Here is a 41,765-nt window from a genome sequence, read left to right as displayed (position 1 = left end):
CGAGTTTGTCTACAGTCTGACCGGCGGAAATTTCCGCCGGTTTTTTTATTCTATTGAAATAGGATGTTGTCGGGCTACATCATCCTCAAAATCTACATGTTTCGTGACCGTTCTTAGCCGAAGCATAGAAGAAGCTGCCTGGACGCTGCCTATCCTATTCATGTGACGGTTATTAACCATTTGTCTACAGTCTGACTTTTTGAAAAAAGAATTTTCTCTTGACCTCTTTTTTTATTAAAAACAATCGCAAAAGAGTTGACAATAAATAAAAACCGTTTATAATTGAAATTGAGATTCATTCTCATTAACCCCCTCTTATGAGAGTGAATTGAACATCCGACTTGTGACGGCTTTCGAGCCGTCTTTTTTTCTTGCAAAAAACGACATTTTCTACTACCGTATAAAAGATGAGAGGGGCGGTTTAAAGTGAAAATGCGTGTATCAGCTGTGCAGTATCACCTGCACACCATCGATTCATTTGATGAATTTGCAAAACAATGTGAACACTACATAAAAACAGCAATGGAGTTTGAAGCGGAATTTATCCTGTTTCCGGAATTTTTCACCACACAGCTTTTGTCCATTGGTGATGAAAAAACAGGCGAGGCACTTCAAATTACCGATCTGCCATTGTTTACAGAAAGATATGAGCGGCTGTTTTCAGGCTTTGCCAAGCAATATGACGTTCACATCATCGGCGGTACCCATGTAACGGAATGGAAAGGCGGCATTCAAAATACAGCCTACTTATTTTATCCTGACGGTTCCTACCAGATGCAGTCCAAGCTGCACATTACACCGGCTGAAGTAGAGGGCTGGAATATGCAGCAGGGAGAAACGTTTCGTATTTTTGAAACAGAAAAAGGCACGATTGCGATTCTTACCTGCTATGACATTGAATTTCCGGAAGTGGTCCGGATGGCGAAAGCAAAGGGTGCTGATGTGATTTTTTGCCCTTCATGCACAGATGACCGGCACGGTTTTCACCGTGTCCGCTATACAAGCCACGCACGGGCGGTTGAAAACCAAATTTACGTTGTGGGAGCGAGCACAGTCGGCTCACTGCCAACCGTAGACTTAATGCGGTCTAATGTTGGACAGGCGGTCGTCATTTCACCGAATGACATTCCATTCCCGCCGGGCGGCATCGTGGCAGAAGGCATTATGAATGACGATATGATTATCACAGCGGATCTGGATTTAGCGCTTTTATACGAAGTACGTAAAAAAGGATCGGTTACAACGTGGCGCGACCGGCGGACTGATTTGTACCCAGATTGGTGGGAAAATGAGTAACTATTATCAGGAATATTATACGTTCCGTGATAAAAAGCCAGTCAAAGCGATCCTCCGCCATTACGGGAAGCAGGACTTTGACGGACTGATCGATGTGCAAAGAGCGGCTTTTCCGCCGCCATTCCCACCGGATTTATGGTGGAATACCGAACAATTGCAAAATCATATTGATCTTTTTCCAGAAGGAGCGCTTTGTGTAGAGATCGACGGGGAAATTGCCGGCTCGATGACTGCGCTGATCATTCAATATGAGCCGGGTGATGCCCATTCGTGGGAAGAGGTGACGGATAACGGCTATATCCGTTCCCATAATCCGGATGGCAATACCTTATACGTAGTAGATATTTGCGTAAAACCGGCATTTCGAAAGCTCGGGCTTGCTAAAAAAATGGTCGAGGCGATGTATCAAACGGTCGTCCAATTGAAGCTTGACCGGCTGCTGGGCGGCGGGCGTATGCCGGGCTATCATCTTTATGCTGACCAGCTGACACCGGAAGAGTATCTTGAGAAAGTAACTGCCGGTGAGATATACGATTCCGTTGTGACCTTTTTAATGCGGGCAGGACGCACGCCGGTGGGTGTTCTGCACAATTATCTGGATGACCATGAGTCGCACAACTGTGCAGCGCTGATGGAGTGGAAAAATCCGTTCCAAAAGGGTTGATATTTTGAATTGATTGTATTATGATAATAATCAGTCAAATAACAAAGCGTTGAAGAAGAATAGTAGCACAGTGAAATGCTGAAGAGAGCCGGCGGTTGGTGCAAGCCGGTGCAGGAAACCGTGTGAATGGGCTTCTGAGCTCCGGACCGAACGATATTAGTAGGCTCCGGCGTCCGTCTTACGTTACAAGGAACAGGCAGAAACGAATTCTGCTGTTAAAGTGGGCTGCATTTTGCGGCCAATAAAGGTGGTACCACGGCTCCCCGTCCTTTTGTTGATGAGGGGGCCTTTTTGTATATAAAAATACGTTGATCGGAAAAAGTAAAGCAGACAAGCACGTCAAAGAGAGCCGGGATGGTGGAAACCGGTACGAAGCATCTGCTTGAATGGGTCCGTGAGTGGCAGCTTGAACGAACGAGTAGAGCGCCCGGTAGCCGGCCGTTAACCGGATTTTAAGGGGAAGCATTTGCTTCAACGAGAGGTGGCACCGCGGGAAACCGTCCTCCATAGATGATCATCATCTATGGAGTTTTTTTATGCCTTGAAAGGAGAATGGAAGATGAATGTACAAACAAACGCAGCTTATCAATTAAAAGAAATAGAAGGAGACATGATTACCCCGATCTCGATTTACCGTTTGCTTTCGGGCTCTCAAAAAATGCTGTTTGAATCATCGGCGAAGCACGAAGAAAGCGGGCGCTACTCGTTTATTGCTGTAGATCCAATCGCCGAGTTTAAAGCAGATGCGGCAGGATTCAAATTGAGCAAAAAAGATGGAACAAACGAAACCGGCTCCGGCAAATTTATGGACAAGCTAAAAGCCATTATGCCCGTTCAGGAAGGGCAGTCGTATCCGTTTCCGTTTTTTGGAGGAGCGGCTGGTTATATTGGCTATGACACTGTTTTCTTTGAAGAAAAAATTGGCGAGCCGCTTAAAGACGAGCTGGGCATGCCGGACGTGCACATGATGTTTTACGATACGTTTGTTGTATATGACCACTTGACACAGCGTGTAACGATCGCTGCCGTTGATTTGTTTGGCGGGCGGACAGAAGCCGAAATGGAAGCTGCTATCCAAACGATTTACAATGATATCCATAGCGATCAAAAACCGGACAGCAGGCAGGAAACAAACGTGCTTGCGTTCAGCTCCGGATTAGAGCGAAGCACGTTTTGCCAAATGGTCGAACAGGCAAAGGAGCATATCGTTCGGGGTGACATTTTCCAGGTTGTGCTGTCCCAGCGTCTTTCTTCTCCATTCGAGGGCGATCCCTTTACGCTGTACCGCCGCCTGCGGACATCTAATCCGTCGCCGTATATGTTTTACATTGATTTTGATGGCTATACAGTTCTTGGCACGTCGCCGGAAAGCCTAGTAAAAGTAAGCGGCCGCACCGTAACAACGAATCCTATTGCCGGCACGCGCCCGCGCGGCAGCTCACCGGAAGAAGATGCGCGCCTGGCAGAAGAACTGCTTGCCGATGAAAAAGAAATTGCGGAGCACCGTATGCTCGTTGACCTTGGCCGAAATGATGTCGGGAAAATTTCCGAAATTGGCTCTGTTACGCTCGATAAATATATGAAAATTGAAAAGTACAAGCACGTGATGCATATCGTATCGGAAGTTTCGGGTGAACTGAAAGAAGACTATCATCCACTCGATGCGCTGACCGCCTGTCTGCCTGCCGGAACGGTATCAGGCGCACCGAAAATCCGTGCCATGCAAATTATCAACAACCTGGAGCCGGTAAAGCGCGGCGTATATTCAGGGGCAGTTGGATACTTGTCTACAACTGGCAGCATGGATTTTGCCCTGGCGATCCGTACAATGGTTATTAAAGACGGCAAAGCACACGTGCAGGCCGGGGCAGGAATTGTGTACGATTCAGAGCCAGAAACCGAATATGAAGAAACCATGCATAAAGCAAAAGCATTACTGGAGGTGCAGAAATGATTTTATTAATTGATAATTATGACTCTTTCACATACAACCTGTATCAACAGATCAGTCGGATCGGCAAAAATGTCCGGGTTGTTCGTAACGATGAGATTACGATTGATGAAATAGAAGCGCTTGAGCCGGAAGCCATTGTGATTTCGCCGGGACCGGGCACGCCGGAAGAAGCGGGCATCTCGATTGATGTGGTTCATGCTTTCTACCACCGCATTCCAATACTCGGCATTTGTCTTGGTCACCAGGCGATTGCTGCGGCATTTGGAACGGATATTATCCAGGCTAAAACGATTAAACACGGCAAGCTGTCTATGGTCCGCCACGAAGGAAAGGGGCTGTTTGCCGCGGTACAGGGACCAGTTCCAGTCATGCGTTACCATTCACTTGTGGCAGACCGACAGACGCTCAGTCCGAAGCTCGAAGTGATTGCAGAATCGGTCGACGACAACGAAATCATGGCGCTTCGCCACAGGGAATACCCGGTGTTTGGACTGCAGTTTCACCCGGAATCGATCGGCACCCAGATTGGGGATGAACTGATTGCGGAATTTTTCCGCTCCTACCGGAAAGAAAAAAATATGAAGCAGTATTTGGTGAAAATTTCAGAAGGCCAGTCTCTGTCATTTGAAGAAATGACCGACGCGGTTGAAGAAATTTTGCAGGAGGATATTTCCGACAGTGAAATTGCTGCTTTTTTAATGGGTCTGAAAGCAAAAGGCGAAACGGTTGATGAAATTGCCGCGCTCGTACATGTACTCCGCCAAAACGCGGTGTCCACCCGGACAGCGTGGAAAAATGTAATGGACAACTGCGGGACGGGAGGCGACGGCTCTCAAAGTTTCAATATTTCGACGACTTCTGCTTTTGTGCTGGCGGGTGCGGGTGTAACGGTAGCCAAACACGGCAACCGGAGTGTATCAAGCAAAACCGGCAGTGCGGACGTGCTGGAACATCTCGGCGTGTCACTGGACTTTGTGGCGGGCGAAACAGATAAGCTGCTTGAAGAAAACGGCATTACTTTTTTGTTTGCCCCGCACGTACATCCAAAAATGAAACGGATTATGAAAGTACGGCGTGATTTGAAAATTCCTACTATTTTTAACTTGATTGGGCCTTTAACCAATCCGGTTCAGCTTGATACACAGCTGCTTGGCATTTACCGCCGTGATATGCTGGAAATGATGGCAGACGTATTAAACCGGCTTGGACGCAAGCGGGCCGTTGTGCTAAATGGTGCCGGCTACATGGATGAAGCGTCGTTAGCGGGAGAAAACCATCTTGTTGTGCTTGAAGGCGGACAGGTAGAAAAAATGATCATTACGCCGGAATCGGTCGGCCTGCCTGCTTATCCGCTTGATGATATTAAAGGCGGCGAAGCGATCGAAAATGCCGACATTTTAAAACGCATTTTAGAAGGGGAAGAACAGGGTGCCTGCCGTGATACTGTGCTTCTAAATGCGGGAATTGGCTTGTTTGCGAACGGCAAAGCAAAAACGGTAAAAGAAGGCGTTGAGATGGCAAGAGAAAGCATTGATTCCGGCGCTGCCCTTTCAAAGCTGAACTATCTTGTTGATTACTCGAAATCCAGACAGAAAGAAGCGGTGCTCGGATGACAACTATTTTAGATAAAATTATTGATAAAAAAAGAGAAGAAGTTTCCCTGCTGAAAGCAGCCGGCCTGAACTATACAGCGGACCGGAAGCCGGTTTCGTTTTACGAGCGGATCGCCGCCTCCCAGACGATGGCACTGATTGCCGAGGTAAAGCGGGCCTCTCCTTCCAAAGGAGATATTAATATAGGGGTTGATCCTGTTCAGCAGGCATCCATTTATGCCGAAAACGGCGCAGACGCAGTGTCGGTTTTAACGGATACACCGTTTTTCAAAGGAACAATGAATGACTTGGAAGCGGTAAAAGCAAACATTGATATCCCGGTTTTAAACAAAGACTTTATTATTGATCCGATCCAGATCGACCGCGCCTTTGCTTCGGGCGGTGATATCATTCTGCTGATTGCTGCTGCACTCAACGATGAAGAGATGAACCATCTGTATGTGCATGCAAAGGAAAAAGCGCTTGATGTGCTTGTAGAAGTCCACGATGAAGCGGAAATGGAACGGGCGCTTCGTCTCGGAGCAAACTTGATTGGAATTAACAACCGTAACTTAAAAACGTTCGACATTGATCTGGCTGTAACAGAACGGCTGCTTCGTTCATATGGGCAGGAAAACGCGTTTTTTGTGTCTGAAAGTGGAATTCAAACAGCGGATGATGCCCTCCGCATGAAAGAAGCAGGTGCGCGCGCGCTGCTTGTCGGTGAAACATTAATGAGAGCGGGTAACGTAGGCGAGGCCGTCCGCTCACTGAAGGTAGGGCTGTAAATGAACGTAAAAATTTGCGGTATTCAATCGTTTGAAGCAGCCAGCTGGGCGCGTGAAGCCGGAGCGGATATGATTGGATTTGTATTTGCCCGGAGCAGCCGGAAAATCCCGGCTGAATTTGCACGGCAGCTCGCAGAAGCCGTAGGGCCGAATGTGAAAAAAGTCGGCGTATTCGTGAATGAAACCGAAGAAACGATCCGCTCGATTACAGAAGAGGTAGGGCTCGATTACGTGCAATTACACGGGGATGAAACGGCCGACTTTGCCCGCCGGATGCCGGTCCCTGTCATTAAAGCTTTTTCTGCCAAAGACGATCTTTCTTTTGAAGAAATGTTCGCCTTCCCGGCCGATTATATTTTAATTGACAGCCCGCCTGCTGCGTTCCGGGGCGGCAGCGGCCGAACATTTGACTGGTCGATTCTAGACGATCCCGCGGTCGATAAAAGCCGCTTGATTTTGGCAGGCGGCCTGCATCCTGATAACATAAAAAAAGCCGTACAGTCGGTTGGCCCATTTGCCGTTGATATCTCCAGCGGCGTGGAAACCGATGGACGGAAAGATGAAGTGAAAATATTCCAATTTGTAGAGCGTGCGAAAGGAGCCCATCAATCATGAGTAATCAATACAATCAGCCCGATGAAAAAGGGCATTATGGAGAATATGGAGGCCGTTATGTACCAGAATCACTGATGCGTGCTGTAAAAGAGCTGGAGGAAGCCTACCAGTCGGCCATGACAGACGAAGCGTTTTTATCCGAGCTGAATCAATATTTAACAGACTACGTGGGGCGCGAAAATCCACTTTACTTTGCCCAAAATTTAACGAAAGCGGCAGGCGGTGCAAAAATCTATTTGAAGCGGGAGGATTTAAATCATACTGGTGCCCACAAAATTAATAATACGATTGGACAGGCCCTGCTTGCCGTACGAATGGGCAAGAAAAAAGTCGTTGCCGAAACGGGCGCCGGCCAGCATGGAGTGGCGACTGCGACCGTTTGTGCGCTGCTGAACCTTGACTGTGTTATTTTTATGGGCGAAGAAGACATTCGCCGTCAAGAATTAAACGTATTCCGCATGGAGCTTCTGGGGGCGCGCGTTGAAAGTGTGTCACAAGGAAGCGGCACGCTGAAAGATGCCGTGAATGAAGCGCTTCGCTACTGGGTCACAAACGTTGAAGATACCCATTACATTATGGGATCTGTGCTTGGACCGCATCCATTCCCGCAGATTGTGCGTGATTTCCAGGCGGTCATTGGGCAGGAAACAAAAAAACAGCTGCAGGAAAAAGAAGGGCGTCTTCCGGATGCTGTTGTGGCCTGCATTGGCGGCGGCAGCAATGCGATGGGTATGTTTTATCCGTTTATTGAAGATGAGTCGGTTCAAATGTATGGTGTTGAAGCATCCGGAAGTGGAGTAGACACTAACAAGCACGCGGCATCGATGACGATGGGCAGCGTTGGTGTGCTGCATGGCAGCAAAATGTATTTACTGCAGGATGAAGCGGGCCAGATTCAAGAAGCTCATTCGATTTCAGCCGGCCTTGATTATCCGGGCGTTGGGCCGGAGCACAGCTTTTTGAAAGATTCCGGCCGGGTCATCTATGAACATATTACCGATGAAGAAGCATTAGAAGGCTTTAAAGTGCTGACCAAAACAGAAGGTATTATCCCGGCGCTTGAAAGTTCTCATGCGATTGCTTATGCATTGAAGCTTGCGCCGACAATGGAGAAGGATCAGATTATTGCCATTTGCTTATCCGGACGCGGTGACAAAGATGTGGCGCAAATTAAAGAACGGTTTGAAAGAGAGGGCAAGCAGGCATGACCAAATTTAAAATGGCCGAAGCGTTTCAAAAAGTGGAACAGGACGGAAAAAAAGCATTCACCGCTTATATCATGGCGGGAGATGGAGGACTTCATACATTAAAAGAAACGATTCTGCTTTTGGAAAATTCGGGTGTAACAGTGATAGAGCTAGGTATTCCATTCTCTGATCCTGTTGCCGACGGGCCGGTTATCCAGGAAGCAGGCAAGCGTGCGCTCAAAGAAAAAGTGACGCTTACCCAAATACTGGACGAGCTTGCATCTTTCAAAGATGAAATCAGCGTACCCATTGTGATTATGACTTACGCGAATCCGGTATTCAAAGTGGGTGCAGAGCGTTTTGCCGAGTTGTGTGAGCGGGCCGGTGTATCGGGCGTCATTATCCCGGACGTACCAATGGAAGAAGAAGCCGAATTTAAAGAGCCGCTGGCCAAGCGTGACATTGCTATGATCCGCTTTGTGACACTGACCAGCTCCAACGAGCGCATTGCTGAAACAGTAAAAGATGCGGAAGGATTTATTTACGCAGTGACCGTCAACGGAATTACCGGCGCACGCGCTGGATTTTCAGGTGATCTTAGTGCCCACTTATCCCGCATCGCGGAGCAAAGCCCTGTGCCGGTTCTGGCCGGATTCGGTGTGTCTTCAAAAGAACAGGCCGAAACGCTGGGCGCGGCGTGCGGCGGAGTGATTGTCGGCAGTAAAATTGTCCAGCTTCTCCACGAAGGCAAAGGCGACGAAATCAAACAGCTTATACCGTAAAGCAGCCATAAAGAAACACCCTTTTTCAGCTGAAAAAGGGTGTTTCTTTTATTTGGACAGTACCTTGAGCCAGCAACGCTCATTCTGCCATTCAAGCTCAACGGGAAGACTGAAGGCTTCAGATAGAATAGGGCTGGTCAGCACTTGTTTTTTCTCACCGGCTGCCAGTACCTGCCCTTGCTTGATAACGAGAACATGTGTGATAGAGGGAAAAATCTCTTCAATGTGATGGGTTACGTACAAAAAAGAGGTTTGCCGCTTGTGAGCCTGTTCTTCCAGCGCTGAAAGCAATTCTTCCCGCGCTCTTACATCAAGACCAGAGCATGGTTCGTCCAGGATCATGGCATCAGGATCGGCCATAAAAGCCCGAGCAATCAGCACTCGCCGCTGTTCTCCCTGCGACATAAACCGATACGGCTTGTCTGCCAGGTAAGACAATCGGAGTGATGCAAGCAGTTCATCCGCTTTTTCCCAATCCGCTGCATCTGTTTTTTCGTATAGTCCTATTGAATTAAAACGGCCGCTGACGACAATCTCACGGGCACTTTCCATGTTAAGTGTTTCCAAAAAACGATTTAATGTATTGCCAACAAAGCCAAGCCGCTTTTTTACGTATTCCCAGTTAAAGCGCCCATATTCGTGTCCGAAAACGCGAATCGTGCCGCTGGTAGGAAATTCGTATCCGCCCATCATGTTCAGCATGGTTGATTTGCCTGATCCGTTTAGTCCCAATACAGCCCAGTGCTCTCCCTGCTTTACCGTCCAATTTACACTGTTTAAAATCACATTGTCCTGACGCACAAAACGTACTTGTTCATATGAAATCAACTCTGTCATTATGTATCACTCCCATTTTTATTTTATCAGATAAAAGAAGCTGCCAGACAGGAAAAAATAATTTGAGAAAACGATCTCAAAAGAACATATCTAAAATATTTTAAAATGCTGTTTCGGCATCAATTTTATGCCGAAAATGAAAGATTTTTATTATAAGATTTCACTAATGAAAGGGGGGTGTTATATAACGCTTTTTTATCGATCAGGAGTAAAACAAACCGCATAACGACGCACTTTGGAGCGTTTTCAAAAAAAGTGAAAAATTATTGCGTAAATTTGCAAAAAAGCTTGGATTTTTGAAAAAACAGTAGTAAGATGGTACATGAAAAAGGCATTCCACAAATCAACGGAATTCTTTAACAAAAAGCCTTTTTTGTTTAAATGGCCTTCAGAGTGGTAAGGATGTTCTGAAAGCGTTTTTAGATTTATTTGTACATATTTTGGTAAACGCGAACGTATACACGAAAATCAAATGGGCAACAGGTGGAGGTTTTTCAGAATGAACATGCAGAATGGCCAGGGAAACCCGTGGAAACATTTTTCGGGTCCGAACCTTGGGTACGTAATGGAAGTGTACGAACAGTACTTGGCCGATCCAGAGGCAGTCGACCAAGAACTGCGCCAGTTATTTGATCAATGGGGTCCCCCGGAATCGTTAACTGGAAATACAGCGCAGCATACCACATCAGCAGGTGATCTTGACAAGCTATTCCGGGCGGTTAAGCTTGCAGACAGCATCCGGATTTACGGCCATTTGGCAGCGGATATTGACCCACTTGATGGCAGTAAAAAAGACACGCGCCGAATCGATCTGGAAACATACGAGCTTACAGAAGCGGATTTGCGCCAGATTCCGGTGGAGTACATCTGTCCGGGTGCACCATCACACGTGCAAAACGGATATGACGCCATTATGCACTTGAAAAAAGTGTACACTGACAAAGTCGCTTTTGAATTTGCTCAAGTACATGATTTAGAAGAAAAGCAATGGCTTCGCCAGCAGATCGAATCAACGGATTATTACCCGACGTTCAGTGATAGCGATAAGAAAAAGCTGTTAAAACGTCTTACGCAGGTTGAAGGCTTTGAAAAGTTTATCCACAAAACCTTTGTTGGTCAAAAGCGTTTTTCAATTGAAGGCTTGGATGCGATGGTGCCTCTTTTAGACGAGCTTGTCCACCATTCAGCTGTAAAAGGCTCGCAAACCATTAATATTGGGATGGCTCACCGTGGCCGTTTGAATGTACTCGCTCACATTCTTGGTAAGCCGTATGAAATGATTTTTGCAGAATTTGCCCATGCGCCTAATAAAAAAATGCTGCCGCTTGGTTCAATGAAAATGAACTACCACGGCTGGACCGGTGATGTAAAATATCACCTTGGCGCAGACCGCAGCTATAAAGAAGAAGATACACAGACAGCGCGCATTACACTTGCAAACAATCCAAGTCACCTTGAAGTAGTCAGCCCGATTGTCGCCGGCTACACACGTGCAGCTCAGGAAGACCGCACGCAAAACGGGAAACCAGTTTTGGATGTTTCAAAAGCAATGTCTATTATTATTCACGGTGATGCCGCATTCCCGGGTCAGGGAATCGTCGGTGAAACCTTTAACATGAGCCAGATCAACGGCTACAAAACTGGCGGATCTATCCATATTATTGCCAATAACATGATTGGTTTTACAACGGAAACCTATGATTCACGTTCTACACGATATGCATCAGACGTAGCTAAAGGTTTCGAAGTGCCGATTGTCCACGTGAATGCGGATGACCCGGAAGCATGTGTGGCAGCAGCGTTTATGGCCGTGAACTATCGGACACGCTTCGGTAAAGATTTTGTGATTGACTTGATCGGTTACCGCCGTTTCGGACACAATGAAATGGACGAGCCAATGACAACCAATCCACAAATGTACAATATTATTCATAAACACCAGACGGTTCGTGAGCTTTATGCGCAAAAACTGGCTGACCGTGGTGTGATTGAACAGGGATTCGCTGATGAACTGTATAAAGAAAATGAACAAAAGCTAAAAGATTTGTTTGAAACCGTTCCGAAAAAAGATGAAAATCCGGATATTATCATGAATCCACCGGAAGTTGTAGAACAAGATCTTCCATGCCATAAAACGGGCGTAAGCGAAGATGATTTAAAAGTAATCAATCAAGAGCTTCTTCAATGGCCGGAAGGATTTCAGCCATTTAAAAAGCTGGAGCGGATTTTAAAACGCCGTGAGCAGATTTTTGAACAAGACGGTCAAATCGATTGGGGACATGCGGAAACACTTGCTTTTGCTTCTATTTTAAAAGAAGGCACACCGATCAGACTAACGGGTCAAGATTCACAGCGCGGAACATTTGCCCATCGTAATCTGGTTTTACATGATGAGCGTAATGGTGCAGAATACAATCAATTGCACGGCTTGAGCAATGTATCAGCTTCATTTGATGTCATCAACTCGCCGCTGACAGAAACGGCTGTTGTCGGATTTGAATACGGCTACAACGTATTCTCTCCAGAGACGCTTGTTTTATGGGAAGCGCAGTTCGGAGACTTCGCCAATATGGCGCAGGTGATGTTCGATCAGTTTGTTTCATCCGGCCGGGCAAAATGGGGTCAAAAATCAGGTCTGGTTATGCTCCTGCCGCACGGCTACGAGGGACAGGGACCTGAGCATTCAAGCGGACGCATGGAACGCTTCCTTCAGTCAGCAGCAGAAAACAACTGGACGGTTGCAAACTTATCATCAACGTCGCAGTATTTCCATATTCTGCGCCGGCAGGCTTCCATCCTGCAAAAAGAAGAAGTTCGCCCGCTTGTTATTATGACACCGAAAAGCTTGCTTCGCCATCCGCTGGCTGCGTCTAAAGCATCTGAATTCTCGGATGGAAACTTTAAGATTATCGTAGAAGAGCCGAGAACAGGCAGCAACCCGAAGAAAGTAGAACGTATTGTGCTTTGCAGCGGGAAAGTTTCGATCGATCTTGCTGAGCAAATCGATAAGTCAGAAGAAAATCTAGACTGGCTGCACGTATTGCGGGTAGAAGAGCTGTATCCATTCCCGAAAGAAGAAATTACCGAGATTTTAGGACGCTTCCCAAATGTAAAAGAAGTGATCTGGCTTCAGGAAGAACCGCAGAATATGGGCGCATGGACATACATGGATCCAAGACTGCGTGATACAGTTCCAGAAGGCGCAACGGTTCGTTACGTAGGCCGCCGCCGTCGCTCCAGCCCGTCAGAAGGCGATGCGATCGTTCATAAGAAAGAGCAGGCACGTATTTTACGCACCGTTTTAACAAAAGAACAATAAAACAATAACCGGCTCCCCTATGGAGCCGGGAATGTACATACCAAAAGACATGGAAATTACCGAGGAGGATTTTACAGTGGCTGAAATTAGAGTTCCTGAACTGGCAGAATCAATTACAGAAGGTACAATCGCACAATGGTTAAAACAGCCGGGTGATTATGTTGAAAAAGGCGAGTATATTGTTGAGCTTGAAACCGACAAAGTTAACGTAGAAGTGATATCAGAAGAAGCTGGGACGATTAAAGAATTGCAGGCGGCTGAAGGCGATACGGTTGAAGTAGGCCAGGTTATTGCAATTGTGGAAGCAGGAGCAGGCAGTTCAGCTGGAACAGCTGCACCAGCTCAGCAAGAAGCGGCACCTGTGAAAACAGAGCCACAGGCAAAAGAAGATATTGTTCAAGAAGAACCAGCTCAAAAACAGGAAGAAGCAGCCGGCCGTACAATTGCTTCACCGGCAGCCCGCAAGCTTGCTCGTGAAAAAGGCATTGATTTAAATGCGGTTGCAGCAGCAGATCCGCTTGGCCGTGTACGTGTACAGGATGTAGAATCTCATCAAAACAAACCGGCAGCTGCACCGCAGCAGGCAGCGCCGCAAAAACAAGCTCCACCTGCACCAAAAGCGCAGGATAACGGCAAGCCGGTTGAGCGTGAGCGCATGAGCCGCCGTCGTCAAACGATTGCCAAGCGTCTGGTGGAAGTGCAGCAAACAGCAGCAATGCTGACAACGTTTAACGAGATTGATATGACGAACATTATGGATCTTCGTAAACGGAAAAAAGACAAATTTTTTGATGATCACGATGTCCGTCTGGGCTTCATGTCTTTCTTTACAAAAGCAGTGGTTGCAGGATTGAAAAAATATCCTTACGTCAATGCGGAAATCGATGGAAACGAAATCGTTTTGAAAAAGTTCTATGATATCGGTGTTGCTGTATCAACAGAAGACGGTTTGGTTGTACCGGTTGTACGCGATTGTGACCGTAAAAACTTTGCGGAAATCGAAGGATCGATTATGGATATGGCACTAAAAGCGCGTGATAACAAATTGGCGCTTGGTGACCTGCAAGGCGGCTCATTTACAATTACAAACGGCGGTGTATTTGGTTCATTGCTGTCAACGCCAATTTTAAATGGCTCGCAGGTAGGTATTCTCGGTATGCATACAATCCAAAGACGTCCAGTAGCTGTTGGAGATGCCGTTGAAATCCGTCCAATGATGTATGTGGCTCTTTCATACGACCACCGGATTATCGATGGAAAAGAAGCGGTCGGGTTCTTGAAGCTGGTAAAAGAATTAATTGAAAATCCAGAAGATCTACTTCTTGAAGGATAAGAAAAACCCCGCAGCAGCTGCTGCGGGGTTTTCATTATTCTTTTTCAAGCTTGGGTGAAAGACCACGTTTATTTACTTCAGTTTTTAATGTTTCAATTTCCGACTTGTTTCGATCCTGCTTTAAAGCATCCCTGTAAGCGGCCACCAGCATCTCGTCACTCATAATTTTCATTTTATGACCTCCTTTGATATGGTGATAGTAATAAAGAGATTTACTCTTTATTTTCTGATTATTATACTAGCTATCTGACAAAAGGCAAATGATAACAAGCTGGTAGAAAAAAACGCTATAATATTCCTAAATATTATACTCGTTTTTGAAAAATTTTCACGAAATTTATGATAAAAGGAGGGTTTATGTTGTATATTTATAAGAGCAGTGAAATAAGAAAAATAGACCAGCTGGCTGAGAAAAAAGGAATGCCTGGTTTTACATTAATGGAGCTGGCTGGTGCTGGTTTGGGGCGAAAAATAGCGTCTTTTTATCCGATAACAGAGCATTCGTTTCTTATTTTAGCCGGCAAAGGAAATAATGGCGGCGACGGTATTGTGCTGGCACGGTATTTAAAAAGGGCAGGGGCTGCGTGCGAGCTTTGTTTTCCACTCGGCGTTCCGGAAAAAGGGGCTGCCCGGCAGCACCTGGCCTACTATGAGTCGCTTGGTTATTCCTATCAAACAGGTATGCCCGATACCTCCGCTACCGTTATCATTGACGCGCTTTTAGGTGCAGGAACACGCCTTCCCTTATCGGAGTCGATCAAAGAATGTGTAAAGTGGATTCACACACAAAAAGCCCATGTAGTGGCGGTAGATCTGCCAACAGGCACTGCTTCCGACAGTGGAGAAGTGGATGAATCGGCTCTTCAAGCGAACAAAACGCTTGTTCTTCACGGATACAAACCATCACGCTTTTTATATCCGGCGGCTGCCCACTACGGTGAAGCGCAGCTGATTGATATTGGACTTTTACATACATCAAGCTGGCACGTATACGAACCGTCTATTGATTCACGTTCATTTCATCACCCCGGGAATAATACCCATAAAGGAACGTTCGGCCACGGTCTTTTAATCGCTGGAACGAGCGAAATGCCTGGCAGCGCTGCGCTTGCAGCGCTCGGTGCTGTTTCATGCGGCGCCGGAAAGCTGACTGTGCAAACGGAAAGAGAAGCAGTGCCTGTGATCGCTTCTCACGTGCCTGAAGCAATATATCACTTTGATCAGGAAATAAGCAGGAATCATCCGTACGAAGTCATTGCAGCTGGCTGCGGCCGGGCAGCAGACTCCAAAATGGAAGAAATCGTGCAGCAATTGCTGCAGCAGAATCGGCCGGTTATTTTGGATGCAGGGGCTCTTGCCACGCGGAGTTACCAGAAGGCAAAGTGCCCGGTTGTCCTTACGCCACATCCGGGAGAGTTTGCCCGAATAACAGGAAAATCAACTGCGTTTATTCAACAAAATCGGCTGCAAGAAGCATCAGCGTATGCGGTTGAACAGGGTGTAACCGTTGTATTAAAAGGGGAGTATACCGTTATCGCCTTTGCAGACGGAAGCGGGCTGATCAACCAAACAGGAAATGAAGGGTTGTCTAAAGGAGGAAGTGGCGATACACTGACAGGTGTACTGCTCGCGCTTATGATGCGTAATCCTGACCTGAAAACAGCTGTAGCAGATGCCGTCTGGCTGCATGGGAAATGTGCAGATAAATGGAACGAAGCTTATCCAGCCCAGGCCATGCGTCCTCTTCATATCCATACCATGATTTCAGATGTACTAAATAGCATATAAAGGAGACATAACAAACATGATTCATTCTAACTGGGACAAAAAGGAAACGATTAAGCAGGTAACATGCGTTCATACCGACGCTAAAAAATATGTAGTAGAAAATGTACTGACTAAAGGCAAAGTGTATGAAGTAAAAAATGAAACGGATGAGTTTTATTTTGTCGTGGACAATAAAGGCCGTATATCAGGCTTCTACAAAGATTATTTTCAAGAAGTGACTGGATAAACGAACGCTAGCTGTAAGGGGGCAGAAACATGTTTAACGAACGCATGGCTTTAAAAATCAGGCTGGATCAATTAGCAGACGCAGAAGTTCGCGTGATGCAGGAGTTTAAAAAAGAACGGGAAGCGATTTTTGCGCGGCTTCAGGAGCTGGATGAAGCAGAAGGGAATCATACGGCTGATATAACCGTTGCAGATATAGCAGCTACGACTGATATAACCGCTGTAACCACGGTCGGTGCGCCTCCAAAAGTACGCCGGGGACGCCGGAGTGAAGGTTTGACTGAGCTGCGGGATACGACCATTCAAATTTTAAAAAAGCAAAACACACCAATTCGAGGGATTGAGCTACAGCGTTACGTCGAAGAACAATCCGGCAAAAAAATTGCCAATATGACAACATTTATGAATAGCCTGGAGCGGGAAAATGCACATGTCCGCAAGCTGGGCCGCGGTCTTTATATTTATGAATACGATTTGTAACGCGAAGCAAAAAAGCGGGCAGCCAGTCCGCTTTTTTGCGTTGTATGCACTTTCAGGTGTATGATGAAGCGTGCATAGCTAAGGGAAAGGAAGATTTTTTTGAATATATCAACATTGCCATCATCCATTCAAACTATTATTGAGGAAAGAAAAAAACAATTTGGGCTGACAGCAGATCCGAATGCGGGCTCTTATATTGCACAAAATGAAGAAATCGTAACAGATACCGTCGTTTCTTTGGCGCTTGGAAAAAATATTTTGCTGAAGGGGCCAACAGGCTCAGGGAAAACAAAGCTGTCAGAATCACTGGCTGCTTTTTTCGGCCAGCCAGTACACAGCATCAACTGCTCCATTGACCTGGACGCGGAAGCGATGCTTGGCTTTAAAACCATTGTTGAAGTGGACGGCAAAACACAAATTGATTTTGTGGAAGGACCTGTTATTCAAGCAATGAAAAAAGGGCATCTTTTATACATTGATGAAATCAATATGGCCAAGCCCGAAACATTGCCAATTTTAAATGGTGTGCTAGACTACCGGCGCCAGATTACCAACCCTTTTACGGGAGAAGTCGTGACCGCAAAGCCGACGTTCAGCGTGATTGCCGCTGTAAACGAAGGGTACGCCGGCACAGCGCCAATGAATGAAGCTTTAAAAAATCGGTTTATCGTTTTTGATATTCCCTATATTTCAGGAGAAGTACTGCTACAGGTATTAAAACAGCAGTCGATTTTGCAGGATACAGCACTGCTTGAGCGATTCGTTTCTCTGTCAGGTGACTTAACGACTCTTGTGGAAAGCGGGCGCCTGCCGGAAGAAGCTTCTTCGATCCGTGCCCTGGTGGATGCATGCGACCTGGCACTTTATCTGCCGCCTATGCGCGCTGTGGAAAGTGCCATTGCCGGCAAGCTTGATGATGAACGCGAAAAAGCGGCGGTTTTAAACGCGGCAGAAACATGGTTCGCTTAACATGGAACGGTTCATACAGTTTAATGACGAAACAGTCAACTCCGCTTTTTGGATGGAACTGTCTGACCTTGCGGCTGCCCTGTCCCAAAACCCGGATTTAAAAGTAGAGTTCGGCCCGCTTGCTTATTTGCAGAAAAATCCCGCTGTCCTGTTTGCGAGCCATTTTTGGCATCACCGCTCCCGGGAAGAGGAAACGGCTGGATTAAAAACGGACGTGTATTTGCGTGCGCTTGGCACGATCCAGTGGACCGATGAAGCGGTTATTCAGTTCTTTATGAAGCGGTTTGGGGGAGATTTCGCCCGGCAGCTGCTTGCTGCTGCCGAAGACATTCGCTTGGAGCTGCTTTGCATCCAGGCACGTCCGGGCACAAAAAGCGCTTTTAATACCCGCCGCCAGGTAATGCGCCGCTATCATGAAGTGCAGCTGTCGGTTAACCGCTCAAAGGGCTTTTTTACCGATGCGGTGTTTAACGCTTTGTTTGTTCTCTGGCAGGCTGATACGCCTTTTGAGTGGCCTCTTATCCATCCGGCAGTCGATCAGGCTGTGCCATTTATCGACCGTACAGCGAGGGAGCTGTTTGATGCACGGTCTACAAAAGATGTAGCACGAATCACCGGAGATATTGCCGAAGTTATAGAAGAGCTTGAGCTGCGCGGGATGGTCAATACATACAGCCACCTGCCGGATTACCGGGAACCAGCAGCTGGCGAGGAAGTGATTGACCCTGGCAAGCGGCAGGATCCACTTGCCAATGATGATAGGGCAGAAGAAGATGAAAACGAGCAGTTCGATGAACAATTTTCCACCTGGCACCGTGAATCAGAGGAAACACGCGGGACATTTATGCAGTTTGACCTTGATCAGGGAACAAAAACACCGATGATGGGCAATACGGCCCGTGAAGGAGACGAAGGGGATGCCGCTCTGGCATCGGTGCAGGGACGCTCGAAAAAAGCATCGCGCGAGCAGTACAACCGCCTGATGGCAGAACGTCGCGATGAAAGCACCCGGGCAGATGAAGCCCGTTACGGAAAAGAGAATATTGGAGCAAAAGCCATTTTTGAAAAGCCGCGTACAGCAAGCGAAACAGAACGGCAGGAATACCGTCTGCTGCGGGATGAAACAGCTCCCGTTGTGCAAACATTAAAGCGGATGATTCAAAAATCGATTGAAAAGAAAAAAACAAGCCCGCGCACAGATTTATTAACCGGACGTCTTGGCCGGAAGCTGACACGGTACTTTACGGACGATAACCCGCGTCTTTTTTATAAAAAGCAGGAGCCGTCTCGTGAAATTGATGCTGCTTTTTACTTATTGATTGATAGTTCAGCGTCAATGTACGATAAAATGGACGATGTGAAAAAAAGCGCCGTGCTGTTTCATGAAACGCTCGCTTCTCTCCGTGTCCCGCATGAAATCACCGGGTTTTGGGAAGATACATCGCCGCTGTCAAAAGAAGTAAAGCCAAATCATTTCTTAACAGCGGTGCCTTTTCACGCATCGCACCAGAAAGAAACAGGCTATGCCATTATGCAGCTTCGCCCGGAAGAAGATAACAGGGACGGCTTCGCTCTTCGTCTTGCCATTGAAAAAATGGAACGCCGCAGCGAAGCCCGCAAATTCTTGATTGTATTCTCAGATGGAGAGCCGTCAGCTGCAGACTACGATAAAAATGGTGTACTTGATACTCATGAAGCTGTCATGATGGCACGCAAAAAAGGCATGACGGTGTTTAATTTATTTATTGGAGAAGAAGCGCTTGATGAAGCGCGCCGCCAGACGATGAAAACCATTTACGGACACGGGTCAATCATGGCACCGGACGTATCGGAGCTTCCACACGTGTTAACACCCATTTTGAAAAAACTATTGTTTGAAAGCATTTAAGCAACGCGTTGGTTGAAGCAAACAATAAAAAAGCTGTTCCGTCAAGGAACAGCTTTTTTATTGTTTTAAGCGAAGCAGCCGCTGTTTTAAATCATCTTCCATCACGATTAGTTCATCTTCAGCCGCTTTTCGTTTTGCCCGTCCATCCTGCTGGATGCGGATAGTTTCCTCAAGCGTGGTAATTAAATTTTCCTGGGTTTTCTTTAATGTATCAATATCAACCAGGCCGCGCTCATTTTCCCGTGCTGTTTCAATAGAATTCACTTTCAGCATCTCGGAGTTTTTTAGCAGCAGGTCATTGGTTGTTTTCGATACTTCTTTTTGTGCCTGGACTGCTTTTTGCTGACGCACAAGCGTCAAAGCAATCGCAATTTGGTTTTTCCAGAGCGGTACAGCTGTTAAAATAGAGGACTGAATTTTCTCAGCAAGCGCCTGGTTTGTATTTTGGATCAAGCGGATTTGCGGTGCGCTTTGAATGGTAATCTGACGGCTCAGCTTCAAATCATGAAGCCGCTTTTCAAGACGATCCGCAAAAGCAACCATGTCATTTACATCCTGGAAGTCCATTTGATCGCCCGTCTGCTCTGCTTTTTGCCGAAGCGCCGGGATCGTTTTTGTTTCAATTTCTTCAAGCTTTAATTCCCCGGCGGCAATGTAAATATTAAGCGCCTGGAAGTATTCCTTGTTTTTTTCATAAAGCTGCTCAAGCATCCGAATGTCTTCCACAAGACCGCGCTTGGAATGCTCAAGCTTCACACCGATCCGGTCGATTTGTGAACCGACTTTCTGATAGCGTGTCATCACTTCCTGTACAGAATCTGATACTTTTCCAAACATACGGGAAAACACATTTCGTTTTTCATCCCGCAGTTCATCAGGGTTGACATTTTTTAAGTTTTTCATTAAATCATTTAAAATGTCACCAATAGGCCCGATGTCTTTGCGCTGCACATGGTCAAGCATGTGATGAGAGAAATCAGACAGCTTTGTTTGTGCAGCCGTCCCAAACGAGAAAACCGCCTGCTGGTTGCCGGCATCAATCTGTGAGGCAAGCTGCTCTGCTTTTTGCCGGTGCTCGGCCGGAAGCTGGTCAACCAGTCGTTTTGCCGGCGGGGAAGAAGGAGCCGCTGCGCTTGGTGCAGAAGGCATGTCCCCAAACGGATCGGCCAAAAGGTCATTTAGAAAATCATCGTTTTTTGCGCCCGTAACGGGTGCCTGTTGTGGCTGTAGGTCGTTGTTGTTCATCATCATTTTCTCCTTTCAAAGCGGGTTGTTCGGGTTTAGGTAATGGCTTCATTTGTGCCGTACGCTGCCGGGCAACGTCCAGTTCAATCGTTAAATGCTCAATATCACGGGCGAGCACCTGACGCAGGTCTGCTTCTAATGTCTGGGACAGGTCGCCAAGTGTTTCAGTCGTTTCAAGCAGGGACTTCTTCATCTCCGGGCCTTTTACTCGTTTGCTGGAAAGCAGAGCTGATTTTTCAGCCAGTTCCACGACAGAATCGAGGTGAGAATAGAAAAAAGGCTCGATTTCATAAAAACGCTTCGGTTCTTTTTTAACAACCGAATAAATTCGCTTTACAAGGCTGTTGAGTTCAATCATCTGTTTAAGGGAACGAAGGCTCCGCACTTTTAAAAACAAGTTTTGCAGCCGTGACAGTTTGGCTTTCGCTTCTTTCAGCTGATCAAGTATATAGTAATATTCTCTTCGGTTTAATCCGTACTTTTTCTGGATCCGTCTATTGCCGAGATTGGTATACAGCATAAACACTCCTGCAAAACCGGCGGCGAATAATAGGAAAGCCGGCAATCCGTCAAACAGCACCGGTGAAAAAAGCGCTGCTGCAAATGAAACAGCCAGGCGGCGAAACCAATAAAAAGAATATCGCATCGTTCATCCACTCCATTTTATCATTTTGCTCTTTGATATGAGCGTATTTTGTTTCTTTATACGGACAAGCTGCACAAAAAGTTTCATCTATACTGCATTGTTTACGTTTTTTTCTATGAAAAAACCCCTTTTTTAAAAAGGGGCATCATTATTTTGCTGATTCTTCGGCAAGCAGGTGATCCTGGTAGTATTTACGGCCAATCCATGATTGGAAAATTAAGATAAGTCCGCTGACGCTCCAGTAAATCGGCAGAGCAGCCGGGGCGTTGAACGAAAAAATCAAGATCATAACAGGAGAAAGCAGGCCGATAAATTTCATTTGCTGCTGCTGTTCAGCTGTCATTGTCTGCATCGACAGACGGAACTGAATGTAATACATAATCCCGGCAATAATCGCCATAGCGATATCCGGCTGGCCAAGACGGAACCAGAGAAATTCATGTGTTTTAATATCCTGTGAGATCGTAATGGCATAGTAAAGGCCCGTCCAAACAGGTAGTTGCAGCAGCATAGGCAAACAGCCCATCGCCATAGGATTGATGTCATTTTCTTTATAAAGGCTCATCATTTCCATTTGAATTTTACGCTGTTCTTCCGGCGTTTTCGCTGCTTTTAACCGTGTTTGAATATCGGTCATCTGCGGCTTTACTTTTTCCATCTTGTAGCGCATACCGGCTTGTTTTTTCATTGAGTTGAGCATAAGTGGCATGAGGATCAAGCGCACGGCAATGGTAATGACAATAATGGCTAATCCATAGCTGCCGAGCATTTCACCGAGCCAGTGAATCAATTCGACAAATGGATTCACCAGATAATCGTGGAAAAAATGGCCTTCTGTTGTAGCGCTTTGACAGCCGGACAACAAAACGGCAGATAAAACAGTAAGCACAATGGTTAATTGTTTTTTCAAATTCGTTCCTCCTGCGCCTGCTAGCAGGCTAGTTGCTTAGACAAAAAAAGTATACTCCTTTTTTTCTATGAAAACAATAAAGGAATCAACCGGTCTAATGTTAACTATTTTAAATAAAATGTTGACAATAGAAATGAAAATCCTTTAATCTGGGAAAAAGGAGTGAAGTATGATGTCAACGTGGACACAATTAGCAGACCAGGTGTTAAACGGGTATAAGCTTTCAGAAACGGAAGCACTCCACATATTAGAGTGCCCGGAGGATGATTTACTGCAGCTTCTTGACGGCGCTTTTCGGCTTCGCCATCATTACTACGGCAGAAAAGTAAAGCTGAACATGATTATCAATACAAAATCCGGATTATGTCCGGAAGACTGTGGCTACTGCTCTCAATCTTCCCAATCAACCGCACCCATTCAAAAATACCGGATGATGGAACAGAAACAAATTGTAGACGGCGCTGAAAAAGCGCATTTACTTGGCGCAAATACGTATTGTATTGTGGCGAGTGGAAGAGGACCTTCTCAAAAAGAACTGGATACTGTAACAGGCGCCGTAAAAGAAATCAAAGAAAAGTATTCTATGCGTGTTTGTGCATGTCTGGGCCTTTTAAAACCTGAACAGGCGAAGCAGCTGAAGGAAGCAGGGGTAGATCGGTACAATCATAATATCAATACGTCGAAAAGCCACCATGAGTCGATTACGACGACACATACATATAACGACCGCACCGAAACAGTCGGCCGCGTGAAAGAAAGCGGGATGTCTCCATGCTCCGGTGTGATTATCGGAATGGGTGAAACCAATGAAGATATTGTGAATATGGCGCTGAGTCTGAGAGAGCTTGACGCCGATTCGATACCGGTCAACTTTTTACATGCGATTCCCGGCACAAAGCTTGCACACGCCCAACCGCTTACGCCTTCTTTTTGTTTAAAAGTACTCGCCCTGTTCCGGTTTCTGAACCCATCCAAGGAAATCCGAATTTCAGGCGGACGGGAAGTGAATCTGCGCTCGATCCAGCCGCTTGGTTTGTATGCTGCTAATTCTATTTTTCTCGGCAGCTATTTAACGACACCCGGCCAGGAAGTCACGGCAGATCATAAAATGATCCAGGATATGGGCTTCGAAGTGGAATACGCCCATGAGCAGGCACCCGTTTAAGAAACCCAAAGACCCCGTTTATCACGGGGTCCTTTTTGTATGTGAATATGGTAAAATCATCAAAAGAAAGGGTGATAGGATGAAAGAAAAACAAGAGCTGTACCGGTATTCCTGTACAGTAGAAGGGGAAAAAGTGCAAGCCTTTAAACAGACGGTTTCCATAGCAGACGGTAAGGAGGAAATTCCGCCAACATTTTTGACGGTGCTGGATTTTCACGGCGGCCTGTCGTTTCAAAAACTAACCGATCTTCTTCAATTTGATCCAGCCTGTGTGCTGCATGGCAGCCAGTCCTACGAATACATAAAGCCGATTTTTCCGGGTGATCACATCCAGGCCATTGTGTATGCAGCGGGCCGAACCGATAAAAGAGGCATGACATTCGCAAAGCTTGAGACGGTTTATGTAAAAGAACAAACACCTGCGGTTATATCACGTTCAACCCTTATTGAACAGAAGGGGGCAGCCGATGTTTAACCCTATTTTTTTGAAGATTACCGAAGAAGACATCCGTTCATATGCAGACGCATCCGGTGATTTTAACCCGATTCATACAGATCCGGCCTACGCACAAAAAGCGGGCCTCAACGGCTGTATTGCACATGGAATGCTCGTAATGGCGCTTGGAAGCCGCGCGATCAGCGAATGGTGCAGAGGGGAGCTGGCCTCCTACGATGCCCGTTTTCAAGCGATGACCTATCCGGACGAGCCGCTCGTTATCAAAGGCAGCTGGACAGACGAGGAAGCGGGAAAAGGGCGTGTAACAGTCGAAAACGAAGCAGGCGAAGTGAAAATGAAAGGTGCTTTTTGGGTGAAGTGAAGGAGAAAACAAAAAAAGCAGCCGTTTTTTGTATGCAGCTTGCACTTTTGACCGTTTTATATGAAGGATCCGTTTTGCTCGTTTCCTATCTGCATATACCCATTCCAGCTAGTGTAGTCGGTATGCTGATCCTGTTTTTCCTTCTGTCCAAAGGCTGGCTTCCTGTTTGGATGATTGAAAGCGGCGCGGCTTTTTTAAACAAGCACCTGGCTTTCTTTTTTATTCCTATTGCAGCCGGATTAATGACATACGGAGATGTAATTCAGTCAAATGGGGCGGCGCTCATCGGGGTTATTGCGGGCAGCTCGGTCATTGGCCTGATGGTTACATCCGGGCTGTCTGCTGCACTGGCTATAAAAAGCAGGGAAAAAGCATGACTGCTCTTTATATAATCGTGACTGTAGCCGTGTATGGGCTGTCGCGCCGGGCTGCTTTAAGATTCCCTTCGCCTTTTACAACGCCTGTTTTTACATCAACGGCCCTCATCATCGGTTTGCTGCTAGTCTCGGATGTATCTTATGAGGAATATACGCCTGCAAAAGATATCATGACCTTTTTGCTTGGCCCGGCCACTGTAGCGCTGGCGCTGCCGCTGTATCGAAACCGGTCCGTACTGCTTGAGCGGCTTTTTCCGGCTGCAGTCGGCCTCATTGCAGGGACATTATCAACGATTGTATCTTCTGTTTGGCTGGCTTCTGCTTTTGGGTTGTCTGAAACCATTCAAGCAGCCGCTGCCGTAAAAGCAGTAACAACGCCTGTGGCAATGGAGGCGGCAGTGATCATTGGCGGTGACCCGGCGCTGGCGGCTGCTTTTGTTATAACAGCCGGCATTTTTGGCGCTGTTTTTGGCCCGGCGCTGTTGACGGCTTTTCGGATAAAGGATCCTTTTTCAAGAGGGCTGGGGATTGGAACAGTTTCACATGGGATCGGAACAAGCCAGGCCGCCTTGGAAGGACCAGTTCAAGGAGCGGTGTCAAGCGCTGCGATGGGCTTTGCTTCTATTGTGACCTCGCTTGTTTTGCCATGGCTGTTTCCTTTTCTTTAAAAAGATGACGATTACACATCGTCATCTTTTTTTATGGAATCGGGTTGATAACGCTTCAAAAACAGACAAAAAGTTGTGACAACTATTCTATAGACTTTCCAGAAAGAGGGCGTATAATGAAAGTATAAATATATTGTGAAGTATTTCACAAATTAACCTGAATGGTGAGTGAGAACAATGAATAAAGAAGCGTATGAGGAAATAAATGCATGGGCGGTTAAAAAGTCAGCGATTTTACGTCATAATCCCCTTCAATATATTGTAAAGGCTATGCTGGCAAGCTTTTTTATCGGCTTTGGTGTTATGCTTTCCTTTAAACTGGCTGAGCCTTTTTTCGATGCAGGGTCACCCGCGACGGTTTTGATGCTCGGTGCTTTTTTCGGCATTGCCCTTATATTAATTCTTTACGGTGGAGCGGAGCTGTTTACTGGCAATACGATGTATTTCACAATGAGTACAATGAGCGGCAAAACAAATTGGAAGGAAGCAGTGGCCGTTCTTGGAGCATGCTACACAGGAAACTTGCTTGGCGCTTTGTGTTTTGCCCTTTTTATCAGCGGAGCAGGCATTTACAATGACCCGGCGAATTCCCAGTATTTAATGGACGTTGTTTCTCATAAAATGCATTATCCGGCATCTCAATTGTTTTTCAAAGCTATTTTGTGTAATTGGATCGTCTGTCTTGCTGTCTGGATTCCCATGCAGATGAAAGGGGACATAGCGAAAATCGTGACAATGCTGTTGTTCGTTATGACATTTGTTGTGGCCGGCTTTGAACACAGCGTAGCGAATATGGTCCTGTTTAGCCTGGCTCTGGCGGTGCCGCATCCCGAAGCTGTTTCAGTTGCAAGCGCTGTGTATAATTTAATTCCCGTAACCCTTGGAAATATTGTTGGCGGCAGTGTATTTGTTGGGATGATGTACATGTACCTGGCGAAGCCCGTAGAAAACAGCATGCCGGAAGCGGCAAAAGAACGCATTTCCGCTAAACTTCTTCATATGAATAAAAGCCGCCGCTAAGCGACGGCTTCTTTTCATTTCATCTTATCCAATCAAAATGCGTTCCTTCGGGTAGTGGTAGGCATCTTTAATTTCTTTGCCGCGGATCAGGAACAAGAGAGAAAACAGTCCGACCCGGCCGATAAACATAAGCATAATTAAAATGATTTTAGCCGGTGTATCGATCACACTCGTTACACCAAGCGAGGAGCCGGTTGTTCCAAAAGCAGAGGATGCTTCGTAAATAATGGGAAGCAGGGCAACTTCGGGCTCCAGATAAGAAAGCGCAATAATCGAAACAGCCCAGATAAAGGTTCCTGTTACGAGAACAACAAACGAACGGTGTATGTCAATGGGATGTACTTCCCGCTGAAATACTTTAATCGTATTTTTCCCCCGTGCAAATGTAAACACACTGAGCGCCGCGATCGCAACGGTTGTGGTTCGCAGGCCGCCCCCTACACTGGAAGGAGAGGCGCCAATAAACATCAAGGCCGACAAAAGCAGCAGCGAGGGCGATGAAAGATCGTTTAAATTTAATGTGGTCAAGCCGCCGCTTCTTGAGGCGATTGACTGAAATAGAGCATAGAAAAAAGATTCATGCCATACCTTGTCGGTAAAAAAGTGGTGGCGTTCAAACAAAAGCAGGCCGGCTGTACCGATGGCTGCAAGCAGCACATACATTGTAACCGTCAGCTTAGAAAACAAGCTGAATGTAAATTTGCGTGATCCGCGGTAGGTTAAAAAGTCTTTTATTTCAATCAATACCGGGAATCCAATCGCCCCGAGAATAATCAGCACAATGTTCACACATTGAACAAAATAATCGTGTGCATAGGGAATCAGTGAAGCTCCTGTAATGTCAAAACCGCCGTTTGTAGTAGCGCTGACGGAAGCGAACAGGCCGTGTAAAAACGCTTCGCCGATTGTCGGGTAGTACTGTATAAAATGAATGCCGAGAACAATGGCTCCAACCGCTTCAATCGCAAGGATAAGAAGGAAAATTTCCCGCATTAATTTCACCAGGCCGCTTAAATCTGTCCGGTTTTGATCCGCCATGATCAGCTGCCGCTCCCGCATGCCAATCCGCTTGCCAAAAAGGATCCACACCATAGAGCTGAATGTCATAATACCGACGCCGCCTACCTGTAAAATCAGCAAAATGAAAAAGTAACCTGTCGTGCTGAACGTGTCAATCGTACTGACCGGCGTTAAGCCCGTTACACTAAGAGCGCTGACGGCAACAAAAACCGCGTCGACAAAGGAAATGTCTACGCCCGGTTTATGGGCAGCAGGCAGCAGCAGTAATACGCTGGCAAACACAGCCCCACTCAAATAAAGAAGAAAAATAACCTGGAAAGGAGAAAGTCGTAACGTTCGCTTTAGCTTCATTATGCGTACCATCCCCATGCTGTCTGCGGTTTTGTCATACGATCACCTTTTTCAGCTTAATAGCTGCCTCTTTTAAAACGGGAACCGGCTGTACAAGCGCGATTCGCACATAGCTCTTTCCAGCTGTTCCAAAGGCGCTCCCTGGTACCATAACCACACCGGATTCATTAATTGCCCGGAACACAAACGCCCGGTCATCACTGCCAGACGGAATCTTTGTCCATATAAACATACCGCCGTCTGGCTGTTCCACTGGCCAGCCGATTTGCTGAAGCCCTTCAGACAAAGCTTCGGCCCGCGCCCGAAATTCTGCTCGAAGCCTGTCTGTGATGCCCTCTGCATGGTCGAGGGCCAAAGCGGCTGCTTTTTGTACAGGACTGAAAACGCCATAATCTAAATTGGACTTAAGCTGCTTCAGTACGCGGATCATATCAGCATTTCCGGCAATATACGCAATGCGTGCACCAGCCAGACTAAAGCTTTTCGAGAGAGAATTGATCTCCATCCCTATATCCATTGCACCTGGAGTAGAAAGAAAACTAAATGGACCGCTGTCCCCAAAATAAAATTCTGAATAAGCTGCATCGTGTAGCACAATGATATGGTGCTTCCGGGCAAAATCGATCACCTGTTCGAAAAATGCCTGGTCCGGCATAGCTGGTACAGGATTACCCGGCAAGTTGAGCAGCATCAATTTTGCTTTTTGGGCCACATCTTCCGGGATAAGGGATAAATCAGGCAAAAACTGATTTTCAGGTAAAAGAGGCATATAGTATGGAACCGCTCCAGCAAGTGAAATTCCTGCCTCGTAGGCAACGTAGGCCGGGTTTGTCGTTAAAACGATATCTCCCGGATTGCAAAAAGCAAGAGGAAGATGCACAAGGCCTTCCTGAGAGCCCATCGTTTGAACGACCTGCGTGTTGGGATCTAGTGTTACGTGAGTACGCCGTTTATAATAGTCGGCTACGGCTTTGTAAAACTGCTCGGTACCGCCGAGTGTATAACCATACGCATCAGCTTTTTTACTTTCAGCAGATAAAACTGCTCGAATACGCTCATCCGGAGGTAAATCCGGACTTCCAAGACTTAAATCAATCAGTTTTTGGCCCTGCTGCTTTTGGGCGTCGGCATAAGCTTTTAAGTCACTAAAGATGGATGGAGCAAAGGCTGCCATCTTTCTAGAAGGTTCAATTCTCAAAACAAGCACCTCATTGCGTAAAAATATGTATGTATGCGCCCTATTTTATCATATTGAACAGAAAAAGTATGTTGCTCAGTTTGTTAACTTAATTAAAAATAGGTTGACAATAAAAGGAGCCCCCTTTTACAATAGAAAAAACAAAGACCAGGAGGAATACATATATGAAAACAGTTCACTGGATGCAGGCGGCTATGTTTGCTGCTATTATGGCCGTTTTAGGATTTCTGCCACCTATTCCGCTTTCTTTTACCCCGGTGCCGATTTCGTTTCAAACGATTGGCGTAATGATTGCGGGCGGCGTCCTGGGCGCACGTCTTGGCGCCCTCAGCCAAATCATTTTTCTGCTTACTGTAGCAGCAGGAGCACCCATTCTTGCCGGTGGACGCGGCGGTCTCGCTGTTTTTGCAGGACCAAGTGCCGGGTTTCTGATTTCCTGGATTGCCGGTGCTTTTGTAGTCGGCTTCCTCGTTGAACGCGCTGCAAAAGCATCCGTCCCCCGCACATTCGCTGCTAATATTCTCGGCGGAGTGGCGGTTTTATATGCGATCGGCATTCCAGTGCAGTCCTTTGTGACGGGAGTAGGAATAAAAGAAGTGACGCTCGCCAGTGCCGCTTTTATTCCTGGAGACTTTCTGAAAGCTGCTGCAGCTGCCCTGCTCGTTCCAAAGCTTCGTACAGCGCTGCAGGCTGTACCGTCTTTTCGCCGCGCAGCGTAAAATTTGATATAGTACAGTGGGGGGGATAAAAGATGAATATAACGTCCACACAATCGCTCCGGGCACAATCGTGTCCGGAGCATATTTGTTTGCAAACGTCGAATCAGACCTTTAATCATCAAGAGTGGGAGGAGATCACCAGGCGTGCCGCCGGATGGCTGTTATCGCATGGACAGCCGGGAGACACCGTGGCTGTCATCGCTCAAAACAGATGGGAAACACTCGCTTTATTTTGCGGTGCAGTCCGGGCCGGGTTTGTTTTTATGCCGCTTGATCCGCGTATGACCGAGCTTGAGAGAAAAGAACGGCTTCAGCAGGCCGCTCCCGTTTTAACGGTGCAGGCAGAGCAGCTTGAAGAAGCAGGAAATAAGATCCGAAAAACAAAGCCTTCTTTTTACTGCTCTGAAAATGCTGATGTGCTGTTTTACGCTGGATTTACGTCAGGCTCAAGTGGAACACCGAAGCAGTTTGTGCGAAATCAGCAGTCGTGGCTGAAAAGTTTTGAAGCTGGAATGGCGGATTTTCCGCTGACTGGGCAGGAAACCGCCGTCATTGCCGGGCCGATTCATCACTCACTGTTTTTATATGGAGCCGCTTTTGCCCTGTTTTGCGGACAGCCGATTCGGCTTTTGGATAAATTCCGGCCCGATCAAGTAGCCCATCTGTTAAACACGCTTGATTCGTTTGTGTTTTATGCGGTGCCAACTATGCTTGAAGCACTGGAATCGTCAGCGCCTTTAACGTCAAAAGGACTCGTGTTTTTATCCGGTGCCGGCTGGACGGCGGAGCGGAAACAGCAGTGGATAGACCGCTGTCCATCAGCACCGCTTTACGAATTTTACGGCGCTTCCGAGCTCAGCTTTGTTTCCTATATGACACCAGATGATTACAGCATGCGGCCGGCTTCTTCAGGAAAGCCAAGCACCGGTGTAACCGTGGAAATTCGCTCAGGAGGCAAAAGCCTTCCTGCCGGACAGATTGGCACAATTTACGTAAAAAGCCCGATGCTGTTCAGCGGTTATATGCAGGCTGGCCGTCTTGAGCTTGATATAGAGGCTGACGGTTTTTATACAGTAGGGGATGCAGGCTATATAGACCAGGACGGCTTTTTATACATAGCAGGCAGGGAGCAGTTTATGATGATTACCGGCGGCGTAAACGTGTATCCAGAAGAGATAGAGCGGATCGTATTGCAATGTCCGGCTGTAAAGGAAGCAGCAGTCACATCGATTCAGGATCCTTACCTTGGCGACCGTGTTGTTTGTTTTTACAGTGGACAAGCTGACAGGAGAGCAGTCCGCTTTTTTACGAAACAATTTTTGTCTGTTCAAAAACGGCCAAGACACTGGATTCAAGTGGAGAAGCTGCCGCTAACCACAAATGGAAAGATAGACCGGAAAGCGCTGCAAAAGCTGGCAAAGGAGATGCTGCAATGACTGTATACATTATAGATGCAAAGCGGACACCGGTAGGCATAAAAAATGGTATTTTCTCAACGGTGGGAGCTGCACAGCTTGCGGCTCCTGTTATCGAGTCACTGGCAGAGCAGTTAACCCAGCTTCCTGACGAAGTGATTTTAGGCAATGTAACCGGTCCAGGCGGCAATATTGCCCGCCTGTCTTCCCTACTGGCAGGGATCCCCCAATCTGTGCCCGGTTTCACGGTAGATAGACAATGCTCGTCAGGTTTAGAAGCAATCCGGCTTGGTGCGGCGCTGATCGGGTCCGGTGAAGCCGAGCGGGTCATTGCCGGCGGCTGCGAAAGCTCAAGTACCTCTCCACGCCCGGAAAAAGCCATTTTTTCACCTCCATCAATTGGTGACCCCGAAATGGGGATAGCGGCAGAGTGGCTGGCCGACAGGGAAAGCATTTCCAGAAAAGAGCAGGATGACTATGCTGTTTTAAGCTATAAACGGTACGCGGAGTCGATCACAGCGGGGCGGTTTCTTCAAGAAATCGTTCCTGTTGCCGGACATGCCCTGGACGAGGCCGCGCTGAAAAGTCGGCCAATCGAAAGAATGACTGCACGGGCAAAAGCCGCATTTCAGCCGGGCGGCACAGTAACAGCCCTGAATGCATCGGCTTTTAATGATGCAGCCTGTGCGGTCACGATGACGTCCATCAAGTCACCCGGCTTACAAGTGATCGCAAGTGCTGCCGCGGGGACAGATCCTAACGTTCCTGCTGCTTCACCGGTACCAGCGATCGAAAAACTGCTTGCCAAAACGGGGCTGTCTGCCTCAGATATTGACGTCTGGGAAATAAACGAAGCGTTCGCTGTAAAAATCATCTACGCGTCACAAAAGCTCGGTATCCCCTTTGATAAAATAAATCCGGACGGAGGCGGACTGGCACTCGGTCATCCATACGGTGCCTCAGGGGCTATGCTCGTACTCCGCCTGTTTTACGGCATGCAGCGGCGAAACGAAAGGTATGGAATTGCTGCAGTCGGAAGCGCAGGAGGAATCGGGCTTGCCATGCTGTTTGAGCGCATATAAAAATTTCCCTGAACGGTTTTTACCGGTACATGCACGGGTATGAAACGGATAAAGAGGGAGGGAAACAGAAATGAAAAAAGGGCTGGATACAAGAGGGAAATGGCGTTTATTCGCCATTCTTTTTTTGTCTTTATATGTAATCGTGATGATGTACAACGTGTACCGGCCTTTGCCGGACAACATTTCTTATAAAAGCAGGGAATGGTCTGTGTCCGATGAAAACATTGATTTTTACTACAACCTGACCGGTGAAAAAAACGGCAAAACATTTTATAAGGAAGAAATTTTTACGAGAACGCTCCAAATCATAGACGAAGCAGAGCAATTTATTGTGCTGGATTTCTTTTTATTTAATTCCTACCATGAAAAAGAAAAAGAATATCCGGCTATTGCCCGAAAAATAACAGATGCGCTGCTTGCAAAACGGGCGGAAAATCCGAATATGTCCATTATTTTTATTACCGACGAGGTTAACTCCTCTTACAGCTCTCATGACGTGCCCGAATTTGAAGCGATGAAGGAAGCAGATATTGAAGTGGTTGAAACAAATCTGGATGCGTTCCGGGACCCTAACCCGATTTACAGCGGCTTTTACCGTATGCTGTTTACATGGTGGGGAGACAGCAAAGAAGGCTGGCTGCCAAATGGCTTAACCGATATGGCGCCGGATATGACCGTCCGCTCGTATTTAACCCTGCTAAATGTAAAAGCGAATCACCGGAAAACAATTACCACGGAGAAAACAACGCTTATTAGTTCAGCCAATCCCCACGATGCGAGCTACTATTTTGCAAATGTCGCCTTTGAAGTAAAAGAAGCACTCGTCGGGGACATGCTCAAAAGTGAAAAGGCGGTCGCGGATACGAGCAGGCAAATCGATTTTCCAGAGTGGACAAAACCGTCGCAAAAACAGGGAAGTGTGCATGTTCAGCTCGTGACGGAAGGGGAAATACAGGAAGCGGTTAAAAAGGAGCTGAATGCTGCCGGAAAAGGAGACGAAATTTGGCTGGCTATGTTTTATTTAGCCGACCGGACCGTGATTGAAGGACTGAAGGGAGCGGCAGAACGGGGGGCAGACATTCGGTTGATTTTAGACACCAATAAAAATTCGTTTGGACGCAAAAAAACCGGATTGCCGAACATTCCAATGGCTGCCGAACTGCGTGAGGATACAAAAAACAGGGTGAAAATACGCTGGTTTGCACAGTCGCCGGAACAGTTTCATCCAAAAATGATGTATATCAAACATCGGAACGAGGCAGTGATCATCAGTGGATCAGCCAATCATACATCCCGTAATTTAAACAACTATAATCCGGAAACCGATATGAAAATAAGGGCAGCACACGATCAGCCTATTATAGAAGAAGTAGATGCGTATATGCATATGCTCTGGGAAAATAAAGGAGCACTTTATACAGATCCTTACGATAAACACGATGAAAAAATGTCGATTGGAAAACGTACCATTTATTCATTTCAAAAACTTCTTCATTTTACAACCTTTTAAAAGCCATATTTTATTATTTCACTTTGTGCAAAATTCAAATTTGACATTTAAAAAATAAAACATTAAAATAAAAGAAAAAAAGGTCGTGAAAAAATGCCCAGAGGTGAAGGGAAGTTTTTAATCAAACAGCGTGCTTTTTTGAAGCTATACATGATTCGTTTTGTAGAAGAACATAAGATGTACGGCATGCAGGCAATGGATGAATTAAAAGCGTCATTTAACGCATTTGGATACGAGCCAAACCATTCCGAAATCTACCGTTCTCTTCATGAATTAATTGATGATGGTATTTTAAAACGGGAAAAGAAAGTACAGGAAGGCGCGAAATACAAAGAAATTGTCATTTATCAGTTTGCCGATTATGAAAAAGCAAAGTTATATAAAAAACAAGTAAAAACAGATCTTGACCGCAGCATGTCCCTGTTGCGCAAAGCCCTGGAGGATGTTTATTAAACTATATTTTAAACGTTTACACCCGCTTCCATTAAAAAGGCGGGTATTTTTTTATTACTTCACAAGTAATGTGTTTTGGATTTTATGAACACAATCTATTTTAAGAATAAAACGTTTTTATTTTTCTTTTTATATACGTTTTCGCTGAATTTATTTAAATTGTTTATTAATAAAGCGTTTTCAATAAAAGTGGAAAAACAAAAAACGACAAAAATAAAGAAGGAGTGTGTTTCTATGACAATGCTCGCCATACTCGGTTTTTCTATGGTAGCTGTTTTTATGTATCTGATTATGAGCGGAAAATTATCCGCATTGATCGCCCTTATGATTGTCCCGGCTGCATTTGCACTTTTCGCAGGGTTTGGGTCTGAACTTGGTGAAATGGCGTTAACCGGTATTACCGATCTGGCACCAACAGGTGTAATGCTGATGTTTGCAATTCTTTACTTCGGTATTATGATTGATGCCGGTTTGTTCGACCCTGTTGTCGGAAAAATCTTAAAAGCGGTTAAAGGAGATCCAATGAAAATTGTAGTCGGTACAGCTGTACTGGCGATGATCGTTTCATTGGATGGAGATGGTACCACGACATACATGATTACCATTTCGGCGATGCTGCCGCTTTATCAGCGCTTAAAAATGAATCCGCTTATTCTACCGGCAGTTGCTCTAATGGCCTGCGGTGTTACAAACTTAACACCTTGGGGCGGTCCAACCGCTCGTGCAGCAAGTGCGTTAAGTCTTGATATGCAGGATTTGTTCAACCCGCTTATCCCAGTTATGGTCGCAGGTGCTCTTTGGGTCATTGGCGCTGCTTACTGGATGGGGAAAAAAGAACGGAAACGCCTTGGTGTTCTTTCAATGGAAGAACTAAATCAGCCGGCCGAAGGAAAAAGCTATTTAACGTTTTTCGGAACAGCTGCTGTTTCAGAAGAAGATGCAAAATGGAAACGCCCAAAGCTTCTTTGGTTTAACTTTGCATTGACGGTTGCTCTTATGGTAATGCTGATTTTAGGCATAATGCCGCTGCCAATCCTGTTTATGCTCGCTTTTGCGATTGCTATCACGGTAAACTATCCGAAGGTCGCCAGTCAAAAAGAACGGATTGCTGCACACGCAGGAAATGTGCTGGCTGTTGTATCTCTTGTGTTCGCAGCAGGTATCTTTACAGGTATTTTATCCGGAACAGAAATGGTCGATGCCATGGCAAACAGTCTTGTAGCCATTATTCCAGACTCCATGGGGCCTCATTTGCCGGTTATCACTTCCATTACAAGTATGCCGCTTACATTTTTCATGTCTAATGATGCATACTATTTCGGCGTTCTGCCTATTATTGCCGAAGCGGCTTCCAATTATGGGATCAATGCTGCTGAGATCGGCCGTGCTTCACTTTTAGGCCAGCCGGTTCACTTGCTAAGCCCGCTTGTTGCTTCTACCTACCTGCTTGTTGGTATGGCAAAAGTAGATTTTGGACAGTATCAGCGCTTTACTATTCTTTGGACAGTTGGAACAACAGTTGTTATGACGATTGCAGCCGTCCTGCTTGGCGTCATCTCTTTATAAAAAACGAGAAACATCCTGGATCCGTTCTATCTGAATCCAGGATTTTTTCTTTTATTCCGTCCTGTTTTTTCGTACAATTTGATAAAAAGAAGATAGGAGCTCACATGAAAAGAAAAACCGTGCCGCTTCGCACGAAAATTTTTACGCTTGTTTTTTGTTTGCTTTTTTTTATCGTAGCCGGCATGTCCGCGGTCTTTTATTCCATCCAGGCCAAACACACCGCCGACCAGGTGCACCGGCTTTCTCTGCAGACCGCCCAGACCATTTCTTTTATGCCGGAGACCAGTGCTTTTTTAAGCGACCGCAGCAAGTCTGATACACTTCTCCCGGTTTTAAAGCACATTCAGGAAAGAACGGCTGCGCAGTCAATCTCCATAACAGGCAGAAACGGAACCGTTCTATCTACCTTCGACAGAGCAAAGCCGCTTCATAAATCAAACAGCCGTTCACTTATTTATGGAGGCTCCTACACGGTAGAGGAAGAAGGAACAGATGGTGAGGCAATTATTGGAAAAGCACCGATTGTTCAAGCGGCAGGCAGCCATTCAGAAGTGATCGGTACGGTATCTGTGGAATTTTCCAAGAAATCTATTGCCGCTCAAATCGCTTCTCAAACAGGCAACATCCTGCTGGCCGCTGCATTTGCGCTTTTGGTAGGAATCGCTGGCGGATTGTGGCTCACGAGGAGCATTTTATCTGATACACTTGGATTTGAGCCTGTTAAAATTGCCGCTATGTATAAAAAAACCATTGATGAAATGCGGCTTTATTCTGATGAACTTCGCGCTCAAACGCACGAGTTTATGAACAAGCTATATGTTTTATCGGGTCTTTTGCAGCTGGGCCGCCACGAAGCAGCACTCGATTTTATTCAAAAGGAAGCAGACAACGTAACGCTTCAGCAGCACATTGTGTTTAAACAAATTGGAGATGATCTGGTTCAAGCCGTCCTGCTCGGCAAAACGGCTAAAGCGTCGGAAAAAAAAATTTCCTTCACGATTGAACAGGAAAGTGTGCTTTCAAGAGTTCCGGCTCATATCGATGGGCATGCTCTTTTAACCATTATCAGCAATTTAATTGATAATGCTTTTGAAGCGGTAAAGCAAACAGCCCGGCCATGCGTGTCTTTTTTAATTACGGATGCGAGCCCAACGTTAATCATTGAAGTAACTGATAACGGGGCAGGCATTGATGAGCAGGTGGTTCAATCACTATTTGAAAAAGGAGTTTCTTCTAAGGGGGACAACCGAGGATTTGGTCTCTACAATGTAAAAGAAGCCGTTGATACATACGGAGGCTTTATTGAAGTGCTGCCGAATGAGCCGAGCGGCACTGTTTTCACCGTTTACATACCGAAGGATGCATTTAAAGGAGATGGTCATGGATGATACACGTTGCAATTGCGGAAGATGATTTTCGTATTGCCAGTATACAAGAAGAATTTTTAAAGCAATTAACCGGGTTTATGCTTGTAGGCAAAGCGCTCAATGCAGAAGATACACTCGCCCTGCTTGAAAAAAAACGGGTGGATGTACTGCTGCTTGATATTTATATGCCGGACATGCTTGGCACCGAGCTGCTTCCTATTATTAAAAATCGGTTCCCCAAAACGGATATTATTATGGTGACGGCTGCTTCAGAAAAAGAAATGCTTGAAGAGGCACTGCGTTATGGCGTTTTTCATTATTTAATTAAGCCGGTTTCACTTGAGAAATTCAGCTCTGTTTTGAATCAATATAAAAAGAAAAAACAGCTGTTGACGGATACAAGCCAGGTGACACAGGATGTAGTAGATGCTTATTTTTCAGGAAGTGTCTCGCCCTCTCTGCAGGCAGCCCAGCTTCCAACAGGCATCGACAGTGTGACCCTAAACCGGGTATCCGATGTGCTAGGAAGCCTCACAAGCGGTATATCCATTGAGGAAATGGGCACCCGGATTGGGGCTTCACGTACCACTGCACGCCGCTATCTCGAATACCTTGTTACCGTAGGAAAATGCCGGGTGGAACATGAATATGGTATTGTCGGGCGGCCTGAGCGCCGCTATTTCAAGGTTGAACCATGAAGCGTCTTGTTGTGCTCCTCCTGATTTTTCTAACTGCGGGCTGTTCGGCTTCTTCCGTGCCGCTTGAAGAGCAGCCACTTACCTTTATCGTGCCCGGCTCTCCCCATGGCGGCTGGGATGCACTGGCCAAATCGATTAAAGCAGTCGCAGAAAAAGAGCAGCTCACCGAAAATAGCATTCACATTGTGTATGAAGAAGGGGATGGCGGCAATGATGGGTGGGCCCGGTTAAACAAATCGGATGCTAGTACAATTGCTATGACTTCAAGCCTGCTGCTTACAAATGAACTGCTTGGCCATAGCAATCTTCGATATGAAGATTTTACGCCGCTGGCCACAATGGCCAGCGAGTGGCAGGCGGTTATTGTCGCAGATCATTCTTCTGTAGCATCCATTGGCGACTTAATGGACAAGCTTCAAAAGAACCCGGGCCGTTATCCGATTGGCATTGAACCGCAGTTTGGCAATGATGATCAAATTGCTTTTGCGCAGGCGGCACATACAAAAGGAATTCCGGCGGCATCTCTCCGCTTTTTCCGGTATGCGGATGGCTCTTCTTTAATCCAGGCACTCCAGCAGGGAGAAATTGCGGCAGCTTCTTTGTCTTCCTCCCAGTCGGAAGATTTTGCTGAAAACCAAAATGTCCGCATTATCGCCATTTCTTCGGCGAAGCGGCTTGATCACCTGCCAGATGTACCAACATGGAAGGAACAGGGGATTGATGTGGTATTCCCGCACTGGCGCGGGGTCATGGGGCCTGGCCATTTAACGAAAGCGGAACAGGAGTGGTGGAGCGAGTTTTTAACGGCTGTTCAATCCTCTCCCTACTGGAAGGAGGAGCTGAAGAAAAATCACTGGACGCACTTTTACCGAAACAGCGCGGATACAGATGCCTTGCTTCGATCCGAAACGAAAAAGTACCGCTATATGATGAATCAAAAATAAAAGCTGTCTCCGGTAAACGGGACAGCTTTTATTACGCTTCTGGCAAAAGACCAAGAACGGCGAAAAAATGAAAGACGCTTCCTGCAAGTACAAACAAATGCCAGATCATATGATGATACGGGAACCCCCGCCATACATAAAAAATTGCTCCCACTGTGTACAAAATGCCGCCTGTCACAAGAAAAGACAATGTCGTTGGTGATAAAAATACGGTTAGAGGACCCCAGGCAAACACAATCAGCCAGCCCATCACGACATACAAAAGCGTCGATACGCCAACAAAACGTTTGACAAAAAAGCACTTAAACACAGTACCGGCAACAGCCATTCCCCATACGAGACCAAACAAAGTCCAGCCAAGTGCTCCCTGAACAGCTACAAACAAAAATGGCGTATACGTACCGGCAATAAACAAATAGATAGCGGCGTGGTCGAAAATTTCAAACAAGTTTTTTACTTTTCCCTGTGGAAAACTATGCACAAGTGTAGAAGACAAATATAAAAGCAGCATGGTAATACCAAAAACCATAAATCCTGCTATATGCCACCCATTTCCGTAAATAGACGAAAAAACGATCAGTAGAACAAGCGCAGCAATGCTGAGCAGGGCGCCAATTCCATGGGTAATCGAGTTGGCAATTTCCTCACCCCTGGAAAATACGTGTGTGGTTGAAGGTTCTTTCATATGCGGCAGCTCCTCTCAATAGGTCAATGTCACAGCCATATTGTAGCATATTCATATTGATTTATTCTTGTTCAAAGGTTAGTACATCCCCCTAAACCGGGTATACTGATAGAGAAGATCCTTGAAAGGGGTTTTGATAATGGAACCGATTAAACATGAGAACGGTATTTTTTACATGGAGAAAAACGGTCAGCGTGTGGCAGAAATTACATACGTTCCGGCCGGCGAGGGTAAAATCAATGCCAATCATACGTATGTAGCAAACGAACTTCGCGGCGGTGGCGTAGCCGGCCAGCTGCTGGATGCGCTTGCCGACTACGCTAGAAAAGAAAACTTAAAAATCATTCCTTCCTGTTCGTACGTTGTCGCAAAATTTGCACGAGGCGGCAAATACGATGACGTGAATGCACTGTCTTCATGAAATATGTAATTATTGGAGGAGACGCAGCGGGCATGAGCGCGGCTATGCAAATAGTCCGTAACGACAGCGGAGCCCAGATTACGGTGCTTGAAAAAGGACAGATTTATTCCTACAGCCAGTGCGGGCTGCCTTACGTAGTCGGAGGGCTTATTCCTTCAACAGACGAGCTCATCGCAAGAAGCGTCGAAACATTCCGGACAAAATATGGCATTGATGCCCGTACCCTTCATGAAGCTACCTCGGTGGATGCAGAAAAACGGGTCGTGTCCGGCATCAATCATGAAACGAGCGAACCCTTTACTCTCTCTTACGACCGGCTGTTAATTGCAGTCGGTGCCAGCCCGGTTTTGCCGACGTGGAAAGGCATCGGCACGAAAATGGTGCATGTGGTGAAAACCATTCCTGACACGGAGCGCCTGATGAATAAGCTCAGTGAAAAAGAAGTAAACGAAGTTGTTATCATTGGAGCGGGTTATATCGGCCTTGAACTGGCTGAAAACATACACCGGCTCGGAAAACGGGTACGAATTATTCAAAGAAGCAGCCATATTGCAAGTATGTTCGATAGGGATATGGCTAAACTGCTTCATCAGGAAGCAGAGCGGCACGGCGTAGTTGTATCAGCCGGCGAACAAATTGAGCTGATTGAAAAGGACAAAGTGGTGACAGACAAAGCCTCTCACCGGGCGGATGCGGTCATTGCAGCTGTTGGCATTCGGCCCAACACAGCTTTTTTAAAGAAAACAGGCATCCATATGCTCGAAAACGGAGCCATCATCGTAAATGATCGAATGGAGACCTCTGTACCGAGCATTTATGCAGCCGGTGACTGTGCAACTCATTTTCATCTTGTAAAAGAGAAACCGGATTATATTCCGCTCGGCACAACCGCGAACAAACAGGGGAGAATTGCAGGACTGAATATGATCGGCCGAACCCGTTCCTTTAAAGGCATCACAGGCACATCTGTTTTTAAATTTTTCGACCTCATTGCAGCAGCGACGGGCTTAACCGAAAAAGAAGCACACAAAGCCGGCATTGCTTACAAATCCTCAACAGTGGAAGCGAGGAACAAAGCCGGCTACTATCCGGCCGCTTCTCCGCTTCGTGTAAAAATTGTCTATGATCCACATTCAGGCCGGCTGCTCGGCGGTCAGGCTATCGGTCAGGAAGGAGCCGAAAAGCGAATTGATGTACTGGCCGCTGCCCTGTTTAACAGGATGACCATTGAGGAAATAGAGGACCTTGATTTAAGCTATTCACCGCCGGTTAACGGTGTGTGGGATCCGATTCAGCAAGCGGCACGCCGGGCCACATAAGCGAGGAGGACATGTATATGTATTCTCATATTATTTTGGCGGCTGACGGTTCAGCACATTCTTATCGGGCTGCCGAGCATGCGGCAGCTTTAGCAGATGCTTCCCGTCCTTGCAGTGTTGCAATTATATTTGTTCCAAGGATGGATGAATCAAAAAGATCTTTGCTTCAGCAGGAGCGAATGACGGTCGTCCAGTGGGAGCGGCGGGAGAAACTAGCCCGGCACGAAGCTCTTTTTGAAGAAAAAGGTATTCCGTATTCTGTTTTGATACGAGAAGGAGAACCAGGGCCTGCCATTGTAAAATATGCGAATGCCCAAAGTGCCGATCTCGTGATTCTCGGAAGCAGAGGACTTAATCATCTCCAGCAGTTTGTCCTCGGCAGTGTCAGCCATAAAGTCATGAAACGGGTAACCTGTCCAGTCATGATTGTAAAATAAAAAACGGCATCTCC

Annotated in this window: 41 protein-coding genes and 2 other annotated features; of the genes, 33 read left to right on the top strand and 8 right to left on the bottom strand. The window is 46.4% G+C overall.

The window, feature by feature from the left end:
• The first annotated feature begins 426 nt into the window (after positions 1 to 426).
• The 8 genes from VP97_RS21940 to trpA all read left to right on the top strand — a co-directional run bounded on the left by VP97_RS21940 (position 427) and on the right by trpA (position 8,878).
• Entirely contained in the window at positions 427 to 1,296 is an 870-nt protein-coding gene (locus VP97_RS21940) for a carbon-nitrogen hydrolase family protein (RefSeq protein ID WP_050184292.1), read from the top strand.
• The gene (locus tag VP97_RS21935) at positions 1,289 to 1,960 is read left to right on the top strand and encodes a GNAT family N-acetyltransferase (RefSeq protein ID WP_050184291.1); all 672 of its coding nucleotides are present in this window, start codon (positions 1,289 to 1,291) and stop codon (positions 1,958 to 1,960) included. Before VP97_RS21940 ends, VP97_RS21935 begins: the two co-directional genes overlap by 8 nt.
• A 40-nt stretch (positions 1,961 to 2,000) precedes the next feature.
• Positions 2,001 to 2,234: a binding site (T-box leader), on the top strand.
• Between the two features lie 25 nt (positions 2,235 to 2,259).
• Positions 2,260 to 2,468: a binding site (T-box leader), on the top strand.
• A gap of 51 nt (positions 2,469 to 2,519) precedes the next feature.
• The gene (trpE, locus tag VP97_RS21930) at positions 2,520 to 3,914 is read left to right on the top strand and encodes an anthranilate synthase component I (protein ID WP_050184290.1); all 1,395 of its coding nucleotides are present in this window, start codon (positions 2,520 to 2,522) and stop codon (positions 3,912 to 3,914) included.
• Positions 3,911 to 5,527: a bifunctional anthranilate synthase component II/anthranilate phosphoribosyltransferase gene (locus tag VP97_RS23545; protein ID WP_082220501.1), complete on the top strand. Its 1,617-nt coding sequence runs from the start codon at positions 3,911 to 3,913 to the stop codon at positions 5,525 to 5,527. Before trpE ends, VP97_RS23545 begins: the two co-directional genes overlap by 4 nt.
• The gene (gene trpC / locus VP97_RS21920; protein WP_050184289.1) at positions 5,524 to 6,294 is read left to right on the top strand and encodes an indole-3-glycerol phosphate synthase TrpC; all 771 of its coding nucleotides are present in this window, start codon (positions 5,524 to 5,526) and stop codon (positions 6,292 to 6,294) included. The genes VP97_RS23545 and trpC overlap by 4 nt, the downstream gene beginning before the upstream one ends.
• Positions 6,295 to 6,909: a phosphoribosylanthranilate isomerase gene (locus VP97_RS21915; RefSeq protein WP_050184288.1), complete on the top strand. Its 615-nt coding sequence runs from the start codon at positions 6,295 to 6,297 to the stop codon at positions 6,907 to 6,909.
• Positions 6,906 to 8,117: a tryptophan synthase subunit beta gene (trpB, locus tag VP97_RS21910; RefSeq protein WP_050184287.1), complete on the top strand. Its 1,212-nt coding sequence runs from the start codon at positions 6,906 to 6,908 to the stop codon at positions 8,115 to 8,117. Before VP97_RS21915 ends, trpB begins: the two co-directional genes overlap by 4 nt.
• Positions 8,114 to 8,878 carry a tryptophan synthase subunit alpha gene (trpA, locus tag VP97_RS21905; protein ID WP_050184286.1) on the top strand — a complete coding sequence of 255 codons (765 nt, stop codon included), beginning with the start codon at positions 8,114 to 8,116 and terminating at the stop codon, positions 8,876 to 8,878. Before trpB ends, trpA begins: the two co-directional genes overlap by 4 nt.
• A gap of 48 nt (positions 8,879 to 8,926) precedes the next feature.
• Here the strand turns inward: trpA and VP97_RS21900 are convergent, their stop codons facing one another.
• Complete coding sequence (locus tag VP97_RS21900; protein ID WP_050184285.1) at positions 8,927 to 9,715, bottom strand: ABC transporter ATP-binding protein; 789 nt, start codon at positions 9,713 to 9,715, stop codon at positions 8,927 to 8,929.
• A gap of 499 nt (positions 9,716 to 10,214) precedes the next feature.
• Between VP97_RS21900 and VP97_RS21895 the strand changes: the two genes are divergently transcribed.
• A complete protein-coding gene (locus tag VP97_RS21895) occupies positions 10,215 to 13,034 on the top strand; it encodes a 2-oxoglutarate dehydrogenase E1 component (RefSeq protein WP_050184284.1) in 2,820 nt (939 codons plus the stop codon).
• A gap of 76 nt (positions 13,035 to 13,110) precedes the next feature.
• Positions 13,111 to 14,367 carry a 2-oxoglutarate dehydrogenase complex dihydrolipoyllysine-residue succinyltransferase gene (odhB, locus tag VP97_RS21890; RefSeq protein ID WP_050184283.1) on the top strand — a complete coding sequence of 419 codons (1,257 nt, stop codon included), beginning with the start codon at positions 13,111 to 13,113 and terminating at the stop codon, positions 14,365 to 14,367.
• A gap of 34 nt (positions 14,368 to 14,401) precedes the next feature.
• On the opposite strand, the gene sda is transcribed toward odhB, so the two are convergent.
• A complete protein-coding gene (gene sda / locus VP97_RS21885) occupies positions 14,402 to 14,539 on the bottom strand; it encodes a sporulation histidine kinase inhibitor Sda (protein WP_050184282.1) in 138 nt (45 codons plus the stop codon).
• Between the two features lie 188 nt (positions 14,540 to 14,727).
• Here sda and VP97_RS21880 point away from each other — a divergent pair, with 188 nt between their 5' ends.
• The 5 genes from VP97_RS21880 (at position 14,728) to VP97_RS21860 (ending at position 19,717) form a co-directional block, all read left to right on the top strand.
• The gene (locus VP97_RS21880; protein ID WP_050184281.1) at positions 14,728 to 16,155 is read left to right on the top strand and encodes a bifunctional ADP-dependent NAD(P)H-hydrate dehydratase/NAD(P)H-hydrate epimerase; all 1,428 of its coding nucleotides are present in this window, start codon (positions 14,728 to 14,730) and stop codon (positions 16,153 to 16,155) included.
• A 16-nt stretch (positions 16,156 to 16,171) separates the two neighbouring features.
• Positions 16,172 to 16,381, top strand: coding sequence for a DUF6501 family protein (locus VP97_RS21875; RefSeq protein ID WP_050184280.1), 210 nt, complete (start codon positions 16,172 to 16,174; stop codon positions 16,379 to 16,381).
• 29 nt (positions 16,382 to 16,410) lie between these two features.
• Positions 16,411 to 16,860 (top strand): Rok-like winged helix domain-containing protein, encoded by a 450-nt coding sequence (locus tag VP97_RS21870; protein ID WP_050184279.1) that lies wholly within the window; start codon positions 16,411 to 16,413, stop codon positions 16,858 to 16,860.
• Between the two features lie 99 nt (positions 16,861 to 16,959).
• Positions 16,960 to 17,829, top strand: a complete 870-nt coding sequence (locus VP97_RS21865; protein ID WP_050184278.1) for an ATP-binding protein — start codon at positions 16,960 to 16,962, stop codon at positions 17,827 to 17,829.
• 1 nt (position 17,830) lies between these two features.
• Positions 17,831 to 19,717: a vWA domain-containing protein gene (locus tag VP97_RS21860; protein WP_050184277.1), complete on the top strand. Its 1,887-nt coding sequence runs from the start codon at positions 17,831 to 17,833 to the stop codon at positions 19,715 to 19,717.
• 57 nt (positions 19,718 to 19,774) lie between these two features.
• Here the strand turns inward: VP97_RS21860 and VP97_RS21855 are convergent, their stop codons facing one another.
• From VP97_RS21855 to yidC, 3 genes are all read right to left on the bottom strand, one after another.
• Positions 19,775 to 20,962 (bottom strand): toxic anion resistance protein, encoded by a 1,188-nt coding sequence (locus VP97_RS21855; RefSeq protein WP_050184276.1) that lies wholly within the window; start codon positions 20,960 to 20,962, stop codon positions 19,775 to 19,777.
• Positions 20,904 to 21,608: a 5-bromo-4-chloroindolyl phosphate hydrolysis family protein gene (locus VP97_RS21850; protein ID WP_050184275.1), complete on the bottom strand. Its 705-nt coding sequence runs from the start codon at positions 21,606 to 21,608 to the stop codon at positions 20,904 to 20,906. Before VP97_RS21850 ends, VP97_RS21855 begins: the two co-directional genes overlap by 59 nt.
• Before the next feature lie 148 nt (positions 21,609 to 21,756).
• On the bottom strand, positions 21,757 to 22,518 hold the full coding sequence (gene yidC / locus VP97_RS21845) for a membrane protein insertase YidC (protein WP_050184274.1): 762 nt from the start codon (positions 22,516 to 22,518) through the stop codon (positions 21,757 to 21,759).
• A gap of 172 nt (positions 22,519 to 22,690) precedes the next feature.
• On the opposite strand from yidC, the gene bioB reads away from it, so the two are divergent.
• The 6 genes from bioB (at position 22,691) to VP97_RS21815 (ending at position 26,566) form a co-directional block, all read left to right on the top strand.
• Positions 22,691 to 23,683, top strand: a complete 993-nt coding sequence (bioB, locus tag VP97_RS21840; RefSeq protein ID WP_050184273.1) for a biotin synthase BioB — start codon at positions 22,691 to 22,693, stop codon at positions 23,681 to 23,683.
• Positions 23,684 to 23,762: 79 nt separating this feature from the next.
• A complete protein-coding gene (locus VP97_RS21835) occupies positions 23,763 to 24,158 on the top strand; it encodes an FAS1-like dehydratase domain-containing protein (protein ID WP_050184272.1) in 396 nt (131 codons plus the stop codon).
• Entirely contained in the window at positions 24,151 to 24,501 is a 351-nt protein-coding gene (locus VP97_RS21830; protein ID WP_050184271.1) for a MaoC family dehydratase, read from the top strand. The genes VP97_RS21835 and VP97_RS21830 overlap by 8 nt, the downstream gene beginning before the upstream one ends.
• Positions 24,498 to 24,878, top strand: a complete 381-nt coding sequence (locus VP97_RS21825) for a CidA/LrgA family protein (protein WP_245629959.1) — start codon at positions 24,498 to 24,500, stop codon at positions 24,876 to 24,878. Before VP97_RS21830 ends, VP97_RS21825 begins: the two co-directional genes overlap by 4 nt.
• A complete protein-coding gene (locus VP97_RS21820; protein WP_050184270.1) occupies positions 24,875 to 25,546 on the top strand; it encodes an LrgB family protein in 672 nt (223 codons plus the stop codon). The genes VP97_RS21825 and VP97_RS21820 overlap by 4 nt, the downstream gene beginning before the upstream one ends.
• Before the next feature lie 177 nt (positions 25,547 to 25,723).
• Positions 25,724 to 26,566: a formate/nitrite transporter family protein gene (locus VP97_RS21815; RefSeq protein WP_050184269.1), complete on the top strand. Its 843-nt coding sequence runs from the start codon at positions 25,724 to 25,726 to the stop codon at positions 26,564 to 26,566.
• A 24-nt stretch (positions 26,567 to 26,590) separates the two neighbouring features.
• On the opposite strand, the gene VP97_RS21810 is transcribed toward VP97_RS21815, so the two are convergent.
• The gene (locus tag VP97_RS21810; protein WP_050184268.1) at positions 26,591 to 27,937 is read right to left on the bottom strand and encodes a TrkH family potassium uptake protein; all 1,347 of its coding nucleotides are present in this window, start codon (positions 27,935 to 27,937) and stop codon (positions 26,591 to 26,593) included.
• A 34-nt stretch (positions 27,938 to 27,971) separates the two neighbouring features.
• Positions 27,972 to 29,135 (bottom strand): aminotransferase class I/II-fold pyridoxal phosphate-dependent enzyme, encoded by a 1,164-nt coding sequence (locus tag VP97_RS21805; RefSeq protein ID WP_050184267.1) that lies wholly within the window; start codon positions 29,133 to 29,135, stop codon positions 27,972 to 27,974.
• A 164-nt stretch (positions 29,136 to 29,299) separates the two neighbouring features.
• Between VP97_RS21805 and VP97_RS21800 the strand changes: the two genes are divergently transcribed.
• The 9 genes from VP97_RS21800 (at position 29,300) to VP97_RS21760 (ending at position 38,889) form a co-directional block, all read left to right on the top strand.
• Positions 29,300 to 29,854, top strand: coding sequence for a biotin transporter BioY (locus tag VP97_RS21800; RefSeq protein ID WP_050184266.1), 555 nt, complete (start codon positions 29,300 to 29,302; stop codon positions 29,852 to 29,854).
• 32 nt (positions 29,855 to 29,886) lie between these two features.
• Positions 29,887 to 31,290, top strand: a complete 1,404-nt coding sequence (locus VP97_RS21795) for an AMP-binding protein (RefSeq protein WP_050184265.1) — start codon at positions 29,887 to 29,889, stop codon at positions 31,288 to 31,290.
• Positions 31,287 to 32,351, top strand: a complete 1,065-nt coding sequence (locus VP97_RS21790) for an acetyl-CoA C-acyltransferase (RefSeq protein ID WP_050184264.1) — start codon at positions 31,287 to 31,289, stop codon at positions 32,349 to 32,351. The genes VP97_RS21795 and VP97_RS21790 overlap by 4 nt, the downstream gene beginning before the upstream one ends.
• Before the next feature lie 70 nt (positions 32,352 to 32,421).
• Complete coding sequence (locus VP97_RS21785) at positions 32,422 to 33,861, top strand: phospholipase D family protein (RefSeq protein WP_050184263.1); 1,440 nt, start codon at positions 32,422 to 32,424, stop codon at positions 33,859 to 33,861.
• Between the two features lie 93 nt (positions 33,862 to 33,954).
• On the top strand, positions 33,955 to 34,314 hold the full coding sequence (locus VP97_RS21780; protein WP_050184262.1) for a replication termination protein: 360 nt from the start codon (positions 33,955 to 33,957) through the stop codon (positions 34,312 to 34,314).
• A 240-nt stretch (positions 34,315 to 34,554) separates the two neighbouring features.
• Positions 34,555 to 35,880: a CitMHS family transporter gene (locus VP97_RS21775; RefSeq protein ID WP_050184293.1), complete on the top strand. Its 1,326-nt coding sequence runs from the start codon at positions 34,555 to 34,557 to the stop codon at positions 35,878 to 35,880.
• A 104-nt stretch (positions 35,881 to 35,984) separates the two neighbouring features.
• A complete protein-coding gene (locus VP97_RS21770) occupies positions 35,985 to 37,268 on the top strand; it encodes an ATP-binding protein (RefSeq protein ID WP_050184261.1) in 1,284 nt (427 codons plus the stop codon).
• Positions 37,265 to 37,945 carry a response regulator gene (locus VP97_RS21765; RefSeq protein WP_050184260.1) on the top strand — a complete coding sequence of 227 codons (681 nt, stop codon included), beginning with the start codon at positions 37,265 to 37,267 and terminating at the stop codon, positions 37,943 to 37,945. Before VP97_RS21770 ends, VP97_RS21765 begins: the two co-directional genes overlap by 4 nt.
• A complete protein-coding gene (locus VP97_RS21760; RefSeq protein WP_050184259.1) occupies positions 37,942 to 38,889 on the top strand; it encodes a tripartite tricarboxylate transporter substrate binding protein in 948 nt (315 codons plus the stop codon). Before VP97_RS21765 ends, VP97_RS21760 begins: the two co-directional genes overlap by 4 nt.
• 31 nt (positions 38,890 to 38,920) lie before the next feature.
• On the opposite strand, the gene trhA is transcribed toward VP97_RS21760, so the two are convergent.
• Positions 38,921 to 39,574 (bottom strand): PAQR family membrane homeostasis protein TrhA, encoded by a 654-nt coding sequence (gene trhA / locus VP97_RS21755; protein ID WP_050184258.1) that lies wholly within the window; start codon positions 39,572 to 39,574, stop codon positions 38,921 to 38,923.
• Positions 39,575 to 39,713: 139 nt separating this feature from the next.
• Between trhA and VP97_RS21750 the strand changes: the two genes are divergently transcribed.
• From VP97_RS21750 to VP97_RS21740, 3 genes are read left to right on the top strand one after another with little or no spacing between them, the layout of a single operon-like run.
• Complete coding sequence (locus VP97_RS21750; RefSeq protein ID WP_050184257.1) at positions 39,714 to 39,995, top strand: GNAT family N-acetyltransferase; 282 nt, start codon at positions 39,714 to 39,716, stop codon at positions 39,993 to 39,995.
• Positions 39,992 to 41,314: an FAD-dependent oxidoreductase gene (locus VP97_RS21745; protein ID WP_050184256.1), complete on the top strand. Its 1,323-nt coding sequence runs from the start codon at positions 39,992 to 39,994 to the stop codon at positions 41,312 to 41,314. The genes VP97_RS21750 and VP97_RS21745 overlap by 4 nt, the downstream gene beginning before the upstream one ends.
• Positions 41,315 to 41,331: 17 nt before the next feature.
• A complete protein-coding gene (locus VP97_RS21740) occupies positions 41,332 to 41,751 on the top strand; it encodes a universal stress protein (protein ID WP_050184255.1) in 420 nt (139 codons plus the stop codon).
• Positions 41,752 to 41,765: the final 14 nt, after the last annotated feature.

Origin of the sequence: Domibacillus robiginosus, assembly GCF_000966195.1 — a bacterium.
Taxonomy (GTDB): Bacteria; Bacillota; Bacilli; order Bacillales; family Domibacillaceae; genus Domibacillus; species Domibacillus robiginosus.
Note: the sequence above shows the minus strand (reverse complement) of the source record. Positions and strands in the feature narration are given on the sequence as shown.

Excerpts from the sequence above, each read along its gene's own strand:
- VP97_RS21935 (WP_050184291.1), top strand. The coding sequence starts at position 1,289 with ATGAGTAACTATTATCAGGAATATTATACGTTCCGTGATAAAAAGCCA.
- trpE (WP_050184290.1), top strand. The coding sequence starts at position 2,520 with ATGAATGTACAAACAAACGCAGCTTATCAATTAAAAGAAATAGAAGGA.
- VP97_RS23545 (WP_082220501.1), top strand. The coding sequence starts at position 3,911 with ATGATTTTATTAATTGATAATTATGACTCTTTCACATACAACCTGTAT.
- trpC (WP_050184289.1), top strand. The coding sequence starts at position 5,524 with ATGACAACTATTTTAGATAAAATTATTGATAAAAAAAGAGAAGAAGTT.
- VP97_RS21915 (WP_050184288.1), top strand. The coding sequence starts at position 6,295 with ATGAACGTAAAAATTTGCGGTATTCAATCGTTTGAAGCAGCCAGCTGG.
- trpB (WP_050184287.1), top strand. The coding sequence starts at position 6,906 with ATGAGTAATCAATACAATCAGCCCGATGAAAAAGGGCATTATGGAGAA.
- trpA (WP_050184286.1), top strand. The coding sequence starts at position 8,114 with ATGACCAAATTTAAAATGGCCGAAGCGTTTCAAAAAGTGGAACAGGAC.
- VP97_RS21900 (WP_050184285.1), bottom strand. The coding sequence starts at position 9,715 with ATGACAGAGTTGATTTCATATGAACAAGTACGTTTTGTGCGTCAGGAC.
- VP97_RS21895 (WP_050184284.1), top strand. The coding sequence starts at position 10,215 with ATGAACATGCAGAATGGCCAGGGAAACCCGTGGAAACATTTTTCGGGT.
- sda (WP_050184282.1), bottom strand. The coding sequence starts at position 14,539 with ATGAAAATTATGAGTGACGAGATGCTGGTGGCCGCTTACAGGGATGCT.
- VP97_RS21875 (WP_050184280.1), top strand. The coding sequence starts at position 16,172 with ATGATTCATTCTAACTGGGACAAAAAGGAAACGATTAAGCAGGTAACA.
- VP97_RS21870 (WP_050184279.1), top strand. The coding sequence starts at position 16,411 with ATGTTTAACGAACGCATGGCTTTAAAAATCAGGCTGGATCAATTAGCA.
- VP97_RS21860 (WP_050184277.1), top strand. The coding sequence starts at position 17,831 with ATGGAACGGTTCATACAGTTTAATGACGAAACAGTCAACTCCGCTTTT.
- VP97_RS21855 (WP_050184276.1), bottom strand. The coding sequence starts at position 20,962 with ATGAACAACAACGACCTACAGCCACAACAGGCACCCGTTACGGGCGCA.
- VP97_RS21850 (WP_050184275.1), bottom strand. The coding sequence starts at position 21,608 with ATGCGATATTCTTTTTATTGGTTTCGCCGCCTGGCTGTTTCATTTGCA.
- bioB (WP_050184273.1), top strand. The coding sequence starts at position 22,691 with ATGTCAACGTGGACACAATTAGCAGACCAGGTGTTAAACGGGTATAAG.
- VP97_RS21835 (WP_050184272.1), top strand. The coding sequence starts at position 23,763 with ATGAAAGAAAAACAAGAGCTGTACCGGTATTCCTGTACAGTAGAAGGG.
- VP97_RS21830 (WP_050184271.1), top strand. The coding sequence starts at position 24,151 with ATGTTTAACCCTATTTTTTTGAAGATTACCGAAGAAGACATCCGTTCA.
- VP97_RS21820 (WP_050184270.1), top strand. The coding sequence starts at position 24,875 with ATGACTGCTCTTTATATAATCGTGACTGTAGCCGTGTATGGGCTGTCG.
- VP97_RS21815 (WP_050184269.1), top strand. The coding sequence starts at position 25,724 with ATGAATAAAGAAGCGTATGAGGAAATAAATGCATGGGCGGTTAAAAAG.
- VP97_RS21810 (WP_050184268.1), bottom strand. The coding sequence starts at position 27,937 with ATGAAGCTAAAGCGAACGTTACGACTTTCTCCTTTCCAGGTTATTTTT.
- VP97_RS21800 (WP_050184266.1), top strand. The coding sequence starts at position 29,300 with ATGAAAACAGTTCACTGGATGCAGGCGGCTATGTTTGCTGCTATTATG.
- VP97_RS21795 (WP_050184265.1), top strand. The coding sequence starts at position 29,887 with ATGAATATAACGTCCACACAATCGCTCCGGGCACAATCGTGTCCGGAG.
- VP97_RS21790 (WP_050184264.1), top strand. The coding sequence starts at position 31,287 with ATGACTGTATACATTATAGATGCAAAGCGGACACCGGTAGGCATAAAA.
- VP97_RS21785 (WP_050184263.1), top strand. The coding sequence starts at position 32,422 with ATGAAAAAAGGGCTGGATACAAGAGGGAAATGGCGTTTATTCGCCATT.
- VP97_RS21780 (WP_050184262.1), top strand. The coding sequence starts at position 33,955 with ATGCCCAGAGGTGAAGGGAAGTTTTTAATCAAACAGCGTGCTTTTTTG.
- VP97_RS21775 (WP_050184293.1), top strand. The coding sequence starts at position 34,555 with ATGCTCGCCATACTCGGTTTTTCTATGGTAGCTGTTTTTATGTATCTG.
- VP97_RS21770 (WP_050184261.1), top strand. The coding sequence starts at position 35,985 with ATGAAAAGAAAAACCGTGCCGCTTCGCACGAAAATTTTTACGCTTGTT.
- VP97_RS21765 (WP_050184260.1), top strand. The coding sequence starts at position 37,265 with ATGATACACGTTGCAATTGCGGAAGATGATTTTCGTATTGCCAGTATA.
- VP97_RS21760 (WP_050184259.1), top strand. The coding sequence starts at position 37,942 with ATGAAGCGTCTTGTTGTGCTCCTCCTGATTTTTCTAACTGCGGGCTGT.
- trhA (WP_050184258.1), bottom strand. The coding sequence starts at position 39,574 with ATGAAAGAACCTTCAACCACACACGTATTTTCCAGGGGTGAGGAAATT.
- VP97_RS21750 (WP_050184257.1), top strand. The coding sequence starts at position 39,714 with ATGGAACCGATTAAACATGAGAACGGTATTTTTTACATGGAGAAAAAC.
- VP97_RS21745 (WP_050184256.1), top strand. The coding sequence starts at position 39,992 with ATGAAATATGTAATTATTGGAGGAGACGCAGCGGGCATGAGCGCGGCT.
- VP97_RS21740 (WP_050184255.1), top strand. The coding sequence starts at position 41,332 with ATGTATTCTCATATTATTTTGGCGGCTGACGGTTCAGCACATTCTTAT.